Annotated in this window: 56 protein-coding genes and 1 pseudogene (1 of these 57 only partly in view); 37 read left to right on the forward strand and 20 right to left on the reverse strand. The window is 58.9% G+C overall.

What is annotated here, in order from left to right:
- From otsB to BM174_RS06610, 5 genes are all read left to right on the forward strand, one after another.
- Entirely contained in the window at positions 1-744 is a 744-nt protein-coding gene (gene otsB / locus BM174_RS06590; protein ID WP_177209434.1) for a trehalose-phosphatase, read from the forward strand.
- Complete coding sequence (locus BM174_RS06595; RefSeq protein WP_093923055.1) at positions 745-2520, forward strand: glycoside hydrolase family 15 protein; 1776 nt, start codon at positions 745-747, stop codon at positions 2518-2520.
- A gap of 131 nt (positions 2521-2651) precedes the next feature.
- Complete coding sequence (locus BM174_RS06600) at positions 2652-4052, forward strand: alpha,alpha-trehalose-phosphate synthase (UDP-forming) (RefSeq protein ID WP_093923056.1); 1401 nt, start codon at positions 2652-2654, stop codon at positions 4050-4052.
- Between the two features lie 226 nt (positions 4053-4278).
- The gene (locus BM174_RS06605) at positions 4279-7032 is read left to right on the forward strand and encodes a Hint domain-containing protein (protein WP_093923057.1); all 2754 of its coding nucleotides are present in this window, start codon (positions 4279-4281) and stop codon (positions 7030-7032) included.
- A 189-nt stretch (positions 7033-7221) separates the two neighbouring features.
- Positions 7222-8637 carry a dihydrolipoyl dehydrogenase gene (locus BM174_RS06610; protein WP_093923058.1) on the forward strand — a complete coding sequence of 472 codons (1416 nt, stop codon included), beginning with the start codon at positions 7222-7224 and terminating at the stop codon, positions 8635-8637.
- Positions 8638-8662: 25 nt separating this feature from the next.
- On the opposite strand, the gene BM174_RS06615 is transcribed toward BM174_RS06610, so the two are convergent.
- Positions 8663-9598 carry a YihY/virulence factor BrkB family protein gene (locus BM174_RS06615; RefSeq protein ID WP_093923059.1) on the reverse strand — a complete coding sequence of 312 codons (936 nt, stop codon included), beginning with the start codon at positions 9596-9598 and terminating at the stop codon, positions 8663-8665.
- A 209-nt stretch (positions 9599-9807) separates the two neighbouring features.
- Between BM174_RS06615 and BM174_RS06620 the strand changes: the two genes are divergently transcribed.
- From BM174_RS06620 to BM174_RS06630, 3 genes are all read left to right on the forward strand, one after another.
- A complete protein-coding gene (locus BM174_RS06620; protein WP_093923060.1) occupies positions 9808-10137 on the forward strand; it encodes an arsenate reductase family protein in 330 nt (109 codons plus the stop codon).
- 60 nt (positions 10138-10197) lie between these two features.
- Positions 10198-10617 (forward strand): GFA family protein, encoded by a 420-nt coding sequence (locus tag BM174_RS06625; RefSeq protein WP_093923061.1) that lies wholly within the window; start codon positions 10198-10200, stop codon positions 10615-10617.
- Between the two features lie 139 nt (positions 10618-10756).
- A complete protein-coding gene (locus tag BM174_RS06630) occupies positions 10757-12094 on the forward strand; it encodes an aspartate aminotransferase family protein (protein WP_093923062.1) in 1338 nt (445 codons plus the stop codon).
- A gap of 133 nt (positions 12095-12227) precedes the next feature.
- On the opposite strand, the gene mnhG is transcribed toward BM174_RS06630, so the two are convergent.
- Genes mnhG through BM174_RS06660 form a run of 6 tightly spaced genes read right to left on the reverse strand, consistent with a single transcriptional unit; the run spans position 12228 to position 18178 of the window.
- Positions 12228-12617 (reverse strand): monovalent cation/H(+) antiporter subunit G, encoded by a 390-nt coding sequence (mnhG, locus tag BM174_RS06635; RefSeq protein ID WP_093923063.1) that lies wholly within the window; start codon positions 12615-12617, stop codon positions 12228-12230.
- Positions 12614-12901, reverse strand: a complete 288-nt coding sequence (locus tag BM174_RS06640) for a K+/H+ antiporter subunit F (protein WP_093923064.1) — start codon at positions 12899-12901, stop codon at positions 12614-12616. Before BM174_RS06640 ends, mnhG begins: the two co-directional genes overlap by 4 nt.
- A complete protein-coding gene (locus tag BM174_RS06645; RefSeq protein ID WP_093923065.1) occupies positions 12898-13398 on the reverse strand; it encodes a Na+/H+ antiporter subunit E in 501 nt (166 codons plus the stop codon). The genes BM174_RS06640 and BM174_RS06645 overlap by 4 nt, the downstream gene beginning before the upstream one ends.
- Before the next feature lies 1 nt (position 13399).
- Complete coding sequence (locus tag BM174_RS06650; RefSeq protein ID WP_093923066.1) at positions 13400-14944, reverse strand: monovalent cation/H+ antiporter subunit D; 1545 nt, start codon at positions 14942-14944, stop codon at positions 13400-13402.
- Positions 14941-15297, reverse strand: coding sequence for a Na+/H+ antiporter subunit C (locus BM174_RS06655; RefSeq protein WP_093923067.1), 357 nt, complete (start codon positions 15295-15297; stop codon positions 14941-14943). Before BM174_RS06655 ends, BM174_RS06650 begins: the two co-directional genes overlap by 4 nt.
- A gap of 1 nt (position 15298) precedes the next feature.
- Complete coding sequence (locus tag BM174_RS06660) at positions 15299-18178, reverse strand: monovalent cation/H+ antiporter subunit A (protein WP_093923068.1); 2880 nt, start codon at positions 18176-18178, stop codon at positions 15299-15301.
- Between the two features lie 296 nt (positions 18179-18474).
- Here BM174_RS06660 and BM174_RS06665 point away from each other — a divergent pair, with 296 nt between their 5' ends.
- The 5 genes from BM174_RS06665 to BM174_RS06685 all read left to right on the forward strand — a co-directional run bounded on the left by BM174_RS06665 (position 18475) and on the right by BM174_RS06685 (position 23224).
- On the forward strand, positions 18475-20139 hold the full coding sequence (locus BM174_RS06665; RefSeq protein WP_093923069.1) for a phosphoethanolamine transferase: 1665 nt from the start codon (positions 18475-18477) through the stop codon (positions 20137-20139).
- Positions 20136-20537, forward strand: a complete 402-nt coding sequence (locus tag BM174_RS06670) for a diacylglycerol kinase (protein WP_093923070.1) — start codon at positions 20136-20138, stop codon at positions 20535-20537. The genes BM174_RS06665 and BM174_RS06670 overlap by 4 nt, the downstream gene beginning before the upstream one ends.
- Positions 20538-20618: 81 nt before the next feature.
- The gene (locus tag BM174_RS06675) at positions 20619-21275 is read left to right on the forward strand and encodes a response regulator transcription factor (RefSeq protein ID WP_093923071.1); all 657 of its coding nucleotides are present in this window, start codon (positions 20619-20621) and stop codon (positions 21273-21275) included.
- Entirely contained in the window at positions 21272-22654 is a 1383-nt protein-coding gene (locus BM174_RS06680; RefSeq protein WP_093923072.1) for a sensor histidine kinase, read from the forward strand. Before BM174_RS06675 ends, BM174_RS06680 begins: the two co-directional genes overlap by 4 nt.
- 273 nt (positions 22655-22927) lie before the next feature.
- Positions 22928-23224, forward strand: a complete 297-nt coding sequence (locus tag BM174_RS06685) for a hypothetical protein (protein ID WP_093923073.1) — start codon at positions 22928-22930, stop codon at positions 23222-23224.
- Positions 23225-23333: 109 nt separating this feature from the next.
- Here BM174_RS06685 and ychF read toward each other — a convergent pair whose 3' ends face one another.
- Both ychF and BM174_RS06695 read right to left on the reverse strand, forming a co-directional pair.
- Positions 23334-24431, reverse strand: coding sequence for a redox-regulated ATPase YchF (gene ychF / locus BM174_RS06690; RefSeq protein WP_093923074.1), 1098 nt, complete (start codon positions 24429-24431; stop codon positions 23334-23336).
- Positions 24432-24490: 59 nt separating this feature from the next.
- A complete protein-coding gene (locus tag BM174_RS06695; protein ID WP_093923075.1) occupies positions 24491-24682 on the reverse strand; it encodes a hypothetical protein in 192 nt (63 codons plus the stop codon).
- 175 nt (positions 24683-24857) lie between these two features.
- Between BM174_RS06695 and trpA the strand changes: the two genes are divergently transcribed.
- The 9 genes from trpA (at position 24858) to BM174_RS06740 (ending at position 32588) form a co-directional block, all read left to right on the forward strand.
- Complete coding sequence (trpA, locus tag BM174_RS06700; RefSeq protein WP_093923076.1) at positions 24858-25649, forward strand: tryptophan synthase subunit alpha; 792 nt, start codon at positions 24858-24860, stop codon at positions 25647-25649.
- A gap of 207 nt (positions 25650-25856) precedes the next feature.
- Positions 25857-27023, forward strand: coding sequence for an alpha-hydroxy acid oxidase (locus BM174_RS06705; RefSeq protein ID WP_093923077.1), 1167 nt, complete (start codon positions 25857-25859; stop codon positions 27021-27023).
- Between the two features lie 8 nt (positions 27024-27031).
- Positions 27032-27649, forward strand: a complete 618-nt coding sequence (locus BM174_RS06710; RefSeq protein ID WP_093923078.1) for a hypothetical protein — start codon at positions 27032-27034, stop codon at positions 27647-27649.
- A gap of 147 nt (positions 27650-27796) precedes the next feature.
- Positions 27797-28462, forward strand: coding sequence for a 50S ribosomal protein L25/general stress protein Ctc (locus BM174_RS06715; protein ID WP_093923079.1), 666 nt, complete (start codon positions 27797-27799; stop codon positions 28460-28462).
- 164 nt (positions 28463-28626) lie between these two features.
- Positions 28627-29337 (forward strand): aminoacyl-tRNA hydrolase, encoded by a 711-nt coding sequence (pth, locus tag BM174_RS06720; RefSeq protein ID WP_093923080.1) that lies wholly within the window; start codon positions 28627-28629, stop codon positions 29335-29337.
- Complete coding sequence (locus BM174_RS06725) at positions 29334-30365, forward strand: DUF2332 domain-containing protein (RefSeq protein ID WP_093923081.1); 1032 nt, start codon at positions 29334-29336, stop codon at positions 30363-30365. Before pth ends, BM174_RS06725 begins: the two co-directional genes overlap by 4 nt.
- Positions 30366-30430: 65 nt before the next feature.
- Positions 30431-31594, forward strand: coding sequence for a serine hydrolase domain-containing protein (locus BM174_RS06730; protein ID WP_093923082.1), 1164 nt, complete (start codon positions 30431-30433; stop codon positions 31592-31594).
- 6 nt (positions 31595-31600) lie between these two features.
- Positions 31601-31984: a DUF2237 family protein gene (locus BM174_RS06735; RefSeq protein WP_093923083.1), complete on the forward strand. Its 384-nt coding sequence runs from the start codon at positions 31601-31603 to the stop codon at positions 31982-31984.
- Between the two features lie 13 nt (positions 31985-31997).
- Entirely contained in the window at positions 31998-32588 is a 591-nt protein-coding gene (locus tag BM174_RS06740) for a DUF4893 domain-containing protein (RefSeq protein ID WP_093923084.1), read from the forward strand.
- An 83-nt stretch (positions 32589-32671) separates the two neighbouring features.
- Here BM174_RS06740 and trpB read toward each other — a convergent pair whose 3' ends face one another.
- Together trpB and BM174_RS06750 are read right to left on the reverse strand one after the other, a co-directional pair.
- Positions 32672-33904 carry a tryptophan synthase subunit beta gene (trpB, locus tag BM174_RS06745; protein WP_093923085.1) on the reverse strand — a complete coding sequence of 411 codons (1233 nt, stop codon included), beginning with the start codon at positions 33902-33904 and terminating at the stop codon, positions 32672-32674.
- Positions 33905-33994: 90 nt separating this feature from the next.
- The gene (locus tag BM174_RS06750) at positions 33995-35944 is read right to left on the reverse strand and encodes an AsmA family protein (RefSeq protein WP_093923086.1); all 1950 of its coding nucleotides are present in this window, start codon (positions 35942-35944) and stop codon (positions 33995-33997) included.
- Between the two features lie 64 nt (positions 35945-36008).
- On the opposite strand from BM174_RS06750, the gene rimO reads away from it, so the two are divergent.
- From rimO to trhA, 3 genes are all read left to right on the forward strand, one after another.
- On the forward strand, positions 36009-37379 hold the full coding sequence (rimO, locus tag BM174_RS06755; protein WP_093923087.1) for a 30S ribosomal protein S12 methylthiotransferase RimO: 1371 nt from the start codon (positions 36009-36011) through the stop codon (positions 37377-37379).
- 260 nt (positions 37380-37639) lie between these two features.
- Positions 37640-38008: a hypothetical protein gene (locus tag BM174_RS06760; protein ID WP_342742056.1), complete on the forward strand. Its 369-nt coding sequence runs from the start codon at positions 37640-37642 to the stop codon at positions 38006-38008.
- A gap of 61 nt (positions 38009-38069) precedes the next feature.
- A complete protein-coding gene (gene trhA / locus BM174_RS06765) occupies positions 38070-38690 on the forward strand; it encodes a PAQR family membrane homeostasis protein TrhA (protein WP_093923088.1) in 621 nt (206 codons plus the stop codon).
- A 121-nt stretch (positions 38691-38811) separates the two neighbouring features.
- On the opposite strand, the gene BM174_RS06770 is transcribed toward trhA, so the two are convergent.
- Positions 38812-39528 (reverse strand): M48 family metalloprotease, encoded by a 717-nt coding sequence (locus BM174_RS06770; protein ID WP_093923089.1) that lies wholly within the window; start codon positions 39526-39528, stop codon positions 38812-38814.
- A 124-nt stretch (positions 39529-39652) separates the two neighbouring features.
- Here BM174_RS06770 and BM174_RS06775 point away from each other — a divergent pair, with 124 nt between their 5' ends.
- From BM174_RS06775 to BM174_RS06785, 3 genes are all read left to right on the forward strand, one after another.
- Positions 39653-39883: a hypothetical protein gene (locus BM174_RS06775; RefSeq protein WP_093923090.1), complete on the forward strand. Its 231-nt coding sequence runs from the start codon at positions 39653-39655 to the stop codon at positions 39881-39883.
- Positions 39884-39894: 11 nt separating this feature from the next.
- Complete coding sequence (locus BM174_RS06780) at positions 39895-40773, forward strand: branched-chain amino acid aminotransferase (protein WP_093923091.1); 879 nt, start codon at positions 39895-39897, stop codon at positions 40771-40773.
- A gap of 111 nt (positions 40774-40884) precedes the next feature.
- Complete coding sequence (locus BM174_RS06785) at positions 40885-41343, forward strand: universal stress protein (protein WP_093923092.1); 459 nt, start codon at positions 40885-40887, stop codon at positions 41341-41343.
- Between the two features lie 19 nt (positions 41344-41362).
- Here the strand turns inward: BM174_RS06785 and BM174_RS06790 are convergent, their stop codons facing one another.
- Positions 41363-41734, reverse strand: a complete 372-nt coding sequence (locus BM174_RS06790) for a hypothetical protein (RefSeq protein WP_093923093.1) — start codon at positions 41732-41734, stop codon at positions 41363-41365.
- A 241-nt stretch (positions 41735-41975) separates the two neighbouring features.
- Between BM174_RS06790 and BM174_RS06795 the strand changes: the two genes are divergently transcribed.
- The 9 genes from BM174_RS06795 (at position 41976) to BM174_RS06835 (ending at position 50290) form a co-directional block, all read left to right on the forward strand.
- Positions 41976-42536: a NifU family protein gene (locus BM174_RS06795; RefSeq protein WP_093923094.1), complete on the forward strand. Its 561-nt coding sequence runs from the start codon at positions 41976-41978 to the stop codon at positions 42534-42536.
- Complete coding sequence (tsaB, locus tag BM174_RS06800) at positions 42529-43140, forward strand: tRNA (adenosine(37)-N6)-threonylcarbamoyltransferase complex dimerization subunit type 1 TsaB (RefSeq protein WP_093923095.1); 612 nt, start codon at positions 42529-42531, stop codon at positions 43138-43140. Before BM174_RS06795 ends, tsaB begins: the two co-directional genes overlap by 8 nt.
- Entirely contained in the window at positions 43137-43604 is a 468-nt protein-coding gene (locus BM174_RS06805) for a GNAT family N-acetyltransferase (RefSeq protein ID WP_245766287.1), read from the forward strand. Before tsaB ends, BM174_RS06805 begins: the two co-directional genes overlap by 4 nt.
- A gap of 100 nt (positions 43605-43704) precedes the next feature.
- Positions 43705-44700: a BMP family lipoprotein gene (locus BM174_RS06810; protein WP_093923096.1), complete on the forward strand. Its 996-nt coding sequence runs from the start codon at positions 43705-43707 to the stop codon at positions 44698-44700.
- A gap of 2 nt (positions 44701-44702) precedes the next feature.
- Entirely contained in the window at positions 44703-46331 is a 1629-nt protein-coding gene (locus BM174_RS06815; protein ID WP_093923097.1) for an ABC transporter ATP-binding protein, read from the forward strand.
- 1 nt (position 46332) lies between these two features.
- Positions 46333-47457 carry an ABC transporter permease gene (locus BM174_RS06820; protein WP_093923098.1) on the forward strand — a complete coding sequence of 375 codons (1125 nt, stop codon included), beginning with the start codon at positions 46333-46335 and terminating at the stop codon, positions 47455-47457.
- A 71-nt stretch (positions 47458-47528) separates the two neighbouring features.
- Positions 47529-48497: an ABC transporter permease gene (locus tag BM174_RS06825; RefSeq protein ID WP_093923099.1), complete on the forward strand. Its 969-nt coding sequence runs from the start codon at positions 47529-47531 to the stop codon at positions 48495-48497.
- A 111-nt stretch (positions 48498-48608) separates the two neighbouring features.
- On the forward strand, positions 48609-49526 hold the full coding sequence (locus BM174_RS06830) for a sulfite exporter TauE/SafE family protein (protein ID WP_093923100.1): 918 nt from the start codon (positions 48609-48611) through the stop codon (positions 49524-49526).
- Positions 49523-50290 (forward strand): TIGR02186 family protein, encoded by a 768-nt coding sequence (locus tag BM174_RS06835; RefSeq protein ID WP_093923101.1) that lies wholly within the window; start codon positions 49523-49525, stop codon positions 50288-50290. The genes BM174_RS06830 and BM174_RS06835 overlap by 4 nt, the downstream gene beginning before the upstream one ends.
- A gap of 55 nt (positions 50291-50345) precedes the next feature.
- Here the strand turns inward: BM174_RS06835 and BM174_RS06840 are convergent, their stop codons facing one another.
- The 7 genes and pseudogenes from BM174_RS06840 to BM174_RS06865 all read right to left on the reverse strand — a co-directional run.
- Positions 50346-51884 (reverse strand): AAA family ATPase, encoded by a 1539-nt coding sequence (locus tag BM174_RS06840; RefSeq protein ID WP_093923102.1) that lies wholly within the window; start codon positions 51882-51884, stop codon positions 50346-50348.
- Positions 51885-51926: 42 nt separating this feature from the next.
- Positions 51927-52505 carry an acyl-homoserine-lactone synthase gene (locus tag BM174_RS06845; protein ID WP_093923103.1) on the reverse strand — a complete coding sequence of 193 codons (579 nt, stop codon included), beginning with the start codon at positions 52503-52505 and terminating at the stop codon, positions 51927-51929.
- 197 nt (positions 52506-52702) lie between these two features.
- Positions 52703-53421 (reverse strand): annotated as a pseudogene (locus tag BM174_RS06850) (helix-turn-helix transcriptional regulator).
- Positions 53378-53557 (reverse strand): hypothetical protein, encoded by a 180-nt coding sequence (locus BM174_RS20785; RefSeq protein ID WP_177209435.1) that lies wholly within the window; start codon positions 53555-53557, stop codon positions 53378-53380. Before BM174_RS20785 ends, BM174_RS06850 begins: the two are co-directional and overlap by 44 nt.
- 239 nt (positions 53558-53796) lie before the next feature.
- Positions 53797-55077 carry a crotonyl-CoA carboxylase/reductase gene (gene ccrA, locus BM174_RS06855; RefSeq protein WP_093923104.1) on the reverse strand — a complete coding sequence of 427 codons (1281 nt, stop codon included), beginning with the start codon at positions 55075-55077 and terminating at the stop codon, positions 53797-53799.
- Positions 55078-55190: 113 nt separating this feature from the next.
- Positions 55191-56585 carry a 1-acyl-sn-glycerol-3-phosphate acyltransferase gene (locus BM174_RS06860; RefSeq protein ID WP_093923105.1) on the reverse strand — a complete coding sequence of 465 codons (1395 nt, stop codon included), beginning with the start codon at positions 56583-56585 and terminating at the stop codon, positions 55191-55193.
- 90 nt (positions 56586-56675) lie between these two features.
- Positions 56676-56882: the 3' end of a bestrophin-like domain gene (locus BM174_RS06865; protein WP_143092430.1), read on the reverse strand. It continues 594 nt past the right edge of the window; the window shows 207 of its 801 coding nt (coding positions 595-801); the start codon falls outside the window, past its right edge; its stop codon occupies positions 56676-56678.

Genomic DNA, 56882 nt, shown 5'->3' on the forward strand with positions numbered 1-56882 from the left:
ATGCCGATCGATATATCCAGAGCAAATTTCAGCCTTGCCCAGCATTGTTTCTTCTTCGATCTCGATGGCACGCTCGCGCCGATTGTCGATGACCCTTCGACCGTCGCGATCCCCGATGACTTCAAACCTGCACTCGCGAGGCTCTACAGCCAGACCGGCGGGGCCGTTGCCATTCTGACCGGTCGTGGATTGTCGGACGCCCTCACCATTTTAGACCCGTTGCCGCTGCCGGTTGTCGGCTCGCACGGCCTTGAATACGATGCACGGCTGGGTGGTTCGGGGGATCAGTCGTCGGCGCAAGCTGCACTGAAAGAAGTTCTCGCGCCGCTTCAGGCATTTGCTGCTGCGAAGGACCTCAAGCTGGAATGCAAACCCGGCGCGATTGCCTTGCATTACCGCCACGCCCCTGAGCATGCCGTGGCCGCCCAGCGCACCATCGATAACGTCGCAAGCTTTGCCAGCGGCCTGCGGGCGTTGCACGGCAAGATGGTCAGCGAGGTCACCGTTGCCTCGGTCGATAAGGGCACGGCGCTCACCACCCTCATGTCCCGTACCGAATTTGCAGGGCGGGTGCCCGTCATGGTTGGCGACGATGTGACGGACGAAGACGGATTTAGCGCGGCCCAAAGTTGGGGTGGATGCGGCATCAAGATCGGATCGGGCGAGACGTGCGCAAAATACCGCGCGGAAACGATGGCAGAGTTTCACCACTGGCTGGCCAAACTGGTAGCGGAAGGAAAGTAAATGGACCTCGGAATTATTGGCAATTGCGCTGTCTCGGCGCTTATCGACCCTGCGGGCGTCATCAATTGGTATTGTCTGCCCCGTTTCGACGGCGATCCGGTTTTTCACGGGCTTCTGGGGCATGGCACAGGCCGTCCTGACGATGGAACGTTCAAAGTCGAGCTTGATGGCTGTCACACCACGGAACAGTCGTACCTGCCCAATACCGCGACCCTGCGCACGGTCTTGCGGGGGGCCTCAGGTGCGGTGGAGATCATTGATTTCTGCCCGCGTTTCGAGGCGCGCGGCAGGTCGTTCCGCCCGCAAATGTTGATCCGGCAAGTCCGTCCGTTGGAGGGCGCCCCGCGAGTGCGCCTGTGTATCCGTCCGGGGTTTGAATGGGGCACGGTGCGCCCAGAAATCACCCGCGGGTCCAGCCATGTACGGTTCATTGGCCCCGATCAGGTGATACGTCTGACCACCGATGCCCCGCTTGATCACGTGCTCGATGAGCGGTTGATCAATCTTGATCAGGAGATATCCTTCGTCTTGGGTCCGGATGAGACCCTGTCTGACAGTCCGCAGCATATCGCGCGCGATTTTTGCGACCAGACAACACGGTACTGGCGCCGTTGGGTGCAGCGTCTGGCAATTCCACTGGAATGGCAGGAGGCGGTCATCCGCGCCGCGATTACTCTCAAGCTGTGCAGCTACGAACCGACGGGCGGGATCATTGCTGCGATGACGACCTCTCTGCCCGAAGCACCGAACAGCACCCGCAACTGGGACTATCGGTATTGCTGGGTGCGTGACGCGCTGTTCACCGTGCGCGCGCTCAACAGCCTTGCCGCCACGCGCACGCTGGAAAACTACTTTCAATGGCTGATGAACTTGGTCGCCGATGCCAAGGGCGGGCACATCCAGCCCGTTCTGGGTGTGGGGTTAGAGACCGAACTGACCGAATGTTTCGCCGAAGGGCTGCAAGGCTATCGCGGCATGGGACCGGTGCGGGTTGGCAATCAGGCCTTTGAGCATTTCCAGCATGATACCTATGGCAATATCATCCTTGGTGCTGCGCCCGCCTTCTTTGATGAGCGGCTGTTTATGAACACTGGCCAAGCGGCATTTGAACACCTTGAAGCATTGGGCGAACAGGCATGGCTGCTGCACGACCAACCCGATGCCGGTCTGTGGGAGTTGCGCAGCCGTTCGCGCATCCATACGTCGTCATCGCTGATGTGTTGGGCCGCGTGTGATCGCCTTGGCAAGATTGCCGCCCATCTGCGGCTGGCACCACGCGCGCGCCATTGGGAAGAGCGTGCAGCCGTCATCCGCGCTAAAATCCTTGAGCGTGCATGGTCGGAAGATCGCCAGTCTTTCGTTGAAAGCTTTGAGGGCAACACCCTTGATGCCAGCGTTTTGTTGATGGGCGAAGTCGGGTTTCTGCCCCCCGATGATCCGCGCTTTGTGGCGACGGTGGAGGCGCTTTCTGCCACGCTCGGGCGCGGACCCTTCATGTTGCGCTATGAGGAGGCGGATGATTTTGGCGTGCCCGAAGTCGGCTTTAACCTCTGCGCTTTTTGGCGTGTCGACGCGCTGACCCGCATTGGCCGCAAAGACGAAGCACGCGAACTTTTCGAAGCTCTGCTAGCGGCACGCAGCCCCTTGGGGCTGATGTCCGAAGACACTTCTTTCGCCACTGGCGAGGCATGGGGGAATTTCCCGCAGACCTATTCAATGGCGGGCATCATCAACGGTGCGATGCGCCTTTCACGCTCATGGGAGGCGGAACTTTAACCCCATTAAATCGCGCTAAAACGGAACCAATCGACGGAGAAGACCATTACATAAGTGCAATTAAATTTTTCCCAACTCCGCCATTTTACGGCGATCGCGTCAGGTTTCTGCGCAGATTTGATGAGGAACCCATGAGCGGTAGATTAATTGTCATATCCAATCGCATCCCAACCGAGGCCGAACCCTCGGGCGGTCTGGTTGTGGCGATGCACGCAGCGCTCTGCAATCACGGTGGCATCTGGATCGGGGCGCATCCCGAGGTAACCGAAGCCCCTTCATCGCATCTGGAGGAGATCGGCGACCAGACCAGCTATACCCGCCTCGCATTTCGCATCGCCCAGCGCGAGCATGAGGAGTTCTACCTCGGCTTCGCCAATTCCGTGCTTTGGCCGGTGTGCCACCGGCGCGGCGATCTGGTTGATCTCAAGCGTAGCTTTGAGACTACATACGGCGAGGTCAACAAACGTCTGGCGCGGCTGATCATGGAGGTGGTGGAGCCTGAAGACCTGATCTGGATACAGGACTATCACTTTTTCCCGCTGGCCTCGGAATTGCGCAAGCTCGGGTTTGAGGGCCGGTTGGGGTTCTTCCTCCACATCCCCTTCCCTGCGCTTGGTGATCTCGGCGCACTGCCGCAAACTGCCAACCTGGCGGACTGGCTGGCTGATTATGATCTTGTCGGGTTGCAAACTCGTGCCGATGTGGCGCGGTGTTTGGAGATGTTCCGTGCACAACGCCGTGCGGAGGTTATGCTGGACGGTCGGATCAAGTACGGTGCAAGGGTGTTTTCGGTCCGCTCCTTTCCAATTGGCATCGACGTAGACACTTTTGTGAAAGCAGCCACAGAAGGCTGCGATAGCGCTGATCTCGGTGACGACCTGAAGGAAGAGTATATCATCGGTGTTGACCGGCTAGATTACTCCAAGGGGCTGCCAAACAGGTTCCGGTCGTTCGCCCAATACCTTGAAAAGCGGCCCAATAAGGATCGCCGCGTCAGCCTGCTGCAGATCGCTCCACCGACGCGCGAAGAAGTCACGGCTTACAGGCAGATCAGGGTCGAGTTGGAGGAACTGGCAGGCCGGTTGAATGGCCAGCATGCTGAACTGGACTGGACGCCGCTGCGCTATATCCACCGCAACATCGACCGCAACCTGCTTGCAAAGCTCTATCGTGGTGCCCGTGTCGGCATGGTGACGCCGCTGGCAGACGGTATGAACCTCGTCGCGAAAGAATATATCGCAGCACAAGACCCCGAGGACCCCGGCGTGTTGGTGCTGTCACAACTGGCTGGCGCTGCCGAGGACCTGACCGAGGCCTTATTGGTTAATCCCTATGATATCGAAGGCATGGCCGAGGCGATCGCCAAGGCCCTCGATATGCCGCTCGCCGAAAGAAAACGACGCTACGCGGCTTGCATGACGATGGTTGATAAGACCGATGTCGCGATCTGGTGCAAAAGCTTTATCGCAGCCCTCGAAGCCTGCGAAGCGCCCTTGGCTTGGGGCACTGTGGCGCGGGCCGCTAGCGACTGACGGCAGTAAAGCCGATTAACCCGACCCTCTGCATGCCTCTTGGCATCAGGACACAGTTTGGCCACCGCGCCATAAGCTCTAACGCACCCGGCCTGCCGCGAAGACGTGTCAGTTAAACCTCAAATTTTGCTAAATTCTGCCGCAAATGGAGGGGTATTCTCGGACAACAAAAAAGGACGAAGCCAAGGCATCCCCTTGAGACTTCTGATGTGTTGAGGAGACGGACATGGCGGTTGGTTATTTAGTATCACTTGGAAACGGCAGGCTGGATTCCGGCGATAGTATCAACACGTCAGTCACGACCTTCACGCCGACCCAGTCTTGGGGCGCCGGTACTTGGAAGTATTCCGGCGACGATGCCAACGGCGACAAGGTTAAAAACCTAATCGAGCCTGGCAAATATTACGCCGATGCAGCGGGTAATATCTATTTCATACCCGACGGCCCCTTTCCCATGTCGATGAAAAGCGCCAATACCCAGTCTGTGCCACCTGAACCCACCGATGACGGCATCGTCGCGGGCACTGCCGGCGATGACGTTATCGACGCGAGCTATACCGGTGATCCAGACGGCGAAGTCGTAGACGGAAACGATGCGGTCGGCGTTGCCCCCCCATCGGCGGCCCAATTCAACTGGACAGACTACGGCGACGAGCAAGACCTGCGTGGCGGTATCACGCAAGATACCGGCAATGTCAGCGTCACCGTCTCCTACAGCGACGTCCAGACAAACGAGAACTTCTCAGCCGAAACCAGCGGTGGCAACGATGCGATTTATGTAGCCCCTGGCGAGACCTTCAACAACAATTCCGCAGGCTATCTCTTTGCCAACGGCAGCCCCGACCCCACCACCGTCGCGTTCGATTTTGCCGCCAATGCCGGATCGGGCTTTGAAAACGGCGTCGAGAATGTGCGCTTTCGGATCAGCGATATCGACGGGCTGAACAACAACGGCAACAACTTCCGCGACATTGTAACCGTCCGGGCCTATGACATTGACGGCAACGAGATTGCGATCACCATCACGCCCGGCGGCAACCACACGCTCAACGGCAATACCATCACAGCGGGCCTCTCGAACGGCTCCGCGGCTGATGCCAGCGGATCGGCGCTATATGAAATCGCGGGTCCGGTTGCCCGCATTGAAATTCTCTACCAAAACGGCGGCACCACCCAGCAGGCGATCTATTTCTCGGATATCTTGTTTGATGCCGTGCCGCTTGGCTCCAACGACGACAGCATTGATGCAGGCGCGGGCAATGACGTTGTCCTGGCAGGTTATGGCAATGATACCGTCAATGGTGGCACGGGCAATGATACGATCTCAGGCGAAAGCGGCAATGACAGCCTCATCGGCGGGCTTGGCAACGATTCCATCTCGGGCGGCGCGGGCAATGACACGCTGCTGGGCGGGGATGGCGCTGATACGCTGGACGGTGGTACTGGCAACGACAGTCTGGTCGGTGGTGCTGGCAACGATTCCCTCTCTGGCGGTGCCGGCAACGACACGCTGCTTGGTGGGGCCGGCGCTGATACACTGAACGGCGGCGCGGGCAACGACAGCATCATCGGCGGCACAGGCAGCGATCATATCACCCTTACCGATGGCTTTGGCATCGATACGATTGACGGCTCGGATGACGTAGGCAACGGCGATGTGGATGTACTTGATGCATCAGCAGTCACCACCAATGTCGTGCTGGACTTCAGCGCTGTTTCGGGCGCCGATAGCGAGAGCGGCACGCTGACCTCCGGCAGTAACATCGCGACCTTCGACAACATCGAAAACGTCGTTCTTGGGTCGGGCAATGACACCGTGATCGGCTCGTCGGGCAACGATAACATCGACGCGGGCGCGGGCAACGATTCAATCTCGCTTGGTGCGGGCAATGACACAGTTTATTTCAGCTCCGGTTCCGACACCATTGATGGCGGCACGGGCAACGACACCTATGACGCCTCAGGTGCGTCTTCGCTCGATAACGAAACCATCTCCGTTGTGGTCGATTCAACCGGCACGGGGACCGTTACCAAGGTTAATGACGGCTCCGTCGATACGGTCACGGGCCTCGAGACATTCATCGCCGACGAAGCGGCAGCAGAGGCCGACGCGATCACGCTGACAGGTGATTTTGACCGAACCACGGTTCAAGGCCTCTCGGACGCCTCGGTCGGTACATTCGACACCATCGAATTTGGTGTGGTTAATTTCGGCGGCGCGGGCGAGCCTACGCTGAGCCAGTTGCTGTCGGGCACCTACGTGCACCCGACCCACGGCGTCATCAACCCGTTCGGCACCATCCAGATCACCAGCGGTGATGAAAGCGGTCAGGTTGGCAACATCGCTTTCGAGAACTTCGAGACCATTACTTTCAGTGTGGTTTGCTTTGCCGAAGGCACGCTGATCGACACAATGAACGGCCAGCGACGCGTTGAAGAGATTACCGTTGATGATATGGTCCTGACCCAAGACAAAGGCCCGCAGCCTGCGATGTGGACCCGCGCCAAATGGCACCCGATCGAGAAGTCCGAAGCCGCTGATTACCCCGTGCTGATCGCGCAAGGCGCGTTGGGCGAAAACCGCCCCGCCGCCGATCTGATCGTGTCGCCGCAACACCGCATACTCGTCGGTGGCCAAGGTCAGCTTGAAGACCTCTTCGAGAGCGAACAGCTGGTGCCTGCAAAGGCGCTTACTTCGCTGCCCCGCATCCGCGAGATGAAGGGCAAGAGCGGCATCAAATGGGTGCACTTCGCCTTTGAGAACCACGAGATCGTGACCGCAAACGGCTGTGCGACAGAATCGCTGTTATTAGGTGAAATGGTAACAAACGGCTTTAGCGCCGCAGAGAGAGCCGAAGTGACAACCATTTTCGGCCCCGCCACAACACCCGGTACGGCGCTGAACGGTGCGCCTGTCAGACCTCTTATCGGCGCTGGAAAAGCCCGCAGGATGATCCACGAAGCGCGGCTGGTCGCCTAAGGCCGAGCAGCCCGTACCTTAACGAGATCATAGACCAATGGCGCAGCTGCTGCTTGTGGCGTTGACCTTTGCACGCGCCTTGCATCATCGTGGTGCGAAAACCCAAAGACCCCTTTGATCCCTCAATTCGCTCGCCACACTGGTCGATCGACACGCGCGCGCCATGTTTAGGCGAAAGGGGTACCGATCATGAATACCAAGGTAGATGTGGCTATTGTAGGCGCAGGCACGGCAGGGCTGGCCGCGCTGCGCGATGTGCGACGACAGACAGATAATTTCGTCCTGATTAATAAACCGCCCTACGGGACCACCTGTGCGCGTGTCGGCTGTATGCCGTCCAAAACGCTGATCGCTGCCGCGAATGCCTTTCACGCGACAACACTTCTGGACACCTTCGGCGTCCGTGGCGCAGCACAGCTCGAGGCTGATATTCCAGCGGTTCTGGAACGGGTCCGCGCGCTCAGGGGCGACTTTGTTGCCAGTGTACTCAAGTCCACCGAAGGGCTGGGACAACGCAGCATCGAAGGTCACGCCCGTCTTGACGGAGAGCATCGGTTGATCGTCGACGGAAATGTGATCGAAGCAGACCAGATCATTCTCGCACCGGGGTCGAGCCCCGTGGTGCCCAAGCCGTGGCGCGCCTTCAGTGACCGCCTGCTGACCACCGATACGCTTTTTGAGCAGACCAATCTGCCAGCGCGGATCGGGGTGATCGGATTGGGCGCCATCGGCGTTGAAATGGCGCAGGCCCTGTCACGGCTGGGCATTGAGGTGCACGGCTTTGACGGCGCTGAACAGATGGCGGGTACCACCGATGCTAAGATTGCCAAGGCGCTGCATTCCGCATTGTCGCGCGAGTTTGCCATCCACCTCGGCGCGGACGTGGACCTTGCCGAGGTGGAGGGCGGGATAGAGATCAAATGGGGTCAGGACCGCGTTGTGGTCGACAAGGTGCTGGTCGCCGTGGGGCGGCGGCAGAATGTGCAGGACATCGGTCTGGAGACGCTGGGCGTACCGCTTGATGACAAAGGGCTGCCCGAGATTGATCCGCAGACCATGCGGATCGGTACGACATCGGTCTTGCTGGCAGGGGATGCCAACGGGCAAAACGCGCTGCTGCACGAAGGCTCTGACGAAGGTCATATCGCGGGGTTGAATGCCACGAGCGACACGCCGATAAAATTGGACCGCCGGACCCCGATGAGCATCACGTTTTCCTCACCTCAGGTGGCCTCGGTCGGCAAACGCGCCGACCATCCCGAGCTAGAAGATTGTCTGGTTGGCGAAGTTGATTTCAGCGCGCAAGGGCGGGCACGCGTTATCCAGAAGAACGAAGGGTTGCTGCGGATCTATGCCACACGCGGTGACGGACGCTTGCTCGGCGCCGAGATGGCAGCCCCAGCAGCCGAACATCTGGCCCATCTGCTGGCGCTGGCGATTGACCAAAACCTCACGGTGTATGATCTGCTGCGGATACCCTTTTACCACCCCACTTTGGAAGAAGGCATGCGTACCGCGCTGCGTGAAATCGCTCGTGAGTTGCCCAAATGCAGTGTTTCCGACCTCGCAGGCTGTGCCGCGTTGGAGACAGCGGCGCTGGAGTAGTCGCCCACGGGTGTCAGCCTACCCGTCAACTGGTCATCAATCGCGCCAACCGTCTGATGCGGAGGGCGCGGTTCAGCTCTCCGCCAAAGATAAGCAGAAGCGCGGCGAGATACATAAAGTAAAGCGCGGCAATGATCCCCGCCATGCCCGCGTAATAGCTGGCATAGGTGCCAAAACTTTCGACGTAAAAGGCAAATGCTGCAGCAAGCAGCGTCCAAGCGAAAGCGGTGGTTAACACCCCCGGCCACAGGTTCGCGAAATTGGTGCGGCGGGCAGGTAGCAACACATGCGCCGCAAATAGCGCGACGATAAAAATCGTCGCCGAGGCCGGAAAACGGATCAGCCGGACAGTGACCGATGCCGGATCAAACCCCGGAACCAGCGCATGCAGCCACGACCCTGCCCGTGGCGCAATTACCAGAAGATATCCGACCAGCACCAACGCCAGACTGGCAAAAAGCACCATGGCCATTTGCACTGCAAACAACACCAGCGTTGATCGGGTTTCGCGGATGCCGTAGGCGCGGTTTAGCCCGATCCTGACGCTTTCGACCCCGCCCACCGCAAACCAGATCGTCAACAAGATACCAATGCTGAGAATGCCACCGCGTGGCACCGTCATCACCTGTTCAACTTCCGACACAATCGGCTCGATCAAGGGGGGCGGCACGATGGCGATGAGAAAGTCGATCAGGTCGTTCGCCATCGACTGGTCCCCGATAAAGGCCGTAATTGCACTGGTAAAAATCAGAAACGGAAAAACGGCCAACAAGGAGCGGAAGGCGACATTACCCGCCAGCCCGAACGCATCGTCGCTCCACAGCCGCAGGACTGCTTCCCAAAGGACCGCCCGCATAGCGCGCCAGCCCCGACGGTGAAACAGGTCGTCGGGGTTCTTGCTCAGTACGCCATGGGTCATGACGATCTCGCGCCTCGGATCCGGCTCCGAACTGGCCTTCATGCTCCGCCCCTGATGAACTGCAATACCACTGACTTAGACGCATTTGTTGGGAAGGCAAAAATTAAGAGCGCGTCAGGGCAGATCAACGGAGCTTGTCTACGGTCATTGCTATATTGCGCTGCGGCGTGCGCCCCCTTTCAAACGACCGGTTGTATAACGCCCGCCGATCCACGAAACTGCGGGCGACCATCGTTTCAGGAGTGCGCGACATGATCATCTACGGGCTAAGCACTTGCCCCCTTTGCCAAAAAGCGCGGAAGGCGTTGGAAACAGAGCGCAAGGACGTCAGCTTTCGCGATGTCCGCTCGGAGCCATTGACCGAAGCCGAATTGGGCGCCTTGATCGTGGAATTCGGGGACCGCCTGGTGGACCGCACCTCCAATGACTACCGCGCTTTGAATGATTGGTTGAAGAATTCCGAGGCCGAGGCGCAGATTTCGGCGCAGCCCAAAGTGATGACCCGTCCGGTGATCCGCGACGGCGATGATCTGTATCTGGGCTGGGACGAGGCTGTTCAAGCAGCACTTGGGTCTGGCTAAGCCCCCTCAGAGGCGCGCACCGCGCTTGCGCCCCGCCTTTGCTGCTATAGTCTCCGGCGTATGGAAATAAAGTTCTCTGGCAGATGCCTCTGCGGTGACGTCACATACCTAGCACAAGGGCAGCCTGTCGTGGTTGCGCAATGCCACTGCGAAGAGTGCCGCCGTTCGAGCGGAACGGGCCACAGCGTCGGCGCAATGTTTGCGTCAGATACGGTGCGCATTGACGGTAGTCTGGGCACATTCAGCTACATCTCTGAAAAGGGGTCAGAGGTCACCAAAGCGTTCTGTGCACGCTGCGCCAGCCCGATCTACGGCGTCAATACCCGCCTGCCCGACCACCTCACGCTGTCACTCGGGACAATGGACGATGCCAGCGGTTTGGCTATAGAGGTCGTGATCTTCAAACGGGACAAACCACATTGGGACCAGCTTGGGGACGGTGTCACAGCATTCGCGACGCAACCTGACTGGGAGCCTTAAAGCAAGGCTCCGCCTTGCGCTGATAGCACCACGTAGAGGCCTTGGATGGCTGCTGCCAATACGATAAGCAGGTGTGTGGGCCATACTGGCATTAATGTCGGCTACCGCCTCCATACCTCTCGCTCGAAGGGATACCCGCATGAGCCACGTCTTTCCGCGTCACAGCAAATCGACCCTTCTGACCGCGACGGGCGGCGACGGATGCTATCTTATCGACAGCACCGGCCGGCGCATTCTGGATTGTGGCGACGCTGCTGTCTCCTGCCTGGGCCACAGCAACGCCCGCGTCATCAAGGCCGTGCAGGATCAGGTCGCCAAAATCGCCTTCGCGCATACCGGCTTCATGACCTCCGAACCTGCCGAAGCGCTGGCGGATTTGTTGATCGAAAAGGCCCCCGGTGATCTGGACCGCGTGTATTTTGTCTCCGGTGGGTCGGAGGCGACCGAAGCTGCAATCAAACTCGCCCGCCAGTATTACCTTGAGACCGGCCAGCCCGAGCGGCGGCGTGTTATCGCGCGCAAGCAAAGCTATCACGGCAATACACTGGGCGCCCTCTCAGCAGGCGGCAACGCGTGGCGGCGCACCCAATTCGCGCCTTTGCTCATCGAAATGACCCATATTGCGCCATGCTATGAATACGCGGAAAAGCCCGAAGGCGAGAGCGCTCACGCTTACGGCCAGCGCGTCGCGAACGAACTGGAGGAGGAAATTCTCCGCCTCGGCCCCGAAACAGTGATGGCTTTCATGGCCGAACCGGTGGTCGGCGCGACCTTGGGCGCTGTCACCGCGGTAGACGGGTACTACAAACGCATTCGCGAGATTTGCGACCAATACGGCGTGCTGCTTATCCTAGATGAAGTGATGTGTGGCATGGGCCGCACTGGTCATTTGTTTGCCTGTGACTACGATGGAATTGCGCCGGATATTCTGTGCATCGCGAAGGGGCTCGGGGCGGGATACCAGCCGATTGGCGCGATGCTCTGCACCCGCCACATCTATGACAGCATCGCGCAGGGCAGCGGGTTTTTCCAGCATGGTCATACGTACGTGGGCCATCCGGTGGCCACCGCTGCCGCCCTCGCCGTTGTTCAGGAATTGACAGAGCACGACCTCCCGACCCGCGCTGGCGTGATGGGGGACAGGCTGCAATCGGCACTGGAACTGGCCTTCGGTCAACACCCTCATATCGGCGATATCCGCGGGCGTGGCCTGTTTCGGGGTCTGGAGATCGTCGCATCGCGCGAAACCAAGGCCCCCTTTGATCCGTCACTGGGCCTTGCCGGAAAGATCAAGAAATTGGCGCTGGAAAACGGGCTGATCTGCTATCCGATGTCAGGCACCCGCGACGGCAAAAATGGCGATCACATCCTTCTGGCCCCGCCGTTCATCATCGAGGACGCGCAGATCGACGAGTTGGTTGAAAAGCTGTCGAAGACGTTAAAGACGGTCATTCCCGAAAGCACGCCGAGGCTTTAGCTGGATCTTGATGCAGCAGGGCCGGATTGAGAGCGTGAACTTTTCGCACGGCCAAAGCCCGATCTAAGCTGTAACGCGAGGGTCAGAAACCCGAATACATCTGCCCTTGCGCCATGCGCCGCGCAAGGTGGGCTCAGCTATCAGGGAGACCAGCCACCTTCCGTCCCTCTTTAGGGATCGACAGGGTTGACCATGTATCATCACGTGGCGGAGGCGGCGGGTTGTCACAGGTTCGGCCATGTATTGCGATCTTTGCGATGAAATGCGCGGAGATCGGAGCTGTCACGAACAAGAATGCCATGATCAACACTTCATGGACCGACACTGCGCCCAAGACAATCGAATGGATCATCGACGCTAGCAGCAACATGCCGATGCCGAGGGTACCAACCTTTGTTGGCGCATGCAGGCGCGTCATCGGGTCGTTGAACTTCAACAAACCAATGACCCCCACGAGGATGAAAAACGATCCGCCTAGCAGGCAAAGCGCAGTGGCATAGGCGGCAATAATTTCGACGGTCATTCGATGATGTCTCCCCGCAGCAAGAAGCGCGCAAAGGCAACGGTGGAGACAAACCCCAGCATCGCGATGAGCAGCGCCACCTCGAAATAGATCTGCACGCCGGAATGGATGCCGATCACCACTACCAGACCCAGCGCGTTAATCACCATAGTATCAAGGGCAAGGATACGGTCCCCCGCTGTCGGTCCCAGAACGAGCCGTACCATCGACAATATCATCCCCAAAGCCAGTGTGACAAAGGTGGTCATCAAAGCGATGTCCATCAGCCAGGTTGCGAAGGTCATATGAAAATCTCCTTCAAGCGGCGCTGGTATCTGTTGTTGATCTCTGCAAGGTCCGCGTCAGGGTCGTCGGTGTGTAACACGTGCACCAACAGGCTATGGCCCTCGTCCGACAGGTCCGCCGAGACAGTGCCGGGGGTCAGGGTGATGGTGCCCGCGAGCACTGTAATCGCTTCAGGCTGTACAAGTTCCAGCGGCACCACGATCCATGCCGGTTTCAGCTTGGCGTTTGGTACGGTCAGCACAATCCACGCCACCCGCACATTGGCGACCAGAATATCCCAGATGACGATGACGCTATACACGGCCATCCGCCCGAGCCGGAACCCTTTCGGCGTGTCGGGCCACCAGATTGACGTGGCCCAAGGGATCAGAATGCCAAGGATGATCCCGACGACCACCATGCCCGCAGAAACCTCGTTTTGCAAAAGCGTCCAGATCACCGCCAGCAACAGCGTGAGAAACGGATGCGGCAGCAGCCAATAGAAAGCGCGCAGCATATCAGTGATCTCCCTTTGTCGGCTTGCTCATTTTGCCGGGTGTGTCCACGACGGTCGAGATATAGGGCTGTGGCGCAAAAAGCTGCCCCGCCATCTTGATGGTAAACCCATGCACCTGTCCTGCAAAAACCGTATGGGCCAGCAAGAGCGCGATCAATCCACCGACCGCCACATAGGAAAGTGCTGCAGGGCGTGACAACTCCGGCGCATCAGCGGCGGGAACAACACTGTGGGATTTCCAGAACAGGATGCTGCCCGCACGAGCAAACCCGACGATGCTGATCAGGCTGGAACCCAAGACGATCACCCAGATCCAGACCATAAGGTCGGAGCCGTAGGCGGCGTCGAGCACCAGCAGTTTGCCCAAAAATCCCGAAAGCGGCGGCAAGCCTGCCATCGCAATCGCGCCGATGAAGAACAGCCCTGCTGTCAGCGCAGTGCCCGCAATTGGCGGCTGCGGCGTGAGCTCCAGATCAGCCCTTCCGGTGCGCACCAGATCGGAGATCAGGAACAGTGCCGCGCCGGCCAATGTAGAATGCACAATATAATAAAGCGCCGCCGCAATGCCCGCCGGCGTAAACAGCGAGATGGACACCAGAACCATACCCATAGAGCCGATGACGGAGAAGGCCACAAGCCGGTCCAGCCGTTTGGCGGCCAGTACCCCGATCATGCCAATTGCCAGCGACAGCAAGGCCGCAGGTAAAAGCCAGATGTCATGCAGGCCCGCCGTCACCGCCAGATCGGGCGGGAAGATCATCGTATAGACGCGAATGATCGCATAGGCGCCGACCTTGGTCATAATCGCAAACAGCGCCGCCACAGGTGCAGGCGCCTCGGCATAACTCGATGGCAGCCAGAAATGCAGTGGCACCACTGCGGCTTTGATCGCAAAGACCAGCAGCAAGAGCACCGCGGCGACGCGAATGCCTACCGTGTCCTGCGCGCCAATCATCGCGACGCGGTTGGCCAGATCGGCCATGTTCAGCGTCCCTGTCTGGGCATAGATCGAACCCAGCGCGAACAAAAACAGCGTCGAGCCGATGAGGTTAAAGAGCACATATTGCACACCCGCTTTCAGTCGCGCATTGCCGCCCGCATGGATCATCAGCCCGTAGGACGCAATCAACAGCACCTCGAAGAACACAAACAGGTTGAACAGATCGCCAGTTAGAAACGCGCCCATGATGCCCATGAGCTGGAACTGGAACAGCGCATGAAAATGCCGCCCGCGATTGTCCCAACCCGAGCCGATGGCATAGAGCAACACAAATAGCGCCAGCACCGCAGTGAGCAGCACCATCATTGTCGACAGCCTGTCACCCACCAGCACGATGCCGAAGGGTGCAGCCCAATCGCTAAGCTGATAAAGCACGATAGACCCGTCAGACACCTGCAACGCCAGCCCCGCGGCAATGCCGATCAGCGCCAGCACACCGGTCAGCGAAAACACCCGCTGGATGCCAATATGATAGCGCGCGGCCAGCACGATAAACGGCGCAAGCATCGCCGGCAGAACAATCGGGGCAATGATCCAGTGGTTCATGGGGCGCCCCGCGTATTATCGTCTACCGCGTCGGGCAGGTCATCAACATGGTCGTCGTCCGACCCCAAAAAGGCCCCAAGGCCGATCATCACCACAACGGCGGTCATCCCGAAGGAAATCACAATGGCGGTTAGCACCAAGGCTTGTGGCAATGGATCTGTATAAAGAGATGCATCATCGCTCAGGATCGGCGGTGCGCCAATTGTCAGGCGGCCCGAGGCAAACAGGAAGATATTGACCGCATAGGTCAACAACGACATGCCCAAGATCACCGGAAAGGTCCGCAACCGCAGCATCAGATACAGCCCGCCTGCGGTCAACACGCCCACAGCAGAGGCAACGAGAAATTCCATATCAGCCTCCCTGCTTTACGGTTCTGGTCGCGTTGGAGGACGGACCCTCCCGCGACGGGTCAATGTCCATCGGGTGTTCGCTATCGGATGCATGGGCGCGCCGCGCAAGCCGCGAAAAGCTCTCCAGTGACAGCATCACCGCGCCCACGACCGCCAAAAACACGCCCAGATCAAACAGCGCTGCTGTAGCCAACTCGAACTTATCGAACGGCGGGATGCGAACATAGGTGAAGTCGGAGGTCAGAAACGGCTTGCCGACCAGCCAGGACCCGATGCCAGTCAACCCCGCGATCAGCACCCCTGCCCCGATCACCCCATGATAGGGGTACCTCAGCCGCGACGACGTCCATGTAAAACCGCTGGCCATATACTGCATTACAAAGCCGATCGAGACGATCAAGCCTGCGATAAACCCGCCCCCGGGTGCATTGTGGCCGCGCCAGAAGATGTAGAAACCGACCAACAGCACAATCGGCATCAGCACCCGCGTCAGCACCACCATCATCATCGGGTGCACGTCGCCCGCGCGGGGTTGATCGGGCAGCCGGTTAAGCAGCCTTGCGCGCACCGGACCATCCAGCAGCGTCTCGGTCAGCGCATAGATCAGCAGCGCGGCGATACCCAGAACGATGATCTCGCCGTAGGTATCAAAGCCCCGAAAATCGACAAGAATCACGTTGACCACATTGGTGCCGCCGCCGCCTTTGTACGAGTTGGCGAGGTGGAATTCAGAGATCGGCGTGCCTACCGCATCGCGCAGCAGGTAATAATAGGTCAGCGCAAATGTCGCCAAGCCCCCCGCGACCGCCACACCGGTATCACGCACGCGCCGCAGCACTGTGCTTTCGACCGGTGTGATATTGGGCAGGAAATTTAGCGCCAGTAGCAACAGGACAATGGTGACGACCTCAACAGTGAACTGCGTCATCGCCAGATCTGGCGCGCTAAAGAACACAAAGCCGACCGATACCATCAGCCCGACGATGCCGATCAGGATCAGCGACAGCAAGCGGTTGCGGTGCATCAGCACCATCCCCGCCGTCGCGGCCACCAGCATCAGCCAACCCGCAATCGCGACCGGCCCTGCTGTTTGAACTGTCCGCGTTGCCGCACCGACCGATCCCGTGCTCCATGCATGGAAACCCGCCGCGATGATCACGACAGCGGCAAGGGCTGCGTAGCGCGTGAACGCACCATTGTGCAGCGGCAAGATGATCGCGCGGGAGAGTTTGGCGATGGCTTCGACGAGACTGTCGAAGATGGTTTTAGCCTCGGGCCGTGGGGTCGCATCCCACAGGCGCAGCGCTGGTTTGAACAGGGCCAGCATGAAGAGGCCGCCAGCAATCGCCGTCAAGGACAGGAACAGCGCCGGAACCGGACCATGCCAGATTTTGATATGCGCCTCGGGCAAGGCAGCAGCACCACCCAGCACCGAAGCCGTGACCAGCTTGACAAAAGGCTCCGCCAAAAACGGCGCCACGCCGATCATCACCACCAGCACGACCAAGATCGCGGGCGGTATCCACATGCCCGCGCCCGGATCATGCGGCTTGGCGGGATAGTCATTGCGCACCGGCCCCAAGAACACATGGTCAATCAGCCGGAAACAGTAAGCCGCCGAGAACAGCGACCCGACAGTTGCCAAAGCAGGCACCAGCCAATGCGGCCCGAAGAGCACGGTGTCATGTGCTGCTTCCAGCATCATTTCCTTGGACAAGAACCCGTTGAGCAAGGGTATCCCCGCCATCGACAGTGCCGAGATCGTCACGATCACAAAGGTCACGGGCATCAGCTTGCGCAGCCCCCCGAGGCGGCGAATGTCGCGGGTGTGGGTCTCGTGGTCAATGATACCGGCAGACATGAACAATGCGGCCTTAAAGGTCGCGTGGTTGAGGATATGAAACACCGCCGCCATCGCGCCAAAGGCGGTGCCTGTCCCCAAGAGCATCGTGATCAGGCCAAGGTGACTGACCGTCGAAAACGCCAGCAACGCCTTCAGGTCATGCTTGAACAGCGCAATAACCGCGCCCAGCACCATCGTGATCAACCCCGCCGAGGTGACAATATAGAACCATTCCGGCGTCCCCGACAGCACCGGCCACATCCGCGCCATCAGGAAGATACCCGCCTTCACCATCGTGGCCGAATGCAGGTAAGCCGAAACCGGCGTTGGCGCGGCCATGGCGTGCGGCAACCAGAAGTGGAACGGAAACTGCGCCGACTTGGTAAAACAGCCCAGTAAAATCAGGATCAGCGCCGGAACATAAAGTGGATCAGCCTGAATAAGATCACGGTTCTGCAAGATCACGCTCAGATCATAGCTGCCGACAATCTGGCCAAGGATCACCATGCCACCGATCATCGACAAACCGCCCATGCCCGTAACCATCAAGGCCATCCGCGCGCCCTGCCGCCCTTCAGGCAGGTGCTTCCAGTAACCGATGAGCAAGAAGGACGACAGGGATGTCAGCTCCCAGAAAACTAGCAAAAGCAGTATGTTGTCACTGAGGACAATGCCGACCATCGCGCCTTGGAACAGCAGCAGATAGGTAAAGAACTCGCCCATATTGTCGTCACGGCTAAGGTAGTGCCGCGCGTAGGCGATGATCAAAAGGCCGATCCCGAGGATCAGCAGAGCAAAGAAAAACCCCAGCCCGTCCAGCATCAGGGTGAAGTTCAGCCCCAGCGCAGGCATCCAGTCGACCCGCGCCATCACAACCTCGCCCGCCAGAACCATTGGCAGGTTGGTCAGCAACCCGATAAACGCCGCCAGCGACACCGCAAAGGTGACACCTGCGCAGGCGGAGCGACCCGCTGAATTCATCAAACCTGGCAGAAGGGCGCCAAAGAACGGTAGTGCAACAATGATAAGGAGGGACACGGCTACTCCAAGTGCGCTGGGTTAGACAACTTGCACAAAATTTTTACAGTTTAGCAATCGCGCAAGCGAGATTGTCAGCTTCGCTGAGACGCCGCGTTTGTCACATGTACGCCCGACCGTCGCAATACTGAACTCGGCACTTTGCGGCTGAAACCAATGGTCGCACCCAGCTTAAACATTGCCACAGCCTCAGAAATGCGAGGAAGGCGGCATTCACGGCACTTTCAAATTTTCGTAAGGTTCACGTAAGGTCGGGGTGATGAATGGCGCTGAAACAGCCATGAAGATTCTCCCCGATGACCCTATTCCAGAAACTGACCACCCGTTTTTCAGACCTGCGCAAGGTGCGCGCGGTCTCTCCGACGGGGTTAATCCTGCTGACCATTGCTTATCTTTTTGCCGCGAGCAACGCGACCTTCTGGTCGATTGGCGCGCAGGTCTTTACCGGCCACCCTCTGTCGTTCGCAGGCTTTTCCCTGGCCGTGCTTTTTCTGACCCTCGCGTTTTTTAGTCCCTTCGGGCTGCGCTGGACGCTCAAACCGTTTCTGGTGTTCATGGTACTGCTCAGCGCGGTGACCTCCTACTACATGGATACGCTCGGTGTGATCATTGATCGCGACATGATCCAGAACGTGATGGTCACGACGGTCACAGAGTCCAAACATCTGATCACCGCCGGTTTTATCAGCCACATCGTCATCTACGGCGTGCTGCCTGCTTCGCTAATCTTTTGCATTCGGGTTAAGCAATATAGCTGGGTTAGAACTTTCGCGACGCCGGTACTGGTGACCGCGGTGAGCGTTGCACTGGCGGCAGGACTGCTGATGACCGACTTTAAATCCTATGCCTCCATCCTGCGCGAGCGCAAAGATTACATGAGCAGCTTCCAACCCGGCATGCCGGTGGTCAGCGCCATCCGCTATGCCAAAATGATGACCCGCACGGCGAGCACAGTCGTTGAAGCGATTGAGCATGACGCCACGAAAGGCCCCGCCTATGGCCCGGACCGCAAGCCGCTACTGACCATTGTCGTAGCAGGCGAAACTGCCCGTGCGCAAAACTTCAGCCTCAACGGCTACGGCGTCGAGACCAATCCACGGCTGGCAGCGCTTCCGGTGGTCAGCTTCAATAACGTCAGTTCCTGCGGTACAGCGACGGCGGTTTCGCTGCCTTGCATGTTCTCGAACTACAACCGCGACCAGTATTCCTATGAGAAAGGCGTGTCGCATCAGAACGTGCTGGATGTACTCAGCCACGCAGGGCTGCACGTCGAATGGTGGGACAATAACACCGGCGATAAGGGCCTTGCTGCGCGAATCCCCTCGCGGTCACTGACCCATAGCGACAATGCCGAATTCTGTGCGGCGGGCGAATGTACCGACGGGATATTCATGGCACAGCTCAAGGAATATGCCGCGACGATCACCGAAGACACCGTGCTGGTGCTGCACCAGATCGGCAGCCACGGCCCGACCTATTATCTGCGCTATCCTGAAACAGCCGAGCGGTTCCAGCCTGCCTGCCGCACGGCGGAGTTCAAATTCTGCACGCCGGACGAGATCGCCAATGCCTATGACAATACCATTGCCTATACCGATGAAATTCTGGCCCAGACGATCGAATTCCTGGCGGGTCAGGACCAGCTCTCCACCGCGCTGCTCTATGTCTCCGATCACGGTGAATCTCTGGGTGAAAGCGGGCTCTACCTGCACGGCTCGCCCTATTTCATGGCGCCTGATTACCAGACCAAAGTGCCGATGATCCTGTGGATGTCGCAAGCGTTCAAAACCCAGTTCGACATCGATAAACCCTGTATGGCGGCCAAGGCGGGGGAGACACTTTCCCACGACAACCTGTTTCACTCACTGTTGGGGATGCTGGACATTCGCACCCAACAGCGCGACCCTGAGCTTGATCTCTTCGCTTCCTGTCGGAACCTGCAAAAAGTCGTCAGCCAATGATACGTCAAGATACCGCGCACCGCGCGAAGCCCGAACGCCTCACCGGCATCGCCCATGTGTTTGCCGCAGCGGGCTATTCCATCGGGGGCCTGAAACGCCTGTGGCGCGAAACCGCGTTTCGCCACATTGTGCTGGCCCTGCCCGTCTGTCTCGCTGTGCTGGCGCTTTCTGGGGCGGGCTTTGCCGACTATTGCATCATGTTGATTCTGTTCCTCGGCCTTGTTGCAGTGGAGGCGCTGAACACGGCAATCGAATGTATCGTTGATCATCTGGCCCCGAACTGGGAGGTTTTTGCCCGCGATGCAAAAGACCTCGGATCGCTGGCGACCATGTGCCTGCTTGGCGCCAATGGAATCTTTCTCGGGTCGGTGATTTATCGCGGCTTGGCGGGCGGCTGACGCGGGCAAGATCACGGGAGGTTCTCCCCCGTTTCATGCTAGGTATTGCATCATCTACACCCCATAGGCCGACACAAAACCATGCGCATCCTGCTGATCGAAGACGAGGCCGCCCTTGCCCGCCCGCTGCGCGAGCATCTGGAAGCGGACCATCATATTGTCGAATGGTTCACCACGTTGGACGAAGCTCATAGCGCCATCCGCGCGCTAGAATATGACGTGGTGCTGCTGGACCTGCATCTGCCCGACGGCGATGGGCTGACGTTTCTCAGCAAGATCCGCGACCAGCACATCCGCACCCCGGTAATTATCCTGACCGCGCGCGACAAAATCTCCGACCGCATCGACGGGCTAAACCGGGGTGCCGATGATTATGTCATTAAGCCCTTCGATCTGGACGAGGTCAAAGCGCGCATTCACACCGTGTGCCGCCGCAGCGCTGATCAGCTGACGCAAACCACCGTGATCCGCGATCTGAGCATTTGTTTCTCCGACCATTCCGTTACACGCCAAGGCCAGCCCGTCCGGCTGACCGCGCGAGAATGGAGCGTGCTGGAGGTGCTGTTGCGGCGCAAATCGCGCATTGTGCCAAAAGAGAGCCTAGAGGCCGCCGTTTATGCCTACGGTGAGGAGGTCGAAAGCAATGCGCTTGAAGCCCATATCAGCCGCCTGCGCACCAAGCTCGGAAAAGATTTGATCGTGACCCATCGCGGCGTGGGGTACATGCTGCAACCATGAGCAAAAGCCGCACCAGCCTGCTGAACACTGTCTTTCGGGATCTGCTGCTGCCCGGTATCATCGCGGCGGTGCTGGGCGTGCTGATTGTCTATAACCTCGTAAAAGAAGAGTATGACGAGCTTCAGGACGTCGCGCTGATGAGCAAAGCGCAGCTTATCTTGCAGGTCATTGAAGCCCACGCCAGCGCCCCTGATCTCCCTGCCTCAGTGAACTTGGCCGATATGCTGGCCTTTGAGCAGGTCATCATAACCGATGACGACGAACGCTCGATCTTCTGGCTACTGGATGCCGAGGCGCAGGTCATCGCGCAATCTGCGAATGCCGATCCCGCCTTGCTGCCCGCGCAGATCGACGGGCTGATGACCGCACAAGCACATCGGATCGCATCCGCGACCGCCACCGGACCGGAGCCCTTAACGGTCGTTGTTGCCACCCCGATGAGCGAGCGGAACGAGGCTATCCGCGACGTGTTGTTGGGGGTCATCCTCGGCTTTGGGCTGCTCGGGATGCTGGGCGCGATTGCCGCCTATCGCGCGATCCGCCGCTCGGCTGCGGTGATCGCGGACCTCAGCGTCGAGATTGCCACCAAGGACGTGCACGACCTGTCGCCGATCAACCGCGGCAATGCCTTTGCCGAGATCGAGCCAGCGATTGATACTGTTGATACGCTGATGGCCCGCCTTGACGCCGCGCTGACAGCCGAGCGTGCCTTCGCCACCAATGCCGCGCATGAGCTGCGCACGCCTGTTGCGATTTGTCTGGCACATGTACAGCGGCTGAAAGCCAAGCTTGCGGATCCGGCAACTTTGGGCAGCGCCGCCGAGATCGAGCAGGGGCTGAAACGTCTGACGAGATTGATCGAACGCCTGCTGCAGCTGTCGCGGGTGCAGTCTGGTTTGGGCAGCGGCGCGACGGTGACCGATATCGTACCGGTTATCCGGCTGCTGCTACGCGAACTGCGTGACCGTGTTGCGACGCCGGAAATGCTGGAGGTGGCAGAGCCGCAGAGTTCGTGGTTCAGCCCCGTTGACCCCGATGCGGTCGGGATCATCCTGAACAACCTTTTCGACAACGCCCTAAAGCATGCGTCGGGTACGGTGCCGATGGTCGTAGACGCCAGCCAAACCGGACGCATTGTGATCTCGAACGACTGCGCGCCACTGGCCTCGGCCGACCTGCGCAAGATCAGCCAGCGATTTGTGCGCAATGCACCGCTGTCGGATGGCTTCGGCCTCGGGCTCTCCATTGTGCAAGAACTGTGCGTCCAATCCGGGACCGAGTTTGAGATCACCTCCCCCACGCCCGGACAGACAAGCGGCTTTACCGCTGTTTTGATATTTCCGCTGGGCGAAAACCCTGCGCAATCAGTGACAGAATAGCCCTCTGACGCCCGAACTGGCCACTTGGTCACATAGAGCACGGAACCGTGAACCCGTTGTGATTCAGAATTATACGCGCAAAAAATTCCTACCAAAGCTTTGTTATTGAATAGAAATTCTTTAATCCCGGGGATTGATCCGAGCTTCGGGACGCCCCTTCACCTAGCGTCACTTGCTGCGATGCGGAAACCTTTTGCGCCGACGAGCAGTTCTTTCCCCGACACCGAGGCGCAGCAGACTGTGCCCGGTAAATGAATGACTAGGAGAACGACTATGAAACTGATTATTGCAACTACCGCCGCCGCCCTGCTTAGCACCGCAGCATTTGCCGATGAGTCCACGCGCTACAACGACCTGCGTTTGGACACTTCGAAATCTGCAATCGAGCTTTCAGGCGACCACCGTGAGACCCTCATCGGCGAAGACCAATCGACACGTGCCGCCGACCTGCGTTTGGACACCAGCGACGATTCTGGTGTTGATGCCTCCCTCTCGACCCGTGGCAGCATCCAGTCGCCCGGCGAAGGTTATATCTACGGTGGCTACGGCCCAGGCAACGACAGCCGCTAATAGCTGTTAACCCTACAAAAAAGGCCCGGTCATTTGACCGGGCCTTTTTCTTTGCACCTAAGCAAATCTGTCGAACTTGAAGGTAGTGAAAGTTACCTTGGCTACCGACTTAATTATTAAACAAGAAATGCAACACGTCGCCGTCTTTGACGATATAGCTCTTGCCTTCCGAGCGCATCTTGCCTGCTTCCTTGGCGGGCCCTTCGCCGCCGAGCGTGACAAAATCGTCAAATGCGATTGTCTCGGCGCGGATGAAGCCTTTTTCGAAATCACCGTGGATCACGCCTGCCGCTTTCGGAGCACTTGTACCTGCTGGAATGGTCCAAGCCCGCGCCTCTTTGGGACCGACGGTAAAATAAGTTTCCAGGTGCAGCAATTCGTAGCCGGCACGAATTAACCGATCAAGGCCCGCTTCCTTCAGGCCCATCTCGTCGAGAAACATGTCGGCTTCTTCACGGTCAAGCTGGCTGATCTCTTCTTCGATCTGGGCCGAGATGACCACATGGGCATTCCCCTGCTCCGCTGCCATAACCGCAACTTTTTCGGAAAAGGCGTTGCCCTCTGCGGCTTCGGCTTCGCCGACGTTGCAGACATAGAGCACCGGTTTGGTGGTCAGCAATTGCATCATCCGCCATGCCTTGCGGTCATCCTCGTCGACATCCACGACGCGTGCGGGCTGGCCTTGCTCCAGAACTTCGAGCGCTTTGCGCATCAACCGTTCTTGCTGCACCGCTTCCTTGTCGCCACCGCGCACTTTGCGCACGATGTTTTGCAGGCGCTTCTCGATGCTTTCGATATCGGCCAACATCAACTCGGTATCAATGGTTTCGGCATCGGCTACCGGATCAACACGGCCCTCGACATGGGTCACATCGCCGTCTTCGAAACAGCGCAGTACGTGGGCGATGGCATCAGTTTCGCGAATGTTGGCCAAAAATTGGTTGCCCAAGCCCTCACCCTTGGACGCGCCTTTGACCAAACCCGCGATATCGACAAATGTCATGCGGGTCGGAATGATCTGTTTTGATTGCGCAATCGCGGCAAGTTTGTCCAACCGCGCGTCCGGTACCGCGACTTCACCAACGTTTGGTTCGATCGTACAGAACGGAAAATTCGCAGCCTGAGCGGCAGCGGTACGGGTTAGCGCGTTAAATAGCGTGGATTTGCCGACGTTCGGCAGGCCCACGATGCCCATTTTAAAGCCCATGAGGTGCATCCTTTGCAAGTTGGCGTTGTCCTAGGGATTTGACGCCACCTGCGCAAGCCTCAGCGTGCGCGCCGACCCTCGCGGGATTGGAATATCAGCAGCCATGCAAGCAAAATGAACATCGGATGGGTCAACCCGCCCGAGAAAATCAGCGCCGGTATCCAGATGATGAACACGAGGATCGACAGGATCGGCCGCCCTGTGAGCAGGATCGACAAGGGCGGCAGCAGGATGGCAAGCAAATAATTCATGGGCTTTGTGTCCTATTCTGAGCGCGCCGCGTTCTCCGGCGCCAGCCGAAACTGCCCTTTTGCGGGCAACGTGACGGCACGTTTAGAAGACAACCCCATAGCAGGGCATTCGGTTCCTCATTGCAAAAGCGCGCGCGGTGCGACAGAAGAACCATGCTATTCAAGGAGTGCCGCCATGACCCGTATTGACGCCAAATTCGCAGACCTGCGGGCCCGTGGCAAAAAAGCCTTTGTGTCCTACGTGATGGCGGGCGACCCCGACTTTGACACATCGCTTGAAATCGTGCGCGGCTTGCCGGGCGCGGGTGTGGACATCATCGAGCTTGGCCTGCCCTTCACCGACCCAATGGCCGATGGCCCGACGATCCAGCTTGCCGGACAGCGGGCTTTGGAAGGCGGCATGACCCTGCGGCGCACTCTGGAACTTGCCACTGCCTTCCGGCGTGAGGACAACACCACGCCGATCGTGCTGATGGGCTATTACAACCCGATCTATTCCATGGGCGTTGAAAAATTCCTCATCGCTGCAAAAGAAGCGGGCATTGACGGGTTGATCGTGGTCGACCTGCCCCCCGAAGAAGACACCGAGCTGTGCCTGCCCGCGCAGGCCGCCGGACTGAACTTCATTCGCTTGGCAACGCCCACCACCGATGATGCGCGTCTGCCGCGGGTCGTGCAGAACACCTCGGGCTTTGTCTATTATGTCTCTATCACGGGGATCACCGGATCGGCCGAGGCCGATGCAGGCGATGTGGCCCCAGAGGTCACGCGCATTCGCGAGGCTTCAGGCCTGCCGGTGATTGTTGGCTTTGGTGTCAACACACCCGAAAAATCACGCGCTATTGCCGAGGTCGCTGACGGGGTGGTTGTCGGATCCGCCATTGTGTCGCGCATTGCCAACGGTGACAGCGTGCAAGATGTGCTGAGCTTTGTGAAATCTCTGTCCGACGGCGCCCATTCCGCGTGATTTGAGGTCTAGCCCACCGTTTTTCGTGTTTGCGAGAGGTTCAGCTCATCGCCCCATTGCGTGTACCACCTCTTGCCAGACCAATGGACCGCATGTGGTTGGGAGCCGATGATAATGAAGCAGCTTTCGCGGACTTGGACGATCCTTGTTGATTTCAGGTGAACGGTTGCGTTAGCAACAAAAGGCCGAAAACAATGAGGTCTGAAGATGCCAGTAATTACCAATATCGACGACCTTAAAAGGATTTATCAGCGGCGTGTACCGCGGATGTTCTTTGATTATGCCGAATCGGGCAGCTGGACCGAGCAGACCTTCCGCGAGAACTCCTCGGATTTCGAAGCGATCCGGCTGCGCCAGCGGGTGGCTGTCGATATGTCAGGACGCTCGACCACATCGCAGATGATCGGGCAGGATGTGGCCATGCCAGTGGCGCTGGCCCCTGTCGGGTTGACCGGCATGCAGCATGCAGACGGAGAGATCAAAGCGGCGCGTGCCGCGCGGGATTTTGGCGTACCCTTTACCCTATCGACCATGTCGATCAACTCCATCGAGGACGTAGCCGAAGCGACAGGTGCCCCGTTCTGGTTCCAGCTTTATACGATGAAAGATCAAGATTACGTCTCTCGTCTGATCCAGCGCGCCAAGGATGCGGGATGTTCTGCATTGGTGATCACGTTGGATCTGCAAATATTGGGCCAGCGCCACAAGGATTTGAAAAACGGCCTGTCTGCTCCGCCGAAGCTGACACCGAAGACCATTGCCAATTTAGCGACCAAATGGGCATGGGGCATCGGGATGCTGGGCGCAAAACGGCGCGAATTTGGCAACATCGTCGGGCATGTCGAAGGTATTTCTGATGCTTCCAGTCTTGGTGCATGGACAAACGAGCAGTTCGATCTAACGCTGGACTGGGCCAAGATCGCCAAGATTAAAGAACAATGGGGCGGCAAGGTGATCCTTAAGGGTATCCTGGATGCCGAAGATGCGCGCATGGCGCTCAAGGTCGGTGCCGATGCGATTGTCGTTAGCAACCACGGCGGGCGGCAGCTTGATGGCGCGATCAGCTCAATCCGTGCGCTGCCCGAGATTTTGGAGGCGGTCGGCGACCAGATCGAGGTGCATCTGGACAGCGGTATTCGCTCGGGTCAGGACGTTTTGAAGGCGTTGGCGATGGGGGCCAAGGGTGTCTATATCGGCAGGGCATTTATTTACGGGCTAGGCGCGATGGGCCAACCGGGTGTAACGCGGGCCTTGGAAATTATTCACCGCGAACTTGATGTGACGATGGCCTTGTGCGGCGAGACTTCGGTGCAGAAACTCGGACGCCACAATCTGCTCATCCCGAAAGATTTTCGCGGGAAGTGGGAGGCATAGGGAAACCTATGCTGATCTTTCTGAGCCACCAGCTTGCCTATCTGGCGACACCCAAGACCGGCACGACCGCAACGGAGCATGCCCTGCGCCCGCATGCCGAGATCGTATTCGCACGCAACCGCAAGCACCTTACGGCGCAGCGGTTTCAATTGCGTGTCGCCCCGTTTTTAGAACAGACTTTCTCAGTAAAATGCGCCGCAGTAGCGGTGATGCGCGATCCTGTCGATCAGATCCGCAGTTGGTATCGCTACCGCCAATCGCCCAAGCTGGACGACACCCCGATGAGCTCAAAAGGTATGAGTTTTGAGGAGTTTGCACTTGCTGTGATTTCGGAGGCGCCCCCGCCTGCGGCGCAGATCGGTAGCCAGCATGTGTTTCTTACGGCAGGCAAGCAAAACATCCTGGTAGATCATTTGTTCGCCTACGAAGAGGCCGCACGGATGCAGGACTTCTTCCGCGACAAAATCTCCAAAGATCTGGCTTTTAAGGAAATTAACGTCTCACAGCGCGTCCCTGCATCCATCTCAGAAGGTGTTTTGGCAAAACTGCGCGCTGCGCGCGCCGATGAATTTGCGCTCTATGAACATCTGACCCAGGCAGGCGGATATCTCCACACGCCGCGCTGACCCTCATGCCGGCGGCAATAGCAGCGGCAGTTCCCGCTGCTCCGGACCATTTACGGCTTTTCTTAAGGGGAAATCGCGTCTATACGCGCGACTTCACGCGGGGATACAGCCTTGGAGGATTCCCGCCCTAACCAATTGGAGAATAAAATGGCTGGACAGATTCCTGATCTTGAAGCCCAGGTCCGGACGGGGACAGGCAAGGGCGCCGCTCGTCAAGCACGCCGTGACGGCTTGGTTCCTGGTATCGTGTTTGGTGGCGACAAAGAGCCCCTGCCGATTACCCTGAATTTCAACAAACTGCTGACCATGCTGCGTGCAGGCCGCTTCAAAGCGACCCTGTTCAACCTGAAGGTCGAAGGCCACGATGACGTCCGCGTTATCTGCCGCGACGTTCAGCGCCATGTTGTCAAAGACCTGCCCACGCACGTCGACTTCATGCGCCTCAAGCGCACCACCCAGATCAACCTCTTCATCAACGTCGAAGTTTCCGGCGAAGAAGAGTGCCCGGGTCTGAAAAAAGGTGGCGTTCTGACTTTGGTACGTCCCGAAGTCGAACTGGTTGTAACCGCAGCAGACATTCCCGAGAGCATCACCGTTGATATCTCGGGCCTGCAAATCGGTGACAGCGCGACAATCGCCAACGTCAAGCTGCCTGAAGGTGCCAAGCCGGTCATCGACCGTGACTTCGTGATCGCTCAGGTTTCCGCACCTTCCGGCCTCGCGTCACAGGACGACGAAGACGAAGATGTGGCAGCAGACGAAGTGCCGACCACCGAAATGGGTCCGCCCGACGGCGAAGAAGCCAAAGACTAATTCCTTCCCCCTCGGGACAGGATCGACGGGGCCGCAATTTGCGGCCCCGTTTTGCGTTTAACGGTTGCTATGTGCGGGCCAATCCACCCGAACCATACCGTTTCGCATTCCGTTAGGGCGACCAAACGGCTAGTGTAGGGCAAGCAAGCGCACAGGAGCCCTATATGAAATTGATCGTTGGCCTTGGCAATCCGGGCGGCAAATATGCCCGCAACCGGCACAACGTCGGATTTATGGCGCTGGACCTGATTGCTGCGGATCACGGCTTTTCGCCGTGGAAGTCAAAGCACCAAGGCAGCATCAGCGAAGGCCGTTTGGGTTCTGACCGCGCCGCACTGCTGAAGCCCGAAACCTTCATGAACAATTCGGGTCAGTCGGTGCAGGCGGCTATGCGGTTTTACAAGCTTGAGTCGGCTGACGTGATTGTCTTTCACGACGAGATCGACCTCGCGCCCGGCAAGGTGAAGGTCAAGACCGGCGGCGGTCATGCCGGTCACAATGGTCTGCGGTCGCTGCATGCACATATCGGCCCCGACTATACCCGCGTGCGCATCGGTGTCGGCCATCCGGGCCATAAAGACGCTGTACCGGGCTTTGTGCTGCGCGATTTTCCAAAGGCAGACGAAGGTTGGCTTGATGATGTGCTGCGCGGGATGAGCGAGGGCGCGCCGGATCTGGCGGCAGGCGATGCTGGCCGGTTTATGAATGCCGTCGGCATGCGGGTCAGCCCGCCGCGTTCGGGGACTGGCACGCGCGGTGCGGATGCTGACAAATCCCCGACTGCCGCCCCACCCCCTGCTGCAAATGCCCCCGCAGCCCCGACGCCGGAACAGCCGCAATCACCGTTGCAAAAGCTGATGGACCGGTTCCGATGAGTTTGCAAAAGGCGTTTCTTGATCAAGCCGAAAGCTGTACGGCACTTGGCTCTCCCTTCATGGCGCGGCTGTTGAAACTTCTGGCAGCAGACTGGCCGGAAGACAGCCCCGTCGCGCGCAAATGCGCGGCGTTTGAGGGCGATATCGGTCCACGTGGCCATTCTCTGCCGCTGCGGATTACTGCCGGATTACATGCCTTGGTCTTAAACCGTGCCGCGCCCGCGCTGGTCGCGGTTTACCCGCCAAACCAGTCAAGTGACGCGGAATTGCGCGCGGCGGTGCTCGGAGCCCTCCAAGATCATGCTGCATTTTTAACCACGTGGATCGACAGCGCCCCGCAAACCAACGAAGTCCGCCGCTCTGCCGCGCTGATTGCCGGCGCTCGGGTAGCTGTCGCGCATTTCGACCTGCCGATACGGCTGAGCGAGCTTGGCACCAGTGGCGGGCTCAACATGATGTGGGACCACTACGCGCTGGAGATCGCCGGACGCCGTTTCGGTCCCGCGATGCCGACCGTGATCCTCTCGCCCGAGTGGAAGGGCCCGCTGCCACTTGAGAAAACCCCGAACATCGCCAGTCGCGCCGGTGTTGACCTAAACCCTCTGGACCCGTCACGGGGGGACCATCTGCTGCGCCTGACGGCCTACCTCTGGGCCGATCAACCAGAGCGCGTGATGATGACCCGCGCCGCCGCCTCTGTGGCCACGACCGAGCTGGCGCGCGGCGACGCGATCGACTGGATCACCCCGCGGCTTTATTCCGCGCCGCAAGGCCAGTTGCACCTGATCCAGCACACGGTTGCATGGCAGTACTTCCCTGCCGAAACCCAAGCCCAGGGTCGTGCCCTTATTGAGGCGGCTGGCGCACAGGCCACGGCCAAACGCCCGCTTGCGTGGCTGGCGATGGAGGATGACGGCGGCGACAGGGGCGCGGCAGTCACGCTGCGCCTCTGGCCCGGCGATATACGGCTCAATCTGGGCCGCGCCGACTTTCATGGCCGCTGGATCGACTGGCAGTATCCGGCCTGACCGATAACAGGCTGGCACCCGACCAGACCTTGTGATTGGATGCCCCTTAAAAGCGGAGGCCGGTAATGCGCAAGTTTGGAAAATGGGTGGGTCGGGTGCTTTTGGCGCTGGTATTGGCTGCCGTGGTGATCGGGCTGTGGAAGCGCGAGGAAATCACCCGCCTGCTTGCGGTCAATTCCCTGTTCTCCGAAGAAAATATTGTCCAGAACTTCAGCCACATGGACCGCGCCTTCCTGACCCAGCCCGTGTCGCGCGGCAGTGGCCCAACAGTTGACCTGCCCTATGGCCCGGAAACCACCCTGCCCGCCGCCGTCGACGATTGGATCAAGGACCGCACCGTGACTGCGCTGGTCGTGCTCAAGGATGGTGCGGTGGTCTATGAGAATTATTTCCGCGGCACCGCGCGCGATGACCGCCGCATCAGTTGGTCGGTTGCCAAAAGCTTTCTGTCAGCGCTTGTCGGCGTGTTGATTGACGAGGGCAAAATCGCCTCTATTGATGATCCGGTGACCAAATATGCGCCTTCCCTCATGGGCGGCGCCTATGACGGCGCCACCCTGCGCCACGTGCTGAACATGGCCAGCGGCGTCACCTTCGACGAGGACTACCTCGACCAAAGCTCCGACATTAGCCGCATGGGACGCGTGCTGGCCCTTGGCGGCAAAATGGACGATTTCGCTGCAGGGCTGGACCAGACGTTCGCAGCCCCCGGCGAGACATGGCAATATGTCTCGATTGATACGCATGTTGTGGGCATGGTTGTGCGCGGTGCTACAGGGCGGCCAATTGCCGAACTGCTGAGTGAAAAGATCATCGCCCCCCTCGGCTTGGAGTTTGCGCCCTATTACGTCACCGATGGCGTCGGGACCGCGTTTGTGCTTGGGGGGCTGAACCTGACCACCCGCGATTATGCTCGCTTTGGCCAGATGTTTGCGCAAAAAGGCGAGTGGCAAGGCAAGCAGATCGTACCCGCCGCGTGGGTCGAAGCCTCGACCACGGCCAGCGCCCCGACCGAACCGGGCAGCATCGGCTACGGCCTGCAATGGTGGGTGCCCCAAGGCGCCGCCGCCGGAGAATACATGGCGCGGGGCATCTACGGCCAATACATTTACATCGACACGGCGCGAAACGTCGTGATTGCCACCAACGCCGCCGACCGCCGCTTTCGTGATGCTGGCGTGTCTGACCAGAACATCGCGATCTTCCGCGAGATCGCCCAAAGCCTGTGAGGTCCCATGCAACCTGACGATCCTATCAATGTCCTTGGTGGCCCGCTCGAACTCTGCGGCCGCGACCCGCTCACCGGATTTTTTCGCGATGGCCACTGCAATACCTGCAGTGAAGACCAAGGCAGCCATACCGTCTGTGCGATCATGACAGCCGAGTTTCTGGCCTATTCCAAATATGTCGGCAACGACCTCTCCACCCCGCGCCCCGAATTCGGGTTTGCAGGGCTGAGCGCTGGCGACCCGTGGTGCCTCTGCGCGGGGCGCTTCTTGCAAGCTGCCGACGAAGGCTGCGGACCCAAGCTGCGCCTCGCCGCCACCCATCTGCGCGCCACCGATATCGTACCGCTGCAAGTGCTGCGCAGCCACGCAATTGACGACACCTCCTTCTGATCGGACCTCGCGCATGACATCGGCTCTACACTTCCTCGCCCTCGTCGCGATCCTGCTCCTCCCCGCTGTCGCCACGGCGCAGAACGATCCGCGCCCCGAGGATGCCGCGCGCCTTAGCCGTTATGATGCCGCTGCTGGCGATGCGTTGCTGCAAGCCCTCGCAAACGGCGCGCCGAAAGATATCACTGCCCTCACAACCGCCTTAGCTGGGGAGCCTCTACCCGCACTGGACGAGACCCTACAAGGCGATTGGACCTGCCGCACAATGAAGCTCGGCGGGCTTGCCGACCTCGTGGTCTACAGCCCGTTCAAATGCAGCTTCACTATAAACGACACCGGTTTTGCGTTTGAAAAATTGACAGGTTCCCAACGCACACGGGGCGCGATCATCCTGCTTGATGGCCGTGCGATCTATCTGGGTGTTGGCTACGTAGCGGGTCAAAACCCGCCCGCTTACGCCGATCTGCCGCAGGAATTCACGTCTGATGGCAGCGTCCAAAGCGACATCGCGATACTCGAACGGGTAAGCCCGACCCGCGCGCGCCTGCTCTTTCCCTCACCCGCCGTCGAGAGCGACTTCGACATACTCGAACTCACCCGCTAGGGTATCTTCTCTTTTTAGCCAGAAACTGGTTGTGGGTCTGGGGGCAGAGCCCCCAGCGCCCTTTTCGCGTCAGCCCATGTTAATCAGGCAAACTTGCCCATCTCAAAGCCCAAAGCCCGCGCTACGGTAAAGATGTCTTTATCGCCACGCCCGCACATGTTCATGCAGATGATGTGATCTTTCGGCAGTTCGGGGGCGATTTTCATCACATGCGCCAAGGCATGCGAGGGCTCCAACGCGGGAATAATTCCCTCCAACTGGCACGACAGCTGAAACGCTTCCAGCGCCTCGACATCTGTGATCGAAACATATTTCGCCCGCCCGATCTCATGCAGCCATGCGTGCTCAGGCCCGATGCCGGGATAGTCGAGCCCCGCCGAAATTGAAAATCCTTCTAAAATCTGGCCGTCATCGTCCTGCAGCAGATAGGTCCGGTTGCCGTGCAACACACCTGGCCGCCCGCCTGTCAGCGAGGCACAATGTTCCATCTTTTCGTTCACGCCCTTGCCGCCAGCCTCGACACCGATGATGCCGACTTCCTTGTCGTCAAGGAACGGATAGAACAGCCCCATCGCGTTCGATCCGCCACCGATGGCGGCGATCAAGGTGTCAGGCAGGCGCCCTTCGGCAGCGGTCATTTGCTCGCGAACTTCCTTACCGATAATCGACTGGAAATCACGGACCATGGCCGGATAGGGGTGCGGACCTGCCACCGTGCCAATGCAATAGAACGTGTCGCGCACGTTGGTCACCCAGTCGCGCAGCGCGTCGTTCATCGCGTCCTTCAGCGTGCCACGACCCGAGGTCACCGGCACCACTTCCGCCCCCAGAAGGCGCATGCGGAACACGTTCGGGGCCTGACGTTCGACATCATGTGCGCCCATATAGACCACACACTGCAAACCGAACTTTGCACAGACCGTCGCGGTGGCCACGCCGTGCTGGCCTGCGCCAGTTTCGGCGATGATGCGTTTCTTGCCCATGCGGCGCGCCAGAATGATCTGGCCAAGTACGTTGTTGATCTTATGCGCGCCGGTGTGGTTCAGCTCGTCGCGCTTCATATAGATCTTGGCACCGCCCAGATGGTCGGTCAGCCGCTCGGCGAAATAGAGCGGGCTTGGGCGGCCCACATAATGGGTCCACAGATCGTGCATTTCGGCCCAGAAACTCTCGTCGGTCTTGGCCTTTTCGTATTCTTCCTCAAGGCTGAGGATCAGTGGCATCAGTGTCTCGGATACAAACCGCCCGCCGAAATCGCCAAAGCGGCCATTCTCGTCCGGGCCGGACATGAAGCTGTTGAAAAGGTCATTTGCCATGATGGTCTCCTGTCGGGGCTGTGCCCGTTTATCGCCGTTCAGGGGCGGGGTAAAGCCGACCTGCGCGGCAAGTGCCCCCGCCCCCGTTTCTCACTCGAAAATCTTGAACAACTCGCGCTTCAGCTTGTTCTCCAATCCCTCCTTCAACGCATCCTCGACCGATTGCCCATCCTGCCGCGTCACGCCAAGCTCGTCTTGCAATTTCTCGTCCAGCTTTTGCTTTATCTGATCTGCAGCGCGCTGTGCCTCAGCGTTAAAGTTCAAGTCTACCGCCGCCTTTAAGTCTGGCTTGATCTGGGGGTCGGCCCAAGGCCCGTATATGCGCACCGGCACGGCCAGCCCGCGCCCTGCATTCACCCGCAGCGCCTTGGGTGTAACGGTATAGTCCAGCGTTTGCGCGCCAAGATTGACCTCGCCGCGCCCGCTGGCATTGAAGTTCGGCAACAGCATCAGCAGATCATCGTTGCGCAACACCCCGCCCAAAATCTCGAAGGTTGCCCCCATCTCATCAAACACCGTGGTGCCGCCCTTCACATCGTAAGAGCCGAGCAGGTTATCCAGATCGATCCCTTCAATGCTGCCGCGCCCGACTGTGATCCCACCGTCCCCTTTGAGCGAGCGCATGATCGCGTCCATGCTGGCCCCTGCCGCGAGAAAGCTGATTTCGGCATCCCCCTTGCCCGTGAAGCGGGTCAGGTCGGCCATGTCAGTCAACAGTGGCTTCATCTCGACCCCTAGCGCGCTCAGACTGCCACCGACCGAAAGGCCTTTGCGGTTGTTCAGCACGACTTCGCCGAGCAGTTTACCGCCATAGGCCGCCACGTCGCGCAGCTCAAATACCAACCGCGAGCGGTCATTACTCAATAAGGCGCGCGTCGGCCCCAATTGCAGTGATCCCAGGTCGATGCTGTCAGCGCTCAGCGCAATCGCCCCGTTAAATGCAGCCAAGGCGGAGAGGTCGATCGCCGCAGTGGACCAGCCTGCGGGTGCAGGCGCAGGTGCAGCGGGGGCGGATTCCACGGTTCCTTCGGGTGCAGCACCAAATGCGCTCAGGTCCAGCGCTCCGGCATTGAGCTGTGCATTCACTTGAGGCGTTCCGTCCAAACCGATGTCTGCCGCGCCGCGCAAGGTATTGCCACCCAGATCCGCCACCAATTCGCGCAGCGCAAGTTGGCGGTCGGTCGTGAGCGTCAGCTGCGTGCGGATATCCGTGCGTTGCCCCAGCTTTTCAGGCAAATCGACCCCGTCAAAGCCCAATTGCGCCAGAAAATTCGCTGTGTCGGAGGTTTTGAACCACAGATCGCCTGCGGCTTCGCCCTTCAGCGACCCGCGCCCCGTTAGCGTCACCCCGCCGCCCGTCGCGGTCAGACGCGCGCGCAGTTGCTGAACGCCGCCTTGCAAGAAGCTGGCGAAGTTTTCGACCTTTGCGTCGAGCGTTACGACATCCCGCGCGGGACGCATGCTGGCGATAACCTGCGCCGCGCCGCCCGCTTCGGGCCAATCCAGCGACAGATCGACCCCTTCGTAAGACACCAGATCAGCCCCTTCTGCATCATAGATCAGGGTCGCATCAGTGATCTTGAGTTTTTGGATTGTAACGGGTCGCGCTGCTCGTGCGGGCGTGGTTTCAGTTTCGATCACAGCCTCGCCCGTGGCATCCGAAAACTGCCAACTTGCACGCCCGTCGCGGCGCTGTTCCAACCGGATCGTCGGGCTTTGCGCCTCGATATTGGTGATTTTGATCTCGCCGCGCAGCAGGGCCATCGCATCCACACCGATTGCCGCGTTTGACGTGGTCAGCATCGCGCCATCTTTGGCCCAGCTCGCGTTTCCAACCTCCAGCTTGCCCGCACTAATCCCCAGTTCGGGCCAGAGCGTCATCGACACATCGCCCGAGATTGTCACGTCGCGGCCCGTGATCTTGCGCAGCTGATCCCCCGCAATCCGTGCAATCCGGTCGGCGGGCAACATCACTAACGAGACCCCGGCTACCACAACAATCAGCACCAATACGCCGAAAATCCGCAAAATCCACTTCATCAACCGCTCTCCCACTGGTTTGCGGGCCTTTCGCAGACCCTTTGCTTGGCTTATAGCGCAGTTCATGAGCACAAACCCACCCAATCTGCGCCCCGACCTTGCCCCCAAGGCAAAGCTGTCGGAACTCTCCCGCCCCGGCCAGCCGACCATCGGCATGGTCTCGCTTGGCTGCCCTAAGGCGCTGGTCGATTCCGAGCGAATTCTGACGCGGCTGCGCGCCGAAGGCTATGCGGTATCGCCTGACTATGCGGGCGCTGATGCGGTGATCGTCAACACCTGCGGGTTTCTCGACTCCGCCAAGGCGGAATCGCTGGATGCCATCGGCGAGGCGCTGACCGAGAATGGCCGCGTGATCGTGACCGGATGTCTGGGCGCCGAGCCCGATTACATCCGCGAACACCACCCGCGCATTCTGGCCGTGACCGGCCCGCACCAATATGAACAGGTGCTCGACGCTGTGCATAAGGCCGTGCCGCCCTCGCCTGATCCGTTTATTGATCTGCTCCCAGCGCAGGCCGTCTCCCTGACGCCGCGGCACTATAGCTACCTCAAGATTTCCGAGGGCTGTAACCACAAGTGCAAATTCTGCATCATTCCCGACATGCGCGGCCGGTTGCAATCGCGCCCTGCCCACGCCGTCGTGCGCGAGGCTGAGCGGCTGGTCGCCAGCGGCGTGAAAGAGCTGCTGGTCATCAGTCAGGACACCTCGGCCTACGGGGTCGATATCAAACATGCCGAGGACCGTGGCCATCGCGCCCATATCACCGATCTGGCCCGCGATCTGGGTTCGCTCGGGGCTTGGGTCCGGCTGCACTACGTCTATCCCTACCCGCATGTGCGCCAGTTGATCCCACTGATGGCCGAAGGGCTGGTGTTGCCCTATCTCGATATCCCGTTCCAGCACGCACATCCGGATGTATTGAAGCGTATGGCGCGGCCTGCTGCGGCCTCCAAAACGCTGGACGAGATTGCGGCGTGGCGCGATACATGTCCCGACATTACCTTGCGCTCGACCTTTATCGTCGGCTATCCGGGCGAGACCGAGGCCGAGTTCCAGACCCTGCTTGATTGGCTTGATGAGGCGCAACTCGACCGCGTTGGCTGTTTTCAATACGAGAACGTTGAGGGCGCGCGGTCAAATGCGCTGCCCGACCATGTGGCGGACGAGATCAAACAAGATCGTTGGGACCGCTTCATGGCCAAGGCGCAGGCGATTTCCGAGGCCAAGCTCGCCGCCAAGGTCGGTAAGCGCATCGAGGTCATTATTGATGAGATCGACAGCGATGCCGCCACCTGCCGCACCAAATCCGACGCGCCGGAGATCGACGGCAACCTGTATATCGACGAGGGCCATGAGGCTTTGACCGTTGGCGATATTGTCACCGTCGAGGTCGAGGAAGCCGGAGAATACGATCTCTGGGGTCGTTTGGTCTGACAGTTTAACGGCACCTTAAAACATTCACGCTCACGGCGGTCGGATACTCCGGCCGCCGTTTTGCATTGTCGGGTCAGGAACCTTACTTGATCGCCGCTCCGGCAGTCCCTCCGAGATCGGCCACTTTTAGCCTATGTAGTGGAAGGGGCATTAATGCGCACTACATGTACCTAAAGACAGCATAGTGAGACAAGCAACCCTTGCAAATGTTCACGCTATGTTCTATATTGGTGTTAACCAGAACGTAAGGAGGCTTCACATTGTCCTTCCAACCTCAGTTTCCCGGTATATTCACCTCCGCCGAGGGGGCCCGACCGGTACAAGACGACCTGCCACTCGCCCATCCGCTGCCTGCTACCGAAAAGCAGATCAGCTATGCCCGTGTGTTGGCCGCTAAAACCGGCGCTGCACTGCCGCGCCATGCTGAACAGGACCGCGTGGCCCTGTCCAAGTGGATTGACAACCACAAAGTCCCTGCGCCTCAAGGGCGGTTTTCTGAGTATCCTTCTTCGAAGCAGGTCCAATTTGCCGAGCGGATCGCGCGGATCAAACGCAGCGAAGTACCCCCCGAGTGTTTTCGCGACAAAACGCTGATGTCGCGTTGGATCGACGGCAATAAGCCGCGCTAGGCGGGTGCGCTGACGCTAAGTCAGCCATCGTTTATTAACCGGCGGGTGCTAGGTATCGTCTATGGCGTATCCTTATTCCCCTGCTGAAACGATTGCTGACGGTGCCGTGCACATAGCCGGACTGGCCTTTGCCATTCCGGCTACGGTGCTGCTGTTAATGCAGGCTGCACAGACCGACAGTAGCATCACGGCAGCAGCGCTTTACGGCGGCTGCCTGATCTTTGCCTTCGCTGCCTCGGCGATCTATCACCTCAGCCCCTATGACCGCACACGCCCGCTTTTGAACCGGATTGACCATGCGGCGATCTATTTCAAAATTGCTGGCACCTATACGCCTTTGGTGGGCGTTATCGGTACCGGCTTTGCCTATGGCATCCTCGGCGTTGTCTGGACATTGGCTGGCATTGGCGCACTAGCAAAGCTGTGGTTCTGGCGCACTGATGCACGCGGCTCGCTTGCGCTTTATTTAGCAATGGGCTGGCTGTCGGTTCTGCTGATCTGGCCGATGTGGGCGCATCTCCCCCCCGCCGCGATGAGCTTGGTGGTGATAGGCGGGCTGACCTATTCCTTGGGCACCATCGTCTTTGCACAGAAGGCTATGCGGTTTCAGAACGCGATCTGGCATAGTTTTGTGCTGATTGCCTCAATCTGCTTTTTCGCGGCCATCGCGCTCAGCCTTTAGCGGCTTGGAGGCTCCAGCACGCGTTGGGGCGCCACCTATTGCATAATCTGGTTCGAAAAGAAAAAGGCTCCCACAAAGGGAGCCTTTAATCACGCTGTCAAACCTGACGATTGCAAAGGCCTTAAAGCCCCGCCGCCGTTTTTCTTACCACCTCAAGTCGGGACGAGTTGGGCGGGTGTGTCCCGAGGAAACGATCGCCTGGATCGGGGATACGGGCGAAGAACTGCGCGCCGCGCAGCGGATCATATCCGGCCCGCTTAGTGATCACCGTACCCAGCGCATCGGCCTCAAGCTCGAAATTCTTCGAATAGGTTCGTGCGCCAACCTGAGCGCCCAAGCGCTGCGCTGATTCCACTGCGCTGGAATCACCGCCGCTCAACGTCGCCAAACCGGAGAAAATCACAGCACCCGCCACCGCGTTCTGCTGCTGACGCCCGATATGTCCTGCGATGTGGTGGGCAGTTTCATGGCCCAACACAAAAGCCAGCTCGTCCTCGTTGCGCGCATCATCGATCAGCGCCAGCGTAAAGGCCACCACGGGGCGCCCCTGCTTGTCGATGGTCTGGAATGCATTCGCGGGCTGGCCCGGGCGATCATCGACCACGATGTTGAAATCACAATTTACACCAGTTGTTCGGGTCCGGCACTCTCGCTCGGCCACCGGCTCAACGGTCCTGACCACACGGATAAAACTGCGCGCGGCTGCATCTACCGATTGGGTCGGCGCACTGCTGGGTTGCGGGGCGGGTCCGGGGGCTGGCATCGGTGTAATGGTGGTCACATCACAGGCGCTTAACAAGGCAACAGCGGCAAAGACGCTTAGGGTACTTTTGATCATCAGGGGAAATCTCCGGCGTGACGTTTCATAGGATGTTTTAGCACGTCGCGCGGCCATCGCCACCCCGATCACGCTAGATTGAAACCACACTTGCATTGATCCGCCGAACGCCTAGTGTGCGGACATGTTTACCATCGAACACGAATTTGACGCCACCGTGATCACTCTGATTGACGAAGGCACCGCCCCCCTGCGGGAAGACGTGGTTGTTCAGGCATTTGCCGAGGAAATCACCTTTGAGCAATGGGATCCGCGCACCGACAGGATCCATAAAATCACGCTCTCGCCAGACCAGTTACGTGACCTTACGGCAGCCCTGAACCTGCCCGAAGGCATTTACCGAAGCGCACCCTAAAGGACATCTCTATGGCTACCGGAACCAATATCAGGACCTATTTCAATGGCACCTGGCACGAAGGCGATGTCAGCGTCATCAATGCCGCCGACCACGGCGCGTGGCTGGGCACAACCGTATTTGACGGCGCGCGCTTGTTTGACGGATTGTCGCCCGATCTCGATGCGCATTGCGCGCGGATCAATCGCTCTGCCGAGGCGTTGATGATCACGCCGACGATGTCCTCCGCCGATATTGCCGCCATCGCCCGCGAAGGTTTGGCCAGCTACAGCCGCGACGCCGCCGTCTATATCCGCCCGATGTATTGGGCGCTGGCGGGCGACGAATTGGGCATTGTGCCACTTAAGGATGCGACCGGTTTTTGCATCAGCCTTGAGGAAATCCCGATGGCCCCGCCCGAAGCCGCGACCACGTTGACCCGCACTCGGTTCCGCAGACCAGTGCTGGAAGACAACGTGGTAAATGCCAAAGCTGGCTGCCTCTACCCCAACAACGCCCGCATGATGGCCGAGGCGCGCACCAAAGGCTTTGGCAACGCGTTGGTCGCTGATGCGATGGGCAATGTCGCCGAAAGCGCCAGCGCCAATGTCTTTATGGTGAAAGACGGCGAGGTTTTCACGCCGATCCCGAACGGCACTTTCCTCGCGGGCATTACCCGCGCGCGACATATGCAAAACATGGCCGCCGACGGCATTAAGGTGCATGAAACAGTGCTGAGCTTTGACGATTTCCACTCAGCCGATGAAGTGTTCCTGTCTGGCAACATGATGAAGGTCACCCCAGTCAAAGCCTTTGACGACACCGCCTATCAGGTCGGCACCAATGGCAATCCGGTCACCCGCCGGGTGCGCGAGATGTATTGGGACTGGGCTGCTTCCGAGCGCGCCTAGGTTTTCCGGTGCGGAAGGGCTGTGCGGCGATGAAACGCAATTCTCAATTGCAAGGAATGTCCGCGCAGGCCATGATCCCCGCGCCCCTGCGGGCGCAGAATGGAGAAGCCAATGCGTAAATTTCTGGTTGTGCTGGATGACAGTAAAGAATGTCTGAACGCGATGCGTTTCGCAGCCCTGCGTGCGGCCCACACCGGCGGCGGTGTCACAGTGCTCTCGGTCATTCCGCCTGACGAGTTTAACCACTGGATCGGCGTATCAGACATCATGCGCGAAGAGGCCCGCGAACGTATCGAGGTGCATTTCGATGTCTTTGCCAAATGGATGCGCGACAAACAGGGGGTGAACCCCGAATTGATCATTCGCGAAGGCGTACCGGTGGACGAGATCATCGCCCATGTGACCGAAGATCCCGACATCGGCGTTCTGGTACTGGGGGCCAGTGCCGACAAAAAGAAGGGCCCCGGCCCCTTGGTGACGCAAATGTCGCGCAGTGCGGGATCGTTGCCGATCCCGATTACCATTGTCCCCGGAGACATGAGCAAGGAGCGGATCGAGGCAATCACCTGATCCGCCTGCCCCTTATCTATCAGGCCACTGCAGCCGCTATCGAAGGCGCTGCATTTGCGTTATCGGCCGCCACCTCTCCTGCGCGCGCGCTCGTCTTGCGGGCAGGACGCACCAGCAGCGGGCAAGAAATTACCGCCATCAGAGCGAGCGCTGCCGCAATCACCAGACCGATGACGCTTGTTGTGGCCAGTTCTCGCGCGGGCGACAGCGCAGCAGTTACAAGAAAGCCAAGTCCGACTGGCCCCATGAGGGTGAATGCCACGCAGGTTAACATGCTCAACGCCGGAACGCGGGTCCAACGCGAGGGAACGGGCCTGCGGTGTGCGCCATACGCATAGGCAAACAGCAGCGCCGTCACTGCCAAAGTGCCAATACCCAACACGATATTCATAGTGCTCTCCGAGGAAGGGTGCAGCGCAGTCGAGACGGGCTTCCGGCCCGGCGACTCATGCACCAATGCGCGCAGATATACGCCTGATTTGTCGTTCCGCTAAACTTATTTTGCGCGGTTGGCAGCGCTTTGCCATGCGCCGCAGAATGCCTGCGCTCCCGCCCTTAGAATCGTTCCAAACCTTGACTTGCACGGCCTGAGCCCGCATATCAATCACAAGCCTAATTCAAGGAAACCTGTCATGTTTATCCAGACCGAATCCACCCCCAATCCGGCAACATTGAAATTCCTGCCCGGTCAGTCTGTTCTGGAAATGGGCACGGCTGATTTCCCGACGCCCGATACCGCTGGCGACTCGCCCTTGGCACAGCGCCTGTTTGCAGTCGAAGGTGTCGCTGGTGTGTTCTTTGGCATTGATTTCGTTACCGTCACCAAAGCCGAAAACATCGAGTGGGATCATATCAAGCCCTCGCTGCTGGGCGCGATCATGGAGCACTATCAATCCGGTCAGCCCGTGATGGCAGCGGATCACCAGCCCACCTCCGGCCATGCCGCCCACGAAGGCGAAAACAGCGAGATTGTCAGCCAGATCAAAGAACTGCTCGACAGCCGTGTACGCCCTGCCGTGGCACAAGACGGCGGCGACATCACATTCCACGGTTTCGAGCGCGGCGTTGTCTATCTGCACATGCAAGGCGCCTGCGCAGGTTGCCCGTCCTCCACGCTCACCTTGAAAATGGGCATCGAGAATCTGCTGCGCCACTATATCCCCGAAGTAACCGAGGTGCGTCCGGTTGCCTGACACGCCGCTGGTTCTGGGCTTTGACACATCGGCCGCGCATTGCGCGGCCGCTTTGCTGTCCGGCGACAAGATCATCGCCAGTGCGCTGGAGCCGATGGCAAAAGGGCAGGCTGAACGCCTCATGGTGCTCTGTCAGGAACTCATTAACGATGCAGGTCTGACATTTGGAGATCTGGACGCCATCGGCGTCGGCATCGGGCCCGGCAATTTCACCGGCATCCGCATTTCCGTCGCTGCCGCGCGCGGGCTGGCGCTGGGACTGGGCGTGCCCGCCGTCGGGGTCTCTAACTTTGACACGCTGCGTTATGGGGTAGCGGGACCCTGCGCCTGTGCCGTGGATGCGCGGCACGATCAAGTTTATTTGCAGATCTTTGGGAATGCCGAAACTAACGCACCGGTCCTCTGCGATGCCGCGACCCTACCACAATTTGACGGCCCGCTAATCGGTCAAACCGGCCAACCCGCAGCACTGCCCGTGGCCGAGGCCATCGCCCGTCTCGCGGCAGAGCGGTATCTGCACACCACCGAGCGCCCCGCGCCGCTATACTTGCGCGCCCCCGATGCGGCCCCGGCCCGCGACGCGCCGCCCGTGATCCTTCCGTGACAGCGGCAGATCTGACGGAGAGACTGGCCGAAATCCACCGCAGGGCGTTTGTCACCGAGCGGGCATGGCAGGCTGCCGAATTTGCCGACCTTCTGAACAACCGGTATGTGCAGGTTTTTGATGCTGCACAGGGTTTCGCGCTGACCCGCACGGTCGCGGGGGAATCAGAGCTGCTCACAATCGCGGTGGCACCGCCCCATCAGCGGCAAGGAATCGCCGCACGATTGGTGCAAGAATGGCTGGCTACACTGGAGGGCACCGCCGAGACCGCGTTTTTGGAAGTCGCCGCAGATAATACGGGGGCGATTGCGCTCTATCACGTTGCGGGCTTTGAAAAGGTGGCAGTCCGGCGGGGCTATTACCATCGCGGCGAAAGCGTGGCCGTGGATGCTTGGGTCATGCGCCGCGCGATTACCAAGGGTAAGGCACCAGATTCCCTCCCCTACGCGCCAGAAAGCAGTTGACCCTTCCCCCTAGCTGCGCCCTAAATTACATCTGATCACAAGATCGCGGGTAAAGGGCTATCAATGGCTCGACCCGCACTAAAAAACACGGGAGAATATCATGACCCTTATGACCAAATTTCTTGGTGCCGCCGCCGCTGTGGCGCTGAGCGCCGGTGCCGCGCTCGCCGAGCCTGCGCTGATCTTCGATCTGGGCGGTAAGTTCGACAAATCATTCAACGAAGCGGCCTTTAACGGCGCGAAACGTTGGGCCGATGAGACCGGCAACACCTTCCGCGAGATCGAGCTTCAGTCCGAAGCCCAGCGTGAGCAAGCGCTGCGCCGCTTTGCCGAAGCAGGCTCCAACCCGATCGTGATGACAGGTTTTGCCTTTGGCGATATCCTTAATCAGGTCGCACCAGACTACCCGGACACCGACTTCGCGATCATCGACATGGTTGTTGACCAGCCCAACGTGCGCTCGGTTGTGTTCAACGAGCATGAAGGCTCCTATCTCGTTGGCATGATGGCGGCCGAAGCCTCGAAAACCGGCACCGTCGGTTTCATTGGCGGCATGGACATCCCGCTGATCCGCAAATTCGCGTGCGGCTTTGCCGAAGGCGTCAAGGCGGTGAACCCAGACGCAACTGTGATCGCCAATATGACCGGCACCACCCCTGCCGCATGGAATGACCCCGTGAAGGGATCGGAATTGACCAAAGCCCAGATCAGCCAAGGCGCTGACGTGGTCTATGCTGCCGCTGGCGGCACTGGCGTAGGCGTGCTGCAAACTGCCGCTGACGAGGGCATTTTGTCCATCGGCGTCGACAGCAACCAGAACCACCTGCACCCAGGTAAGGTTCTGACATCAATGACAAAACGCGTTGATAATGCCGTGTATCAGGCCTTCACCGATGGTGCTGGCATGGAAAAAGGCTTTAACGTTATGGGCGTTGCCAACGAAGGCGTCGGCTTTGCGATGGATGAAAACAACGCCGATCTGGTCTCGGCCGAGATGAAAGCGAATGTCGAAGCGGCCGCAGCCAAAATCGCCGATGGCTCGCTCATGGTGCACGACTATATGTCCGACGACAGCTGCCCTGTTCTGGACTTTTAAGCGTGACGGCAAATGACTCGAGGGGGCAGCCGGAAACGGCTGCCCCTGCCATTGAACTCAAAGGTATTTCCAAAGCCTTTGGTCCGGTTCAAGCCAATAAAGATATCTCGATCCGCGTGATGCCCGGCACGATTCACGGGATCATCGGTGAAAACGGCGCGGGCAAATCGACACTGATGTCGATCCTTTACGGATTCTATAAGGCGGATGCGGGCGAGATATTCATCGCCGGACGCAAGGCCAACATCACCGACAGCCAAGCCGCGATTGCAGCGGGCATCGGGATGGTGTTCCAGCACTTCAAACTGGTCGAAAATTTCACGGTGCTTGAGAATATCATTCTGGGTGCCGAAGACGGATGGAAGCTGCGCCCTTCGCTGAACAAGGCGCGCAAATCGCTGGTCGAACTGGCCAAGGATTACGGGCTAAATGTAGAGCCCGATGCGCTGGTGCAGGACATCGGCGTGGGCATGCAGCAGCGTGTCGAAATCCTCAAGGCGCTGTACCGGCAGGCCGATATTCTGATTCTGGACGAACCCACGGGCGTGTTGACCCCCGCAGAGGCCGACCAGTTGTTTCGCATCCTCGGGCGGCTGCGCTCGGAAGGAAAGACGATCATCCTGATCACCCATAAGCTGCGCGAAATTATGGAGATCACGGACACCGTCAGCGTCATGCGCCGTGGCGAGATGACCGCGACTGTTCAGACAGCCGAGACCTCGCCCGCCGAACTGGCAGAGCTGATGGTGGGCCGTAAGGTATTGCTACGGGTAGATAAAACCCCCGCCACTCCGGGCGAGGTGGTGCTGGATGTCAAAAACCTAAAGGTCGTCGACGACAAGGGGGTCGAGCGTCTGCGCGGGATCAATCTCAACGTCCGCGCCGGAGAGGTTTTGGGCATCGCAGGGGTCGCCGGCAACGGGCAATCAGAACTGCTGGAGGTCTTGGGCGGATATCAGGACGGCACCGGCGAAGTACGGGTAAACGGCCAGTTGATCGACCTGACCGGCAAGAAATCCGACGGTCAGTCGCGCCGCGCACGGGGCATCGCGCATGTCCCCGAAGACCGCCAGCGCGAGGGCCTGATTATGGAATATCAGGCGTGGGAGAATACCGCCTTCGGCTACCACCGCGATCCGGCTTACAAGTCGGGCATCCTGATGGACAATGCCGCGATCCGCGCCGATACCGCCGAAAAGATGGAGCGTTTCGACGTGCGCCCGCCCAACCCGCGTCTTGAGGCCAAAAACTTTTCCGGCGGCAATCAGCAAAAGCTGGTGCTGGCCCGCGAAATAGAACGCAACCCCGACCTTTTGCTGATCGGCCAGCCAACCCGCGGTGTCGATATCGGTGCCATTGAATTCATCCACCAGCAGATCGTAGCGCTGCGCGATCAGGGCAAAGCGATCTTGCTGGTCAGCGTCGAGCTGGAAGAGATTCTCGCTCTCAGCGACCGCATCGCGGTGATGTTTGACGGCAAAATTATGGGCGAACGCCTGCCCGACCAGACCGACGAGAAAGAATTGGGCCTGTTGATGGCGGGGATCACCGACACCGACCGCGATCACAGTGTCGAAGAGGTCGAGGCCAATCTCGCCCACGCCGGCGGTGACACCAGCAAGGAGGTATAAGATGGACGTGATGCCCAAATGGGCCGAGGTGATCCTCGTGCCGCTGATCTCGCTTTTGCTGGCGGCTGCGCTCTCGGCACTGGTAATTCTGGCGATCGGCGAAGACCCGGTGGCCGCCGTCAAAATGATGGTTACCGGCGCGTTGGGGTCGACCTATGGCTGGGGCTACACGCTCTATTACGCGACCAATTTTATGTTCACCGGCCTAGCGGTGGCGATCGCCTTTCACGCGCGTCTGTTCAATATCGGCGGCGAAGGTCAGGCGATGCTGGGCGGTCTTGGCGTGGCGCTGGCCTGTCTTTATATCCCTTGGCCGCATTGGTCGCTGGCGCTGATCGGTGCGGCTGTGATGGCAGGGCTTTTTGGCGCTGTCTGGGCCGCGATCCCCGCGTGGCTGCAAGCCAAACGCGGCAGCCACATCGTGATTACCACGATCATGTTTAACTTTATCGCTGCTGCTTTGCTGAACTATGTGCTGGTGAACCTGTTGCGCCCGCGCGGTCAGATGGATCCGGCAACAGCGCGCTTCCCCGAAGCCACAAACCTGCCGACGTTACATGAATTGCTGGCGCCCCTTGGCATCGAGTTCTCGAAATCCGCGCCTGCGAACGTATCTTTTTTGGTCGCTGTCGCGGCCTGCTTTGTCCTTTGGGTACTGATCTGGCGCACGCGGCTTGGCTATGAAATCCGCGCTTATGGCCATTCCGAGTCTGCTGCTAAATATGCGGGTATTTCGCCGGTGCGGATCACCATGATTGCAATGATCATCTCCGGTGCGCTGGCCGGAATGATGGCGATCAACAATGTCATGGGCGAGGCCGAAAGGCTGGTGCTCAACTCGACCGAGGGGGCAGGCTTCATCGGCATCGCTGTGGCGCTGATGGGGCGGTCGCATCCGCTCGGCGTGTTTTTCTCTGCCATTCTCTTCGGGTTCTTGTATCAAGGTGGTGCAGAACTCGCGCTTTGGACGTCGATCCCCCGCGAGCTGATCGTGGTCATTCAGGCTTTGGTAATCCTGTTTACCGGTGCGTTGGATAATATGGTGCGGATGCCGCTGGAGCGGTTTTTCCTCATGGTTCGAACCCCGCCCAAGCCTGAGCGCAAACCGGTGGAGCCTGCGGAATGAGCACACTCACCTTGCCCCGTCGAAATCCACCTTGCACCACTACATTCTCTGAAACGGGCGGGGTCTGACAGATGGATTATATGACACTGATCCAGCTGCTTGATTCTACAGTTCGTCTGGCCACGCCACTGCTTTTGGCCTGTCTGGCCGGGTTGTTCAGTGAACGTGCCGGTATTTTTGACATCGGCCTTGAGGGCAAAATGCTGGCCGCTGCGTTTTTCTCGGCCGCCGTCGCATCGCTGACAGGTTCAGTCTGGATCGGCCTTTTGGCGGGTATCGCCGCATCAATGTCGCTGGCCGCGCTGCACGGTGTCGCCTCGATCACTTTCCGCGGCAACCAATTGATTTCCGGCGTCGCAATCAACTTTCTCGCAGCGGGGCTGACAGTGCTGATCGCGCAGGATTGGTTCAGCCAAGGCGGGCGCACGCCGTCGTTGATGGGCGGCGCGCGGTTTGAGGGCATCACCCTGCCCGGCGCTGATGCGATCGCCGATGTGCCGGTTATCGGCCCGCTCTACGCTGAGCTGATTTCCGGCCATTCGATCTTGGTTTACATGGCCTTCGCTGCTGTGCCGCTCACGTGGTGGCTGCTCTATCGGACGCGGTTTGGCCTGCGCTTGAGGGCCGTTGGCGAAAATCCGGCGGCTGTGGATACGGCAGGCGTCTCGGTCGTCGGGCTACGCTACGCTGCCGTGGCCATCTGCGGCGTGCTTTGCGGGATCGCAGGCGCTTATCTCTCCACGGCTTTGCAGGCGGGATTTGTCAAAGACATGTCTGCTGGGCGCGGATTTATTGCGCTGGCTGCCCTGATTTTTGCCAAATGGCGGCCTTGGTACGCGCTTTGGGCGACGCTGCTATTCGGCCTTTTTGGCGCGTTGGAAACACGGCCCGACGTCATAGAAAACGTGATCGGTTTTAAGGTTCAGGGCCAGCTTTTGGGAGCGCTTCCATACCTGATGACAGTTGTGATCCTTGCCGGTTTTGTCGGCAAAGCCATCCCGCCACGCGCGGGCGGCGAGCCCTACGTCAAGGAACGCTAAGCCATTATCCGCGCGCCTTAGCGCTGAAACCTGGGTGAATAACGGCCTCTGTTTGCTGCAAAGCAGCAAGCAGAGTTGATTTCGTAATCGGACCTGCCTAACAGGAGTGTTATGCAAATCTACCTGCCCATTGCTGAGATTTCAGTGAATGCCTACCTCATTCTGGGGTTAGGTGGGCTTGTCGGCATTCTGTCCGGTATGTTTGGTGTGGGTGGGGGTTTTCTGATCACCCCGTTGTTGTTCTTTGTCGGTATTCCTCCTGCGGTCGCCGTGGCCACCTCCACCAACCAGATTGTTGCATCGTCATTCTCCGCTCTGCTGGCGCATTTGAAACGGCGCACTGTCGATTTTCGCATGGGTTGGGTGCTGCTCATCGGTGGCTTGATCGGCTCCGGCCTCGGGGTGATCGTCTTCAACATGCTGCGCGCACTTGGCCAAGTCGATCTGCTGGTGAAGCTTTGCTACGTTATCTTTCTGGGTGTGATTGGCGGCTTGATGTTTATCGAGTCGCTGAACGCAATCCGCCGAACCCGCAAGGGCGGGCGCGCGACACTGCGCAAGAAGCACAACTGGATTCACGGATTGCCATTCAAGGTACGGTTTCGGGTTTCCGGGCTTTATATCTCTGTGATCCCGCCGCTGATGGTGGGGGTTCTCGTTGGTATTCTGGCGGCAATCATGGGCGTTGGCGGCGGGTTCATCATGGTCCCCGCAATGATCTATCTGCTTGGCATGCCCACGAAAGTAGTGGTGGGCACCTCGCTGTTTCAGATCATATTCGTCACAGCCTTCACCACGATGTTGCACGCGACGACGAACTACACGGTCGATATCGTGCTCGCGGTCTTGCTTCTGGTTGGCGGTGTGATCGGTGCGCAGGTGGGCACGCAAATCGGTATGCGGATGAAGGCCGAGCAGTTGCGAATTCTGCTCGCGTTTCTCGTGCTTTTGGTCTGCGGCAACCTCGCGCTTGACCTGCTGCTCCAGCCCGATGAGCTTTTCTCCCTCAGCCCTGTGGTGATAAAATGAGGCGGCTGGTCGTTGGCCTGCTGCTTGCTGTCGGCCTTGCTGTTTCTGCCAATGCGGAAGAAGAAATTGTATTGGGGCTCAGCCAAGCCGAAGTGTCGATCAGCACCAATTTCAACGGGTCCGAGATCCTGATCTACGGTGCGGTTAAACGCGAAACGCCGGTGCCCCAAGGCGCCCCGCTCGAAGTGGTCATGACAGTCTCTGGCCCCTCGCTGCCCATCAACGTCTGGCGCAAGCACAAGCGTTTTGGCATCTGGATCAACACCGAGGCCGTTGAGGTCGATCGCGCCCCAAGCTTTTATGCGGTGGTGACCAGCGGCCCGCTCGATCATGTGCTGAAACGGATCGAAGACCTACGCCACAAAATCTCGATCCCGCGCGCTATCAGATCGGTCGGCGCGCCAATGACGATCAAGGACTCCACAGCGTTCACCGAGGCACTGATCCGCATCCGAAGCCGCGCCAACCTGTATCAGGTGATCGAGGATGGCGTGAAAGTTGACCAGCAAACTCTATTTCGCGCCGCAATTGCCCTGCCCGCAGCCCTGACCGAAGGCGATTACATCACCCGGATCTTCCTGACCCGCGGCGGCACCGTCGTGTCGCAATACCAGACTGTGATCGACGTGCGCAAAGTTGGGATGGAACGCTGGCTATTCAACCTGTCGCGGGAAAATGCGTTTCTTTACGGTCTTTTGTCATTGGTCATCGCGATCGCGGCGGGATGGGGCGCCTCAGCCGCGTTCGCACTGCTGCGACGCTAAGAACTTCGCGTTTCTGCCCCATTAGCCAGCGCAAACTTCGGCCAGCGTCGTCACCCTAGTCTAGCGCATCGACAGGCGCATCCAGCTTCAGCAGCGCGGCGGGTGCCGCCCTAAGGTCATCAATTTCCAACGGTCCGGACGGCTTTGAAAGACGATTGCGCACAACCCAAATTAGCCGCTCCTGCGCGCGCGTGATCGCCACATAGGCAAGCCGCTTCCACAGCGGCTGTCCTGCCTCACTGCGTCCCATCCGCGCTGCGATAGCGAGATCGGGCGCAAAGACCTGAACAGTTTCCCACTGACTGCCTTGCGCCTTGTGGATGGTCACAGCAGCCCCGTGCAGAAAGGTAGCCCCCATGCGCGCGGCGAAGGGGATAAACGGCTCTTCTTCGTCTGGCTTTTCAATCTTTACGATGCTCGCCGCGCTGATCTGCGGATCTTCGGCTCCCATCACATGCAGGCGACTAAACCCGGGCTTGCGCCCTTCGCCCAGATAGATGACCTGCGCACCTTTGATCAGGCCTCGCGCCTCCAGATCAAGCCGCTTTTTACGATGTTTAAGCGGCAGCTCCAGCCCGTCACATATCAAGGGCTCGCCCTGCAAAAGCGCATCTTCCGGGGCGCCGTGCACCGCGCGAAATGCATTGATCAGCCGGATCCGCGTCGCGTTGCGCCACACCAAAACTGGCGAGCGTGCCATCAGATCAACCTCGACCCTTTGGCCCCATACCACGCGATCATCCCGTGCTGCGGCCTGCTCGATCATCCGCTCGAAGGCCTCGAAAGTCAGCTCGGGATCGGCAAGCGTGTGGGCAAGATCCAGGATCGGGTTGCCAGCATCCTGACGGTGAATACGGCTCAGCGTCAAAACCCGCTTTTCGGGCAGCTTTTCGAATACCATCGTTCCTGATTGCTTCACGGGCGCCAACTGGGCCGGATCGCCAAACAGCAAAAGCGTTGGAAAGATTTCCTTCAGATCTTCGAACTGCTTGTCATCCAACATGGAGGATTCATCGACAAACCCGATATCCAATGGCTCTTCGCGACGCTTCCACCCCGTGATGAAATCGCTGCCCCGCAAGCCCGCCGCCGCAAGGGCACCGGGAATGGATTTATTATTCGCATAGAACGCGGCCGCGCGATCCAGAGCGATTTCGGTCATCCCCTCGACGACAGGCCGTTCACCCGATCCCGCCAGCCACTCGGCCATACGTTCGTATTCCGGATCATAAACCGGCGTGTACAATATACGGTGGATCGTCGTGGCCGGCACCCCGCGCAGCCGCAACACACTCGCAGCCTTATTGGTCGGCGCGAGAATGGCCAAGGTGCGCTTGTCTTTGCGCTTGCGGCTTTCATAATCGCCCGAGACGATCTCGACACCGACCGCTTGCATCGCTTTATAAAGCTCGGCCAACAACAGCGTTTTGCCAGATCCGGCTTTGCCTGTGACAGCCATGACCTGATTTGCGCCACCGGCTGGCGGCATCAATAGACTGTCCTCCAAATCGACGCCCGCATGGCGCAGCATTGCCGCCACATCATCAAATGCGGCGGCTTGGTCTTGCGAATATGTAACAGTTGGCAAACTCATCCGGTGACACTACGCGAGCGCCGGTCGGGGGGCCAGATAGGTTCAACCGGTTTTTGACCATTGCCGCGGTGCTGAGCATCCGAACGCCTGATCAAACCAGAACCGCGACTGTGGCAACGAGACCCCTGCCCGCGCAGCGATTTTCTGCTGCATCGTCTCTTCAAACTGCCACAACCCAACGCTGATCCGCGCGGGGCCGTCCCCTTTGCTGCCCAGAACCTCTGGTGATGCCCCGATCATCCGGTAGATACGGACCATGCGGGCATCAAAAACTCCGACGAAATGTTCAATGGCGAAACCTTGCATGATCTCGGCACCGCCTAACATCAACGCAGCCGCGACCGAGCCACCTGCATTTCGAGACAGGCAGAATCTTGTGCACTCCCAGATCAGCGGGCTGCGCACTGGGCCCGTGAGTAAATCGGCAAAATGGTCATTAACCATCACCGGCCCCGTCGTCGGCAAGAATCTCATGGAGCCGCCATGGGAGCCATCCGGCTGTTCCCAAATCACATAGAGCGGGTCAAGCGCATCATAGCGGTCTCGCTCCTCGCCCCGCGCATCGACCTCGACCTCCCACCCCAGCCTTGTCTTGAACTGGTCGGCGCGATCACGAAACATGCCGCGCGCCAACTTTGGAAAGGAGCATAGTTCGGAGCCGTAAAGATATCATAACATTGTGTGCCCTCATGCCAATATGGAAGGCTGACAGAGCTACATCATTGCGACTTAATGCTTCCGGACCACAACGCACGCTCCACCCCCAATCAGGCAACACCAGAGCGGTGCAGCTTTTTTAACGGTGACGAGCCCCCCGGTTACACGACGATCATCCCACGGCTCAGCGCCCGCGCAACGGCATGAGTGGTATTCAACGCGCCCAGTTTGTACCGCGCACTTTCGATATAGACCCGCAAAGTATGTTCGGAGATTGAAAGCGTATCTGCGACCTGTGCACGGCTGTAACCAACAGCAATCAACGTCATGGCGTCTATCTCTCGCGGGCTCAGTGCACGCGATTGGCCCGGGGCGCGATCCGGTTCCAGTGCCAGCGCCTTTTCATTGAAATAATGGGCAACAAGGATCAGCGTCCGCCGGTGGGTTTCGGTAAACTCGGCCCAAGTGGCATCGTCGCAGGAGTGATTAACCGAGAATAGCGCGAATTGCCCATTGGGCCCCGCACTGGTACGGAATACCCTTGATTGCCCAATCCATATTTTTCGCTTTCCTGACGAAATTCCCGAGCGCCTTTGCCTGACCAATCCAGGCGTTTCCACTCGACCGGATGGAAGCGCTGGTAGCACCCGATAACCACCGGATCGACCCGTAAGTAATTCTGCTCCACATAGCGCTGCTGCCATTCCTGCGAATACGTGCCACAACCGAACTGCTCGCCGGCCGAGTCCACCCAGTGATAGGCAATGTGGGCGATAGCAAAACAATCCCGCAGCGCGACACTCGCGGTCTGCATTGCGTCAAGCGTATCGGCCCGCTCAAGCGACTCCAGAATTAATTCCTTTTTCGGCTGTATACCCATACGTATCGCCCGCTTTCCTTTTCTCTGCGGCAGCGATCTCGGTCAGGGCAATTATTGCGGTATCGTCCAATTGCTCAGCGAGCTTGGGAAGATCATTTGATACCGCGAAAACCCTCAGATCGGCCAGAACATCCATAATCCAGTCATTTCGCATACCAAACTCTCCCCTAATTGGTTAATTTTCATATAACACAAGTATAACGCGAATTATTTTTTCCGATATTCGCGTATTACCGCTCCCCCGAAATAGCGGGGTCGTGATCCTTTAAGTGACTGGTTAAGAACTTGCCCGTTTTCCACAAAAAAAACCCGCGAACCAACTGGTGATTCGCGGGCATTGTTCCATGGTCAAAACAAACAAAAAGTTAACGGTAGTTACCGCCGTGCATCCAGTGCATCTTCGAGTGTTCTCAGGCCCGTGGTCGGGGCCTGCACCAGCACTGACATATTGCCCGGCTTGTGTTCGTTGCGGCGCATTTTCACGTGTGCCTGAGGCAGATCAGCCCAAGTAAAGACCTCGGACATGCAGGGGTCCAAACGCCGCTCCAGCATCAATTTATTTGCCGCTGATGCTTGTTTGAGGTGGGCAAAATGCGAGCCCTGCAAACGTTTCTGGTGCATCCACATATACCGTACGTCAAAGGTTAAGTTAAAGCCGCTGGTACCGGCACAGATCACCACCATGCCGCCCTTTTTCACGACGAAAGTAGACACAGGGAATGTCGCCTCGCCGGGGTGCTCGAACACCATGTCGACGTTGACACCCTTGCCGGTGATATCCCAGATCGCTTTGCCGAACTTACGGGTCTCGTCGAACCACGTTTTGTATTCCGGCGTGTTCACTGTGGGGAGTTGCCCCCAGCAATTGAAATCCTTGCGGTTGAGCACACCCTTCGCGCCCAGATCGAGCACAAACTGGCGCTTGCTTTCGTCACTGATAACCCCGATGGCATTCGCGCCTGCGGTGTTGATCAACTGGATCGCATAGGACCCCAGACCACCCGACGCGCCCCAAACCAGCACGTTCTGTCCGGGCTTGAGGTCATGCGGCTCATGGCCAAACAGCATGCGATATGCGGTGGCGAGCGTCAGCGTATAGCACGCACTTTCTTCCCACGTCAGGTGCTTGGGGCGTGGCATCAACTGCTGGCTCTGCACGCGAGTGAACTGGCTGAAGGACCCATCGGGCGTCTCGTAGCCCCAGATTCGTTGGCTCGACGAATACATCGGATCGCCGCCGTTACATTCCTCGTCGTCGCCATCGTCCTGATTGCAGTGAATCACCACCTCGTCGCCGACCTTCCAGCGCTTCACCTTGTCACCTACCGCCCAAACGATGCCCGAGGCATCCGAGCCCGCGATGTGATAAGGCTGCTTGTGGCCGTCGAACGGGCTGATCGGCTGACCGAGCGAAGCCCAGACGCCGTTATAGTTAACGCCTGCAGCCATCACGAGGACAAGCACGTCCTGGCTATCGAGTTGCGGGACGTCGACGACTTCTTCGAGCATTGCTTTATCCGGCTCGCCGTGGCGTTCGCGGCGGATCGCCCATGCGTACATCTGTTTTGGCACATGGCCCATCGGGGGCATCTCGCCCACTTCGTAAAGGTCTTTTTCCGGCGCATCATACTGCGCAATGGTGGTATCAAGTGCCATAGGGGCCTCCTGCCTTCAGACTTTCGTGCCGCAATGCAGAATCGCAGCGTATGCAGGATGGAATATGAGGTAACGCGCAATAATGCAACATCTGACGGTGCGTTATTGTAATTTTATGACCCTGCAGTCGCAGCATCGGCCTTCGCTGCCGCAGCATTCAACGTTGAAAAATGCGAGATAGAATTTGCATAGAACTGCAGTACCGCCCTTTGCTCAGGGACTAGCTCCCAACCCACATCGGTCTCGCGAATGATCCCCCGCGCCGCTAACCCTGCGGCGGCCTCCTGCACGGCCTCGGCAAGCTCTGCCAGCGTCGGAACGATATTATCGGCAGGCAACTTTGCGACCAGCGCTCTGGATTGCGCTACCAGTGCGTCTTTGCCGACCGCCTCACTCTGCAACAACAGATGCGCCACCAATGGCACAGCTGGCACGGGCATTGCCGCCTCGATCCGCTTCATCAACTGCGCCGAAAGGTCTTCGATTTGGACGTCTGGCCCTGCGTCGCGCAAAGACAAAGGCGCCCCGAAGGCCACCGCTGCCGTGCCAAACCGCGTATCTTTGCCCCGCGCCCGCTGCCAGAATTTGCGGAGAATGAATCCGACAACGACACTGATCCGTGCCCCGAACCGGCGATCGCCACGCGCGTCGGCGGCAATAAGCACGCGATCTTCCAGAACTCGATCATAGTTAATTGCCACAGGGACAAACACCACATCCCGCTCGGCGGTGGGGTCAAACCCTTCGACAACATAGGCCAGAAGTCCCATCTTGGGCGGCTGCAACCGCCCGTTCAAGCTCAGCCCGCCTTCGGGATAGATCGCTTGGGTGACGCCGCCTGCGGTTGCCAGCTGCACATAGCGCGACAGAACCTTACGATACAGCGCACCGCGCGACCGCCGCCGGATGAAATACGCCCCCATTGATTTGATCAACCGGCTCAGCGGCCAAACCCGCGCCCACTCCCCCACTGCATAGCTGAGCGCGGAAGACCGCGCGGCGAGATAGGTCACCAGCACATAATCCATGTTGGACCTGTGGTTCATAATAAACACGACAGTGGCATCCTTGGGGATCGCGGCAAAGGTCGCGTCATTGGTATCAGCAGTTTTGATGCGGTAAACTGCATTGCCCAACAGTTTGGCGACGCGGATGCCGAAACTGAAATAGGCAAAGGCCGAAAAGCTCGGGACGATCTCTCGGGCATACTCGCGGGCTTTTTGGAAACCGACATTCTCGGGCACATCATGCTCGCGGGCGTAATTCACGATCTCGCGGGTGACCTCCGGATCATAGATCAGCCGCTGGATCATGTCGTGGCGCCGCGCCAGCTTGAAAGGCTCAATCGGGCGGGTCAAACGGGTATTAAGCCGCGCTACTGCTTTCTCCAACCGTCGTCGGAAAAACCACCGCACCGACGGCAGCAGAAAGTGGCTTAACGCCGTGACTGCGGCAAAAAGCACGATCAGGATAAACAGCCAGAGCGGCATTTGCACAGTTTGCGTCATACGCCGACAGTGACAGCATTCCGCCGCGCGGTAAATCCTGCGCAAGCTCGGCGATTGACCCGCCTCTGCTACGCGTCCCGCGCAACGGCGTTAGCTCCCGTTCGGTAACTTCACCGTATTGAGTAATGCCCGCATCGCGCTTTGATCGACCTCAATAATGCCGCGCCGCGGTCGGTCAAGGTCAACGATCAGGAACACCAGTAACACGATCAGCGTCAACATAAGATAGACTGGCGTCGCAGGTTTGGAGCCATTGGTCCCGGACGAGAACCCCAGCATCGCCCCTGAGAGGACAAA

This window comes from Sulfitobacter brevis (genome assembly GCF_900112755.1).
In the GTDB taxonomy this organism is placed as follows: Bacteria; Pseudomonadota; Alphaproteobacteria; order Rhodobacterales; family Rhodobacteraceae; genus Sulfitobacter; species Sulfitobacter brevis.

What these genes read in the sequence shown, in the direction of transcription:
- otsB (WP_177209434.1), top strand. Translation starts at nt 1, where the DNA reads ATGCCGATCGATATATCCAGAGCAAATTTCAGCCTTGCCCAGCATTGT.
- BM174_RS06595 (WP_093923055.1), top strand. Translation starts at nt 745, where the DNA reads ATGGACCTCGGAATTATTGGCAATTGCGCTGTCTCGGCGCTTATCGAC.
- BM174_RS06600 (WP_093923056.1), top strand. Translation starts at nt 2,652, where the DNA reads ATGAGCGGTAGATTAATTGTCATATCCAATCGCATCCCAACCGAGGCC.
- BM174_RS06605 (WP_093923057.1), top strand. Translation starts at nt 4,279, where the DNA reads ATGGCGGTTGGTTATTTAGTATCACTTGGAAACGGCAGGCTGGATTCC.
- BM174_RS06610 (WP_093923058.1), top strand. Translation starts at nt 7,222, where the DNA reads ATGAATACCAAGGTAGATGTGGCTATTGTAGGCGCAGGCACGGCAGGG.
- BM174_RS06615 (WP_093923059.1), bottom strand. Translation starts at nt 9,598, where the DNA reads ATGAAGGCCAGTTCGGAGCCGGATCCGAGGCGCGAGATCGTCATGACC.
- BM174_RS06620 (WP_093923060.1), top strand. Translation starts at nt 9,808, where the DNA reads ATGATCATCTACGGGCTAAGCACTTGCCCCCTTTGCCAAAAAGCGCGG.
- BM174_RS06625 (WP_093923061.1), top strand. Translation starts at nt 10,198, where the DNA reads ATGGAAATAAAGTTCTCTGGCAGATGCCTCTGCGGTGACGTCACATAC.
- BM174_RS06630 (WP_093923062.1), top strand. Translation starts at nt 10,757, where the DNA reads ATGAGCCACGTCTTTCCGCGTCACAGCAAATCGACCCTTCTGACCGCG.
- mnhG (WP_093923063.1), bottom strand. Translation starts at nt 12,617, where the DNA reads ATGACCGTCGAAATTATTGCCGCCTATGCCACTGCGCTTTGCCTGCTA.
- BM174_RS06640 (WP_093923064.1), bottom strand. Translation starts at nt 12,901, where the DNA reads ATGACCTTCGCAACCTGGCTGATGGACATCGCTTTGATGACCACCTTT.
- BM174_RS06645 (WP_093923065.1), bottom strand. Translation starts at nt 13,398, where the DNA reads ATGCTGCGCGCTTTCTATTGGCTGCTGCCGCATCCGTTTCTCACGCTG.
- BM174_RS06650 (WP_093923066.1), bottom strand. Translation starts at nt 14,944, where the DNA reads ATGAACCACTGGATCATTGCCCCGATTGTTCTGCCGGCGATGCTTGCG.
- BM174_RS06655 (WP_093923067.1), bottom strand. Translation starts at nt 15,297, where the DNA reads ATGGAATTTCTCGTTGCCTCTGCTGTGGGCGTGTTGACCGCAGGCGGG.
- BM174_RS06665 (WP_093923069.1), top strand. Translation starts at nt 18,475, where the DNA reads ATGACCCTATTCCAGAAACTGACCACCCGTTTTTCAGACCTGCGCAAG.
- BM174_RS06670 (WP_093923070.1), top strand. Translation starts at nt 20,136, where the DNA reads ATGATACGTCAAGATACCGCGCACCGCGCGAAGCCCGAACGCCTCACC.
- BM174_RS06675 (WP_093923071.1), top strand. Translation starts at nt 20,619, where the DNA reads ATGCGCATCCTGCTGATCGAAGACGAGGCCGCCCTTGCCCGCCCGCTG.
- BM174_RS06680 (WP_093923072.1), top strand. Translation starts at nt 21,272, where the DNA reads ATGAGCAAAAGCCGCACCAGCCTGCTGAACACTGTCTTTCGGGATCTG.
- BM174_RS06685 (WP_093923073.1), top strand. Translation starts at nt 22,928, where the DNA reads ATGAAACTGATTATTGCAACTACCGCCGCCGCCCTGCTTAGCACCGCA.
- ychF (WP_093923074.1), bottom strand. Translation starts at nt 24,431, where the DNA reads ATGGGCTTTAAAATGGGCATCGTGGGCCTGCCGAACGTCGGCAAATCC.
- BM174_RS06695 (WP_093923075.1), bottom strand. Translation starts at nt 24,682, where the DNA reads ATGAATTATTTGCTTGCCATCCTGCTGCCGCCCTTGTCGATCCTGCTC.
- trpA (WP_093923076.1), top strand. Translation starts at nt 24,858, where the DNA reads ATGACCCGTATTGACGCCAAATTCGCAGACCTGCGGGCCCGTGGCAAA.
- BM174_RS06705 (WP_093923077.1), top strand. Translation starts at nt 25,857, where the DNA reads ATGCCAGTAATTACCAATATCGACGACCTTAAAAGGATTTATCAGCGG.
- BM174_RS06710 (WP_093923078.1), top strand. Translation starts at nt 27,032, where the DNA reads ATGCTGATCTTTCTGAGCCACCAGCTTGCCTATCTGGCGACACCCAAG.
- BM174_RS06715 (WP_093923079.1), top strand. Translation starts at nt 27,797, where the DNA reads ATGGCTGGACAGATTCCTGATCTTGAAGCCCAGGTCCGGACGGGGACA.
- pth (WP_093923080.1), top strand. Translation starts at nt 28,627, where the DNA reads ATGAAATTGATCGTTGGCCTTGGCAATCCGGGCGGCAAATATGCCCGC.
- BM174_RS06725 (WP_093923081.1), top strand. Translation starts at nt 29,334, where the DNA reads ATGAGTTTGCAAAAGGCGTTTCTTGATCAAGCCGAAAGCTGTACGGCA.
- BM174_RS06730 (WP_093923082.1), top strand. Translation starts at nt 30,431, where the DNA reads ATGCGCAAGTTTGGAAAATGGGTGGGTCGGGTGCTTTTGGCGCTGGTA.
- BM174_RS06735 (WP_093923083.1), top strand. Translation starts at nt 31,601, where the DNA reads ATGCAACCTGACGATCCTATCAATGTCCTTGGTGGCCCGCTCGAACTC.
- BM174_RS06740 (WP_093923084.1), top strand. Translation starts at nt 31,998, where the DNA reads ATGACATCGGCTCTACACTTCCTCGCCCTCGTCGCGATCCTGCTCCTC.
- trpB (WP_093923085.1), bottom strand. Translation starts at nt 33,904, where the DNA reads ATGGCAAATGACCTTTTCAACAGCTTCATGTCCGGCCCGGACGAGAAT.
- BM174_RS06750 (WP_093923086.1), bottom strand. Translation starts at nt 35,944, where the DNA reads ATGAAGTGGATTTTGCGGATTTTCGGCGTATTGGTGCTGATTGTTGTG.
- rimO (WP_093923087.1), top strand. Translation starts at nt 36,009, where the DNA reads ATGAGCACAAACCCACCCAATCTGCGCCCCGACCTTGCCCCCAAGGCA.
- trhA (WP_093923088.1), top strand. Translation starts at nt 38,070, where the DNA reads ATGGCGTATCCTTATTCCCCTGCTGAAACGATTGCTGACGGTGCCGTG.
- BM174_RS06770 (WP_093923089.1), bottom strand. Translation starts at nt 39,528, where the DNA reads ATGATCAAAAGTACCCTAAGCGTCTTTGCCGCTGTTGCCTTGTTAAGC.
- BM174_RS06775 (WP_093923090.1), top strand. Translation starts at nt 39,653, where the DNA reads ATGTTTACCATCGAACACGAATTTGACGCCACCGTGATCACTCTGATT.
- BM174_RS06780 (WP_093923091.1), top strand. Translation starts at nt 39,895, where the DNA reads ATGGCTACCGGAACCAATATCAGGACCTATTTCAATGGCACCTGGCAC.
- BM174_RS06785 (WP_093923092.1), top strand. Translation starts at nt 40,885, where the DNA reads ATGCGTAAATTTCTGGTTGTGCTGGATGACAGTAAAGAATGTCTGAAC.
- BM174_RS06790 (WP_093923093.1), bottom strand. Translation starts at nt 41,734, where the DNA reads ATGAATATCGTGTTGGGTATTGGCACTTTGGCAGTGACGGCGCTGCTG.
- BM174_RS06795 (WP_093923094.1), top strand. Translation starts at nt 41,976, where the DNA reads ATGTTTATCCAGACCGAATCCACCCCCAATCCGGCAACATTGAAATTC.
- BM174_RS06810 (WP_093923096.1), top strand. Translation starts at nt 43,705, where the DNA reads ATGACCCTTATGACCAAATTTCTTGGTGCCGCCGCCGCTGTGGCGCTG.
- BM174_RS06820 (WP_093923098.1), top strand. Translation starts at nt 46,333, where the DNA reads ATGGACGTGATGCCCAAATGGGCCGAGGTGATCCTCGTGCCGCTGATC.
- BM174_RS06825 (WP_093923099.1), top strand. Translation starts at nt 47,529, where the DNA reads ATGGATTATATGACACTGATCCAGCTGCTTGATTCTACAGTTCGTCTG.
- BM174_RS06830 (WP_093923100.1), top strand. Translation starts at nt 48,609, where the DNA reads ATGCAAATCTACCTGCCCATTGCTGAGATTTCAGTGAATGCCTACCTC.
- BM174_RS06835 (WP_093923101.1), top strand. Translation starts at nt 49,523, where the DNA reads ATGAGGCGGCTGGTCGTTGGCCTGCTGCTTGCTGTCGGCCTTGCTGTT.
- BM174_RS06840 (WP_093923102.1), bottom strand. Translation starts at nt 51,884, where the DNA reads ATGAGTTTGCCAACTGTTACATATTCGCAAGACCAAGCCGCCGCATTT.
- BM174_RS06845 (WP_093923103.1), bottom strand. Translation starts at nt 52,505, where the DNA reads ATGTTTCGTGATCGCGCCGACCAGTTCAAGACAAGGCTGGGGTGGGAG.
- BM174_RS20785 (WP_177209435.1), bottom strand. Translation starts at nt 53,557, where the DNA reads ATGGATGTTCTGGCCGATCTGAGGGTTTTCGCGGTATCAAATGATCTT.
- ccrA (WP_093923104.1), bottom strand. Translation starts at nt 55,077, where the DNA reads ATGGCACTTGATACCACCATTGCGCAGTATGATGCGCCGGAAAAAGAC.
- BM174_RS06860 (WP_093923105.1), bottom strand. Translation starts at nt 56,585, where the DNA reads ATGACGCAAACTGTGCAAATGCCGCTCTGGCTGTTTATCCTGATCGTG.